Below are 50,573 nucleotides of genomic sequence, written 5' to 3' on the forward strand. Positions count from 1 at the left end.
TTGACCAATATTATAGATGTGTTTTTTTACAGTACCCACTGAAATGAATAGGGTGTCGGCAATTTCTTTATTTCTAAACCCTTGCGACATCAACCGCACGACATCAATTTCTCGAACCGAAAGTTGTTCCTCATTATCTGCGACCATTTCAACGGGCTTAACTTGCACTGCCAATTCGTTTGTCTTAGTGCCCATGGATTTGTTTAATGACTCCAGCAATAATTTATAAAAATAGGATCTTCCCTTGTCACTACAAACTTCGGCAATCAAAGGATATAGTTCTGATTTCCACTCTAAATAGGGCCTGATCCATTTACCTGGCTCAGATTGTTGCAGTGACGTGTCTAAGGCTTTTGCAGCTTCTGTTAACATGCCACGTTTGGTTAATAAAACAACCTTAAGGACCGCCATTTCAATTTGGTGATTAATCAAATGGTAGCGTTTGGCTATTTCGTTTACCTCAGCTAAAATCATAGCAGCCTTGTCTAAACTCTTTTCGGAGGACTCTCTTAAAAGCACGCGCACTTGTGTAAGCCTTGGTACCTCAATCCAAATAAATAAACCGGCGAAAATTGGCGTCTGCTCCAGGAGCGACTGCCATTCCATGGCTTTTTCTAATTCATTTCGCATAGACAATAACCTCATTTCGCATGAGCTGCTAACAATTGTATATGCGTCCTGATTCAACTCTGTGGTAAACGCTTTCAAGGTTTTTAATGAAGTGTCTGCCTCTTTGGGTTGGTTCTGTATTTCATACGTAATTACCTTGGCAACCATGGCATCAATGGCTGTTCCTTTGTGTAAGATGAATCTTTTTTGCTCAGCAATCTTAAGAAGGCCGATTGCTGCTTCCAGTTGATTAGCACAAAAACAAGCCATTGCTTCCTGACAGACACCCATGGCATGGGTGTAGTGCAGGTCATTTTCCGCTCCAATACTCTTCACTTTGCTGCCATAACGCTTTGCCTTCGCCAGGTTACCGGCAAACATGTTATTATAATATAAGCCTGAATACAGTCGTGTTTCATAAACCGCATTGCCTTCAGATTGCTGTATTTGTTGCTTTAATTCAGTAATCGCCAGCTCCATTTTTCCAGAAAGCGTTCTGGCCATTGCTATGTGTAGGTTCAGCATACCCGTAAATAGATTCTCTTCTTCAGACAACAACACTTTGGCTTGCTCAAAATGAGTCATTGCGTGATCACAGTTTCCGCTCCAAAATTGCAGCAGACCTGAAACTAGGTTCCACTCGCCATGTAGCGCTGAATCTTGATTGTTTTTGAGAAGTAATTCAGCCTGTTGAAGCAAGCTGCCCAATAGCTCAAATTGAATATTTTCGTATGCCGGCCAACAGGCAGATAAAAGCAAGTTAGGCTCATTCATTTCGGATTGAGGTAGTTTGCTCAACCATCGCTCGACAACATACCATTTATCATTATATAATTCTGATAGCCTATTCCGAATAATAATTTTCGAAACTTCCGCTACTTTTTGCGCTTTTAACATGTGGCGAATAGCATCTTCAATAAATTCGTTTCGCTCAAACCATATGGCCGCACTGGTATGAATATCAACTAAGTCATCCTCCATAATGCGCTTAGAGGCCATGCGTTGCAAAAACTCCTGAATCAGATGGTGAAATCTGAACCAATTGTTTTGCTGATCCAGGGGAATGATGAATAGATTTATCTCTAGTAACCAATCAATAAATGATTGCGCCTTTTTTACTGTGACCTTTAGGAGGGCACTGACTAGCTCAGCGTTAAACTTATCTAGCAGACTTACTCTTAAAAGGACTTCCTGAAATTCCGCTGGCTGTTTATCGAGGATTTCTTCAAGCATATACTGAGAGAGTGCGTATAAATCACCGGTAAACTCTGTAAACACCTGGTTAGCACTAGCCGCATGAGTAGTTAATAAGGACGCCATGCGCAGCGCAACGATCCAACCCTCTGTTCTGTTTTTTAACGAATTAGCCGTTTCTTCATTGATTGACTCATTGAACAAGTTTTGGTAGAATTCTTTAATCTCATCAGTTGAGAAGGCCAAATGCTTCATTCTGACCTCAACCATCCTGCTTTGGGCTAAAAGCCGATTTAATTTCAATGGAGGATCTCGCCTTGTAACTATGCATAGGTGCAGACATTGAGGTTTCTATGGTAGTCATCTAATACTAAGATCACGGCCTTGTCTATTTTATCAAGCTCATTGATCAAGGTATGAGCAATCGTTTTTATAGGTGGAAGTTCTCCTGCAGTTGAAATGGTTTCGGTAAGAGGAACACTATTAGGGACAGCTGTATGCAGGGCTGCCACCACATAAGTAAGAAAAACCCGCAAGTCGTTATCTTCTTCATCAAGAGATATCCAGCAACTTGTTGCAGTTGTTTCCTGAAGCCATTGGCTAACGGTTTGGCTTTTGCCATATCCGGCAGGAGCAGAAACTAATGACATCGGCTTTTGTAGGCCTGATTCAAGCTTCTTAATTAAACCTGAACGTATAACTTGTTCGTTAAAGATGGCAGGAGGTCTATGTAGCTTTGTTCGTAGCATTGCTAAATTAAAACAGATTAAAAACCCTTCACTTCCTTCATAGCTTCGTTATGGTAAGTCTTGCACCTAACAATTGGATATAGTTATTACCCACATATCTTTTGAATAAGCTAAGATAGGACAACCATATTATAAGCACAATACATTTAAATACAAGACCACTGCATTAGATAGCGTGATTCAAAAATATTCTTCGTAAAACATAAAAAACAAACCAGGCTGGAAGAATAATTCTAAATATGAATTATTTGGGCTTCAGGCAATAACTCATCATTACGAAGCCTTAGAAAGACTTGTGCTAAAGTGATAACATCTAATTCGCAATAAGCTACAATACGGTCCAAATTGCCTTCTTCATAATAAACATCTCTGACCATACTACCATCAATATCTTCTTTTGGAGAAGGAATACCCAGTACATTGGCCATAAGTTTTAAGGAGGTGTAATGCTTAAAATCTCCAAATTTCCAGAGCTCCATAGTATCCAAATGAGGTACTTCCCAGGGTTTTTTTCCAAAAAGATCTAACTTATGTGGGAGTGACATCCCTTTAATAATTAATCTGCGCGCTATATATGGAAAATCAAATTCCTTACCATTATGTGCACAAAGCAGGTTTTTTGGGCGGCTAAAATGTTCGTTGAGCAATCTTATAAAATCTTTTAGTATCTTTTCTTCATCACCCTGAAATGTCGTAACCCTAAAATTACGAACACCATCTTTAAATAAAAAATAACCTACAGAGATACATATTATCTTACCAAATTCTGCCCAAATTCCCGCTCTGTCATAAAACTCTTCAGCTGTAAACTCTTCTTTGCGCTGATACTGTGATTTATGTTCCCATAGCTCTTTCTTGGTATCATCCAATTGCTCATAATTGGCTACTTCAGGAACAGTTTCGATGTCTAAGAAAAGGATATGTTCAAGATTTAGTTTCTGTATCATCCCAAATAAGTATTAAATAAACTTTATTTTCAAATTGAAACCACTTTATTGTAGGTTATTTTTCTTTGGGTCAATTCAACTAGAGAAAACTACCATTTTCAAAACCCGTATTCCCTGCTTACTTGGTAGCTTAGTTTAAGATACGAATTGATATTGCAAAAATGTTGCGGTTTATCGAATTAAAACCCCAAATTTCAATAAAAAGAGTAAAAAAACGTTGTGATATTCCTTAATAGTTTTTCAAATTATTATTATGAAATCGCAATTCTATATAAATGTTACTAGAAAGCTTCTTTCACTGGCTTTTGTGTTTTCTTTTTGTTTTGTTGTCTCCTGTACTAATGACGATTCAGATAATGAAGGAGATTTGGATATTATTACCCCGGGAGAGGAGAATGTTTTAGATGTTTCTCAAGATATCAAGACAGATAATACGGTTTCCAATAATTAATTTTAAAGGTAACTCCAATCCAGACTGCAAAGCCTATTGGCAATTAATTTGATTGTCAATTTTGAACTGTAAATAGTCAACTTGCTATTACTACCCGCCTCTTCCTACAAGATATTATGTATCTTTAAAAAAAAGCTGCATGAAATTTTATAGGTTCCCGTGGGTTCTCTACCTCTGTATTATTGGCACACTTTTTCCTGCTTGTACCAATGACGACAACCAACCCGATATGGTTTCTGAAGTTCAAATGCCCAATTATACGGTAATAGGGCAGAATGTTCAAAGTGTTTTTCAGTTTAATTATGATGGAACTCTTGATGAAGGAGAGTTATTCAACTTAACGACAGAAAGCAATATTAACAGAGGGTACCTCACTTTAAGACAGGTATCCGACCTTCTTACCTTTTTCAGCTTTGCAGCTGGTAGTTTTTCCGCAGTACAAAGAAATTATGTAACCGGAGAGAGCACTTTTATAAACGAGTTTTATACCACATCTAATGAAAGATCAGTTACCTGGGGAGCTAATTCAGAAAATAAACTTTTTCTGGGATATTTCAGCCCTGAAGGGTCAACAAATTATAGCATAAGGACAATAAATCTAACTACTGATGAGGAGATAGATTTAGTTATAGAATTTAACGTAAATGATGTATTTGAGCCCTTATATTCTAGTGACCGGCTGTTAATTACTTTTCTGGATCAACAGTCCAACTATAAACTTTCTGTCTTAGATACTGAAAGTAATAATTTAATAAGAACCTTTGATTTTGGAAAATCGGTCCCTAGTGTTTTGATTAATAGGGATGGGGATATGATTATCATTACCGGGAATTCGGCGTCTGATTATGAATTAACGCTTTATAACTTACAGACCCTGGAAGTAATAGGGGAAGACCAATTCTCAATAAACAGGTATTTCTTTGCAGGGCCTATTCAGTCTGAGGCCAGTATTGTTAATGAGAAATTGTATTACCTCAATCTTTATGCACAGCCTTCAAATATCCGTTTTGGACCTGCTACTTATGATTTTATTACAAAAGAAAATAGAATTATTGATATGCTCTCAATTGTACAAGAAATTCAGGATGAGGTTGGATTGGATATTGAGCTTACAGCTTTTGATTACAATGAAAAAAGCAATACGTTTCTTATAGGTTACGCCAAACTGGTGGATTCAGAAACACTGGAGGGCGGAATAATTGTTATTTCCGAAGAAGGTAGGGTTTTGAGAAATACAAATTTGGAATTTGCACCAACCCGTTTTATTGAAAATTAAAAAAGTACACAACCAACTAACTGGTTTGTTTAATAATTACGGCAAGTAGCCCTTCTTTAAACAATATAGGTAATAAGTATAACATCAACGACAAAATCCTATTTGACACTAATTTCATCTTACGAAATATGCCTATACAAACCAGTTGGTCTGCAAATTTAGAATAGGGATTGTTGCTTCGAGGGACTCTCGTGGTTTAACAGCCATTTTTTGCGGTGCAATCCACCGGCATACCCTGTTAATGAGCCATCAGATCCAATTACCCTGTGACAGGGGATAATTATCCATAAAGGGTTTTTTCCATTAGCTGAAGCAACTGCCCGAATAGCTTTTACATCGCCAAGTTTCTTTGAAAGGTCCAAATAAGACATCGTTTTTCCATAAGGTATTTCTAATAATGAGCTCCAAACTTTTTTTTGAAATTGACTACCTTCCGGATTTATTAAAAGGTCAAAATTCTGTCGTTCACCGTTAAAATATTCATTTAATTGATATGCCGCATCCACCAGAACTTCAGGGATTATTTTGCTTTCGGGTTCATCCATATCAAGTACGGTAATAGAGCTAAGGCCATTTTCATCACCTTCCAGTTTTGTACTCCCCAAAGGGGTACTAATGTATGCAGTAGCCATTTTTTATTCTATTATACCAGTTTTTTTAGCTCTGTCTTCCCACTTTTTCCTTGCAAGAAGCTGTAAATCTTCAACATTATCGCTTTCATCCATGATTTCCAGTCCCAATAAAGTTTCTATAACATCCTCCATACTCACCAGGCCACTAACAGAGCCATATTCGTCAACAACCAGGGCAATATGTTCCCTTTTTGCAATTAACGTCTCAAATAGTTGCGGAATTGGCGTATTCCTTTTAGTAACTAACAAATCCCTTTTAATTGCTGATAAAGGAATATCTCCATTTTCGTTTATAATCTCTTCCAAAACATTATCTTTTAAAACATAACCAGTAATTATGTCTACACTCTCGCCATAAATGGGAATCCTCGAGAATCGTAGTTTCGGGTTTTCTTCAAAGAATTCTTTAATGGACATAGATTCCGTGGCTATTTTCATCACAGCCCGGGGGGTCATGACATCCTTCGCACAAATTTCATCAAATTTCAGAAGGTTTTTGATCACCTTTGATTCTGATTCCTGAAAAACACCTTCTTCATGAGCTATATCGGCCATTGTAGTAAAATCTTCCCTGCTAAGGACACTGCCATGCACCTCTTTTTTCCCAATTAATCGTGTAAATAACTGAAGCATCCAGAGGAGGCCAGTCCATTTTAAAATCAATACCAAAATGGTTAAAGCCTTTGAAGTAAAATTGGCTAGTTTCCTCCAATAGGTTGCCCCAATTGTTTTTGGTATGATCTCCGAGAGTACAAGTATTAATATCGTCATGATCGTAGATACCACTCCCACCATGACCTCCTCAGTATATTGGATGCCAAAAAGGGTACTGGTTGTACTCCCATATATTTCCTGGTATGCTACCTTAGCCTGTACACCTACTAGTATTGCACCAACAGTATGTGCAATTGTATTTAGAGTAAGGATGGCTATAAGTGGTTGGTCCACATCTTTTTTTAATTCTTCCAGTGTAATGGCATAATGCTTCCCTTCTTTTTTCTTAACATTAATAAAAGTGGGCGTTACACTTAATAGAACAGCTTCTAAAATGGAACATAAAAAAGAAAAAAAGATAGAAACAGATGCATAAAAGAGAAGTAATTCCATTTGATTTAATTAGGACACTAAAATACTAATAATATGATTTACTATTTTCATTAATTATTCCTCCCCCTGATCTACATAAAATAACTGATGTAATTGTGGCCGGATATTTAAATGATATAAACTTCTATTGTTGCGAGAAGGGTAAACACGATTGGAGAGGAAAATAAATACCAATTGGTTTATTGGGTCGGCCCATATAAAGGTGCCGGTAAAACCGGAGTGTCCAAAGCTTTCCATGCTGGCATCTATTGCCGGATAAGCTTCCGAAATCGGTAAGTTTTTATTCTTCAATAGGGGTTTATCAAAACCCAGACCACGTCTATTATCATTTTCTGGATATTGTACTTTTGTAAATTCTTTTATGGTAGCTTCGGAAAGATACCTATGGCCATCATAAATGCCATAATTCTGATACATTTGCAATATTATATGCAGATCTCTGGCTGTTCCAAACAGCCCTGCATTTCCCGATACCCCTCCCATAAGCGCTGCATTTTCATCATGAACCCAACCTTTTACCAGGTCTTTCCTGAATACTGAATCTACTTCGGTTGGTACTATATCATTAGGATACTTCTTAGTTTTGGGCTTAAACCCAAGGGTCGTGGCACCCATTGGCAGATAGAAATATTTTTGTAAATAATATTCATAAGACTCCCCGCTAAGTTGAGAAATAAGCTTAGGGAATATTAAAAATGCCAGCCCGGAATACAGATAGACTTTATTTTCATTGACCTCCGATCGCTTAATTTCCCTGTGTATTTTTGAAACAAATCTGTTTTTTACGTAAAGATGTTCATAAGCCTGATTTTCAAACCTGGGTGAAGGCCCCGAATGGATGTATTTTCGTTTTATTCCTCCTTTTTTTTGAACATCATTAAGAAAAACAATATAAGGCTTTAATCCTGCCTGATGCGCAAGTATTTCACGTAGGCTTAGCTCACTTTTGTTCTTTACATGTTTCCAGGGTTTCCAATACGTAGAAAACGGCACATCTAAATCAAGTTTTCCTTCGTCATATAGTTTCATTAAGGCAAGTACGGGACCTGTAATTTTTGTAACGGACGCAAGGTCATAGATGGCGTTCAGGGCTACTGGTTGGATACTGTCGTAAGTATAAAAACCATAAGCTTTATGAAAAATGATATCACCTTTTTTCGCAACTAAAACCTGGGCGCCGGGAAAAGCATGGTTCTTTATACCATTGGTAATAATAGAATCTACTTTATGGTCAGTTTCCTTTGAAACCCTATCTATTGGGATAGATCTACTGGTAATTTTGCTCAGGGGATTGTGTGAATTTGAATTTTCTTCAGAACTATCCTGCGCGTAGGACTTCGAAAATAAAATACCAAATAGTATTAAAATATAATACCGATACTTAAAAAATGGAATTTTTGCCATCAGAGTGTATGGTAAAGTATTGATAGAACGCAGGCTAACCCATTAGTTTTACTGCATCTTTTGCAAAATAGCTGGCAATGATATCTGCACCGGCCCTTTTGATTGATATCAATTGCTCCATCATAACTGCATCATGATCCAGCCAGCCTTTTTCTGCGGCGGCCTTCAGCATTGCATATTCTCCTGAAACCTGGTATACTGCCACGGGTACTTCTACTTCATCTTTTATTTCTCTTACAATGTCCAGATAACAAATTCCGGGTTTTACCATAATAATATCAGCGCCTTCATCTACATCCATATGAGCTTCTTTAATGGCCTCTATCCTATTAGCAGGATCCATCTGGTAGGTCTGCTTATCTTTAGGAATATTGTCCTTTTTTACAGGAGCTGACTCCAAAGCGTCGCGGAACGGGCCATAAAAGCCACTTGCATACTTGGCGCAATAAGACATGATTCCCGTATTGGTTAATTCTTCATCTTCCAAAGCTTCTCTGATAATTTGTATCCTGCCATCCATCATATCACTGGGAGCTACAAAGTCTGCACCTGCCTCAGCATGTGAAATACTCATTTGTGCCAAAATCTCACTTGTCTCATCATTAAGAATCTGACCATTGGCCACAATTCCATCATGTCCAAATGACGAATAAGGGTCAAGTGCAACATCTGTCATAACCAACATATCAGGACAAGCGCTTTTAACGGAGTTAATTGCGCGTTGCATTAAACCATGTTCATTAAGTGCTTCTGTTCCTTTATTATCCTTGAGTGATTCGGGGACTTTGACAAAAAGCAGAACCGCACATAGACCCATATTCCAGAGTTCTTTTGCCTCTTTACCCAAGTTATCAAGGCTCAACCTATAGTAATTAGGCATTGAAGCAATTTCTTCCTTAACTCCATGACCTTCAACAACAAATAATGGGACTAAAAAATCACTGGGGGTTAAAATTGTTTCACGAACCAAATGCCTGACGGCATTGTTTGCTCGTAATCTTCTATTTCTTCGAAGTGGATACATTGGCTTTATTTTAAGTTTAAAGGTAACGGAAATGAATATATTCTAAATAATAATCTCACCTTTTAAATAGAGAACTGTGCTCCCTGCAATTTTTACCCGTTTGTCTAGGAATTCACAATAAATATCACCACCTCTTTTAGATAACTGTTTGGCTGTAAGTTTAGATTTACCAAGTGCCTTAGACCAATAGGGTATAAGGCTGGTGTGCGCTGATCCTGTTACAGGATCTTCGTTGACTCCACATTGTGGAGCAAAAAAACGCGATACAAAATCTACACTGTCTCCGGGGGCGGAAACAATTACCCCCCGGGCATCCAGTTGATTGAGTAGAAAGAAATTTGGATTCAATTGTTCAATCTCTTTCTGTGTATTATAAATAAGGAGATAGTCTGTCTTTCCTTTTAACGTATAAACCGGATTCTTACCAATTGCTTCGTTAAGTGCCTGAATTGGTTGTATAGTTTTAATGTCATCTGTAGGGAAATCCAGTATTAATAATCCATCTTCACCTTTCTCTACCAGAAGTTTTCCACTTCTGGGTGAAAAGAACTCAATATACGAGTCTTTCAGATTATAATTATTAAATAGGACGAAAGCAGTTGCCAGTGTGGCATGTCCACACAAATCTACTTCCAACTCCGGTGTAAACCATCTAATGATATATTGAGAACCATTTCTAACCGCAAAAGCGGTTTCCGCGAGATTATTTTCCATCGCGATTTTTTGCATTATGCCATCTTCTATCCAGTTTTCCAGGATACAAACGGCAGCAGGATTACCGGAATATAACCGATCTGTAAAGGCGTCTACTTGAAATATTTTTTGCAGCATTTTAAGGGGTATTCACTTCTAAATTACAATTAAAAGATGTCAAATCCATGATTTTGGATTCTCTAATACTTTTATTAATCGGGCCTCTTCACTGCCTCGTTCCGGATGATGGTCATACTTCCATTGAACATGCGGGGGTAGGCTCATAAGAATACTTTCGATGCGCCCATTAGTCTTTAATCCAAAAAGTGTACCCTTGTCGTGAACCAGATTAAATTCAACATAACGGCCACGGCGAATTTCTTGCCAATCCCTTTGTTTACTGGTGTAGTTCAGGGATTTTCTTTTTATAACAATTGGTATATATGCTTCAAGAAATCTATCTCCCACCGCAGTGACAAAGTTATACCAATCCTCAATACTCATATTGTCGGAAGCTTTACAGTAATCAAAAAATAACCCACCTACTCCTCTTGCTTCCGCACGATGACTATTCCAGAAATAGTCATCACATTTCTTTTTATAGATTTTATAAAAATCAGGATCATGCGCATCACAAGATGCTTTACAAACTGAATGAAAGTGCTTAATATCTTCCTCAAACAAATAATATGGCGTAAGATCGAGGCCTCCACCAAACCATTGATCTACCAATTCACCTTTTTTATCATACATTTCAAAATAGCGCCAATTGGCGTGCACAGTTGGGACCATCGGATTCTTGGGATGGAGCACCAGACTTAGACCGCATGCATAAAAATCCGCATCCTTTACACCAAAATAGGTTTGCATACTTTTTGGGAGTTCACCATGAACAGCAGATATGTTTACTCCACCCTTTTCAAAAACTGAACCATCTACAATTACCCTGGTTCTGCCTCCACCACCTTCAGGACGTTTCCAAATATCTTCACGAAATTTAGCAGAACCATCTATTTCTTCTAATCCGGACGTAATTGTGTCTTGAAGTTCTTCAATATAGCTGTAGAATTTATTTTTCATATGATCTTTCATATAATTCCATATCAAGTGGCTCTTCATTTGGCGGGGTATGGGCTTTTAACAATGTTTTTATCCATTTATACCCCGATTTTTCTGCTACTCTAATACTTGATTTATTTTCTTTATACACGATAATTTCCAGGGTTTTTAAGTCGAGATCATTAAATGCAAAAGAAGTGATTTCCTTTACGGCTCTCGTAATCCAGCCTCTACCTTGATAATTTTTATCAATACAATAAGCTATCTCACCGCGCTTAAGTTCCCAATTCAGGTTTTTTAAGATTAGCAAGCCTACAACGGAGGTATTTGTTTTGACGGCAAAAGTAAATTCTGTTTTTAATTTTATCTGTTCGCTTTTATTTAGAACGTAGTTTTCAGAAGCCTGAATAGTCTCATTTTGTCCTAAGGTAGTTGGGAAAAAGCGATGAAATTCTTTTTTATTTGAAGCTAAAAAAGCATGTAAAGAGGGAGTATCCACAATTGTTAAGGGCTCTAAAACAAATAAACTATTTATACGGCTATCCGACATCAATCACATGATTCTATTGAGGTAAAGAAAGAGTATCATATAATTTAATCCCCCTTTTACCTTAAGGCTTATACTCTTTTACTGCATCTATAAATGCTTTTGCATTTTCCACTGGGACGTTGGGCAGAATCCCATGGCCAAGATTAACGACATATTGATCCTTTCCAAATTCATCAATCATTTGTGTGACCATTTTTTTAATGACTTCCGGGGGAGACAACAAGCGGGCAGGATCAAAATTTCCCTGGAGTGTTATTTTTCCTCCTGTCAAAGTTCTGGCATTTCGGGCCGAGCAAGTCCAATCCACTCCAAGTGCAGCTGCACCGGATTTGGCCATATCACCCAAAGCAAACCAACAGCCTTTACCAAAAACAATTACCTGTGTTTCCTCCTTTAGGGCATCTATAATTTGTTGGTTATAAGACCAGGAAAATTCTTTATAATCATTGGGTGAAAGCATGCCGCCCCATGAATCGAAAATCTGAACCGCATTTACGCCTGCTTTTACCTTAGCCTTTAAATATGAGATAGTGGTATCTGTAATTTTCTGCAATAAGTTATGGGCAGCTACTGGTTGTGTAAAACAGAATTCCTTGGCTTTATCAAAGGTTTTACTGCCTTGTCCCTGAACGCAATAACAGAGTATGGTCCATGGAGAACCTGCGAATCCTATTAATGGAATCTCATCTTGCAATTTCTCTTTAGTTGCGCTTATAGCCTGCATTACATAATCTAATTCTTCATTAACATCGGGTACTAAAACGCGGTCTACATCTTTTTGAGAGCGAATAGGGTTTGGTAAATAGGGGCCAAAATCTGGTTTCATCTGTACTTCTATTTGCATAGCTTGTGGTATAACAAGAATATCGCTAAAAAGTATGGCGGCGTCCATTCCAAATCGCCGAATAGGTTGGACAGTAATTTCTGAAGCTAATTCCGGTGTCTGACATCTGGTGAAGAAATCATATTTCTCCCTAATCTCTATAAATTCAGGCAGGTATCTGCCTGCTTGCCTCATCATCCATACGGGAGGGCGCTCTACAGTTTCACCTTTTAATGCTCTTAAAAATAAATCGTTTTTTATACTCATTTTATTTCTTAATGCTCAAATTATAATGCAATGTGACCTTTTTCAAAAGATCTTCTACAACCGGAGTATCTGCAACTATTATGGAATCTGTATATAAAGCAGCCTCTTTTGCAGTGGTATTGCCTATACAGAATACGGTACTATTACCCAACTCATTTGCCAAAGTAAAACTCTTTACTCCACTAGGGCTAAAAAACAATATGGCATCAAAGGATTCTGAAAAATGCAAAGTTGTTAATTCTGTTTTGTATACTACGATTTCCTTAAAATGAATCTTATGTTTTGACAAGATATCAGGTAAATCATCATTTCTTTTATTTCCACAAAAGAATAAAAATGATGCATTTTTATGGTTTTTTGCAACAAAATAGCCTAATTCGGCTGCATTATGGGTCATTTTTACAACTTTATACCCATTTTCTTCTAAAAGTAATTTTGTCTTTGCTCCTACACAAAAGCACTCCCTTCCCAATTCCTTTTTTACATCAAAATTAGAATTATGGTCTATAAATGCCCTAACCGCGTTCTGACTGGTAAAAATATAATAGTCAAAATCGCCGGTTAATTGAAATTCCTGGTAATGGATTTTTATGGCTTCGTAATCCTGAAAATGAATACCAGCATCACTAAGAATCGTTTTTTGATCAGGAGTGAGGAGTTTTGTGGAGAGGATATTTTTCATTGGTTCATCTGGATTTTTATATCCTGCATCAATTCTTTCCCTCCGTTAAATAAGACCTCTTGCGCGCAGGCTTTGCCAAAATCTGCTGAATCTGCTAGTTTAATTTTCTTGTCAATACTAACAGTGCGTTGCCCATCAAGAGACAATAATATACCCTTAAAAAGTAAAAACTCCTTTTTAATAGTAGCTAAAGCCCCTATTGGTGCTGTGCAGCCGCCTTCTAATTCCCTTAAAAACTCGCGTTCAACCTGTGTACAGATTTCTGTGGTTTTATGATTAAGAGAGGTAAGCGCCTTTATACAAAAATGATCTTCCTTTTTGGCCGCAATCATCATAGCACCTTGTGCGGGTGCTGGCACCATCCATTGAAGTTCGGTATAGTTTTCCGGAACTTTATTTAAACGCTCAAGGCCAGCGGCCGCAAAAATTGCTGCATCCCAGGAATTATCTTTTAGTTTTTTCAATCGGGTATTTACATTTCCTCTTAAACCAACAACTTCATGAAGCGGATAGCGATGTAACCATTGTGCTTTTCTTCTTAAACTGCCAGTAGCAATAATTCCTTCGGTATTTAGAAAATTCAGACCTTTATGTACCAATATATCCTTGTGGTTAGCACGTTTCATAGTGGCTGCCTGTACAATACCCTTTGGTAAAATGGTGGGGACATCTTTCATGGAATGTACAGCAATATCAATTTTATCAGCAAGCATAGCCACATCCAAAGTTTTTGTAAAAATTCCTGTAATGCCCATCGAATAAAGAGGTTGATCTAAAACTAGATCCCCATCCGATTTTACAGGGATTAATTGTGTGGAATGCCCCAGTTTATCCAGTTTCTTCTTTACGTCATTTGCCTGCCATAGTGCTAGCTCACTATCGCGGGTGCCTATACGAATGACCCTATTCATTGGGAGTTTAATTCTAGTTGAAAGACCTTTTGTATTAGTTGCAAACTATCATCGGCATCATTCTCAGATTCCTTCAGATGGTTGGCAAACTGTTTAGTAATCTTCTGAATGATTCTTTCAGATATGATATCTGCATGTTCTGAATTGAAATCAGAGAGCTTTTTAGACTGAAAATCCAGTTCTTCTTCTTTCATAGATTTTAGTTTCTTTATAAGGGCTTTTATTACCGGAGCAAATTTTCTGGTTTCCAGCCACTGGCTAAAATCTGATTTCACTTCATCTATAATAGATTCGGCTTGAGGAATAAATTGCTTTCTGCGTTCAAGAGTTTCATCTGTTATTTGTGATAGATGATCCAGGTGCAATACAGATACATCTTTTAATTCTAATACATTATCTGCCACATTTTTAGGAATTGATAAATCCAGAATCAAAAGTGGTTTGTTAGTATAAATAAGCTCTTTCGAGATAGTAGGCGAATTAGCTCCGGTAGCCACGATTAGGACATCTGCCTTACGGATTTCTGTTTGCAAATCTCCATGATCCTTTACGACAAGATTAAACTTTCCCGCAATTTTTTCGGCCTTATCCTTAGTTCGGTTAATAAGGGTTATATGAGAATGATTTGTATGTTTGATAAGGTTTTCACAAGTATTCCTGCCTATTTTACCCGTACCAAAAAGTAAAATATTCTTTTCTGAAATATTGGAAACATTTTTTAGAATGTACTGAACAGATGCAAAGGCGACTGAGGTAGCCCCGGTTGAGATTTCTGTTTCATTTTTAATTCGCTTGCTGGCTTGAATGACCGAATTAATGAGGCGTTCCAAAAAGTGATTTGTAAGATCATGTTTTTTGGAGTGGTAAAAGCTGCGTTTTAACTGACTTATTATTTCAAAGTCACCCAGGATCTGGCTGTCTAATCCAGTGCCTACAAGAAACAAATGGTTAATTGCCTCATAATTTTTTAACACATAAGCTACTTCCTGAAATTCTTCGATTGTTCCCCGGGAATGATCACAAAGTAGTTTAATTAACTGAAAGGGGTGCTGCGCAAAACCGTGCAATTCTGTTCTATTACAAGTGGAAGTAATAAGAAGACCATCAACACCTATTGCCTTCGCTTCGGTTAAAACTGCCTCGGCGGCTTCCTGATCCAAGCTAAATTTCCCCCTTACTTCTGCGTTGGCATTTTTATAGCTTAGCCCAACAGTATAAAAGGAATTGTGTTTGGAGATATGATACCTCTTCATGAATTTTCAATATAGCTCACAAAAATAGTAGCATCCACTTAATAAAAATAACGCTGGAGGTACAATATATATCGCTTTAAGTATTTTTATCTCAATTTCATCGAAAACATACAAAAATCCTTTACTTTTATGGCCCTAACAGCTGTTAGAAAACATTCTATCTAGAATGTTTCTAAATAGAATGCCTATGAGTTCACATCAAACAGATTCCAAAAATATCGTTCAAGGTTCTTTTGCAGAAGTCTTGATAGATGATGATTTTTATGTGTTAAAAATACAAAATGAAGGCCCTGAGGTTCAAAAAGTTACCCGGGATATTGATAGTAGCTTTATTCAATTCCACTTTTGTTTAAAAGGGAGTGCAAAATTTATTTTTAATGATGGCCATTATGCCCTGGAGGTATCCGAAGAGAATTCTTTACTGTTGTATAATACGCAATTAGACCTTCCATTAAATTTGGAACTTAATCCTATGTCATGGATGGTATCTGTTATAATGACCATACGAAGGTTTCATTCTCTATTTTCAAAAGAAGCGGACTATATTCCTTTTTTGAGTGATGATAATAAGGAAAAGAAATACTATTCCCAGGAAGGTGTTACTCCTGCAATTGCAATTATTCTTAGCCAAATAATTAATTATAATCTCCATCCTTCCATTAAGGCGCTTTATGTAAAAGCCAAGGTATATGAATTAATCTCATTGTATTTCAACAAAAGTGAAGATGCAGATTTAGAACAGTGTCCCTTTTTAGTGGATGAAGATAATATAAAGCGAATAAGGCAAGCTAAAGAAATCATGATAAGCCGCATGGCAGAACCGCCTACCCTGACACAGTTATCTGAAGAGATTGGCCTTTCACTTAAAAAACTAAAGGAGGGTTTTAAACAAGTATATGGAGAACCAGTATTTAGTTTTTTGTTTGACTATAAAATGGATTTCGCACGTAAAATGTTAGAATCTGGTGAGTATAATGTAAATGAAGTAGGGCATAGGATAGGATATAGTACATCCAGTCATTTTATTGCCTCTTTTAAAAAGAAATTCGGGACTACTCCAAAAAAATATTTAATGTCATTGAATAATTAGTAGTATCCTAAAGAAGATTTCTCGATATTTAATATACTGTAAAATATGCATATGAAAACACTCGGAAAATTTATTACCTCTTTGCTTTTTTGCATCTTAATTACACAATGTTCTCAGCGTCAAAAGCAAAGAGATAATATTGAAGCCGTAAAAGAAGAAATGGCCCAAATCCTGGTTTTTACAAAAACTATGGGTTATAGGCACAAGTCTATTGAAAAAGGGGTCGAAATTCTCAAAAATTTAGGGAAAGAGAACAGTTTTTCAATTACACAAACGGAAGATTCAATGCAATTTAATGACAACAACTTGAAAAAATATGATTTAGTTCTTTTCTTAAGCACAACTTTGGATGTATTGGGGCCTGATCAGGAACAAGCTTTTAAAAACTATATTAATAATGGCGGTAATTTCATGGGAATACATGCGGCCACCGACACTGAATATGACTGGCCATGGTATGGTAAGTTGGTAGGCGCATATTTTGACGGCCATCCAAATGACCCCGATATCAGAGAGGCCAAAATGAATGTTGTGAACAAGGAACATTTGTCAACAGCTCATTTAAAAGATACATGGGTACGCAACGATGAGTGGTATAACTATAAAAATTTAAATCCAGAACTGCAGGTGCTTATTTACCTTGATGAAACTTCATATGAAGGAGGAACAAACGGAGATAACCATCCTATTGCATGGTTTCAGGAATTTGATGGAGGTCGTGTTTTTTATACCGGTGGAGGCCATGCCGAGGAATCTTTTGATGAACTCGATTTTCAGAAACACTTAGTAGGAGGAATAAATTATTGCCTGGGGAGATAATCAACATTCTTTTGAAAAACCCATTTATCATTTTATAGTTATGGATCGAAGAAAGTTTAATAATACCATAGGATTTGCAGCGATAGCTGCAGCAGCGATACCCACTGCTTGTGCAGATAATAAAGTGGGCCACAAGGAAATAACAAAGAAGGCAATGGAGGACTGTTGTTTTGAAGTCAGCGAAGAATTGTCTAAACGCATGTACGACAAGGCTTTGGAAATAACTAAATCTAAAGTTCGCGGAGGTGATTCTGAAATTTTCTTTCAAAAGCCCTTTGTAGATGCAGCTTTTTCTGATAATATTTTTCTCTGGGATACTTGTTTTATAGTGGCTTTTACAAAATACCACCTTGACGAATTACCGGTATATCAGGCACTTGATAATTTTTATGAGCGTATAGAAGAAGATGGGTTTATCTGCAGGGAGTACAGAAAGGATGGCAGGCCACTTTGGTCTAAAGATCACCCGGTTTCAATTAATCCTCCTTTATTGGCTTTTGCAGAAACTGAAATATATAGCGTTAAGAAAGATAAAAACCGTCTAAAGAAAGCCTATCCTGTTTTAAAAAAGAATTTTGAATATCACCTAAATACCTATCAGGGAGAGGACAAACTATTCTGGGGAGACACTTTAGGTATGGGGATGGACAATATTCCCAGATTCCCAAGGGGATGGACTACGGATAAAGGAAATGGGATGACACATCACGAGCTCGGGGAAAAGTTAGGAAAGATGAGCGGTTCAACAGGAGAGGAACGCTTAAATTCATTTATCAGGGAATATGTAAACACTCTGCAAGGCGTGTGGAATGATGAAGGCAGATTGGTTGATTTTACAGCACAGATGGCTATGTATGCCCTGCAGCTTAAGTTTATTGCAAATGAGATTGGAGTAACAGAGGACATTCAATTCTACGAAAATTTTCATGCTGAGGTTAAAGATGCCTTAAATTCTCTTTGTTGGAATAATGAGGATGCGTTTTATTATGATCTGGGATATAACAAACAAATAAAGCGAAAGCATATTGGCATGTATTGGGTATTGTTAGGTGAACTGGTTCCCGAAGAACGTCTGGATCTATTTTTAGCACACTTGACCAATCCTGACGAATTTTACAGAAGAACACCATTACCGGCACTTTCTGCCGATGACCCGGATTATAAAGGTTGGGGCGATTATTGGCTTGGAGGTGTTTGGGCTCCTACTTCCTATATGGTATTAAAGGGATTATCAGCTAACGGGAAACATGAATTGGCCAAAGATCTGGCTGAGAAAACATATGCTGCAGTTGCTGAAGTTTTTGAAGCAACCAGCACTTTTTGGGAGAATTATGCTCCGGATCTAATTTCTTATGGAATGCCTGCTAAAAAAGATTTTTGTGGATGGACGGGTTTGGTACCCATAGCAATCTATAAAGAATACATTAGTAAACAGGCTTAGATACAGAGCTGTAGTTCGGGACTTCAGAACCACATTTTTTATAATGGCCTGGCCACAATTATCCCCGTATTTTTTTTAATCTTTTTCAAATATTCTACTAAAGGTAATTCAGATACTTCAACCTTTCCCGAAGAAGAAGCATGCAGTAAGTGAATACGGCCATCTTTTTCTCTAATGGCAATGCCGGTATGGGTGATATCAAGCCCGGTAATAGAGGTGGTCAGAGCAATAATATCGCCATTCATTATTTGATTTTCATTAGCCTCAATCTGGTCCCGGGGCAAAATGCAAATAGATTGGTGGTTAAGGGAGTTTTCTGAAGCTATAATTTTTTCGAAATTTTCTTCGTCCTGCAAAAAGGGATACAAATCCCTGTGTGTACTCATAAAATTAATGTCTTTCTTTATTTCAACACCCCCTATTTCTGCAGTTACATCTTTCAACAATCTTTTCTTTTCGTTGTTAACTATCCATTCGGAAAAATAATGTAATCGGGAAGCATAACCATCTAATTCACCATCCTTATATCGGATATTTTCAAGAGTACTGGCGAAGGAATCAAAATTCATTTTATCCTCCATTAACAAAGTACTAAAGGCCAAAACGTTCTCAACATAGGTAGTGCAGTCCATGCCCTGCAAATTAATAACCAAAGATTCAGATTCTCCTATTTCCAATGTTTTGGCTACATATGGCGTTCCAAGAAATGTTTCACCAACAGAGATCATGGTATCGCCAAAATCTGATTGTTTTAAATTTTGAATTTCTTTAATCTTGACATCAAATGCTTTTTTGTCTTGATCAGAACAAATAAGCTTTTGGGCACTAATAGTAAAAGATAATAAAAAGAAAAAAAATGAAGAAACTAATTTCATGTCCATTTGCATTTTAAGCAAAAGTACAATTTAGAAGCCAAAACTTCCATAACCACGGTACTGGTTTGGCCTGTAAGCAATAGCCCTTTTTCGATCTTTTAATAAAAAGGTTTCAGTTACAAAGTTGATTGCCTCCTCCTCAGTATCCGTATCTGCCATCCGCAATCCTTCATTAATATAATAAGGAACAGAATTGAAGGGGGTATTATCTGCAAATATCACAATATGGACTTTAAAATTCTTTTGGTAATCCTGGCTATTTTGTGTCTTAAAATAATATGCGGTATAAGGATTACTCTTATAAATGATAGACCTGTCACCGAGGGATATAATCTTATCTTTATTACTGTCAAATCTTCTGTCCTTATAAATAAGGGCTTCTGCTAAGTATTTTTCAGAACTGTATTGATGTGGAAAAATATCAGATTTCCCCTGGCGCATTAATTTAGTATATAACAAAAGCCTGCTATTAATATCATATGCCATAGAATTGATCACTGCCGTTGGTATACTTTTTCCATCCAGAGCAAGCTGTGTTACATAGGTGCTGCGAATTTGTGGATCTTTTACTAAAAGGAGTCGGTTAAAAAATTGACTCATTTCTCTTTCTCCTGCAAAAGGATATAGTAAAACAACATAATCCTCTAAGATGTTATTATTTCTGAGCCTGGTATAGTTTGCCTGCCTTGTTTTTAATTGATTGTTATTTTGTTCACCCAGATGCCTTTTCAAGAGAATTTTAGCATCATTTAAAAGCTGACCCCTATATTTTTTATAGTGTGCGGGTTTTACCAGATCTTTATTTTTTAGTTGTGCCAGAAGTGAAAAAATAGGCGCTTTGTATTCCGTGATAGAACTGTATTTGAGCAACTCAGGATATAGTCTCTTTGCTAATTCCAAACTGTCTTCATATGGTTTAAAAACACTCTTTATCTCTGCCGTATTAGAGACCAAAGGCAAATCTTGTGACATAAGAGCAAGCAATAGACTCGCAGAGGCCTCAGTTTTTTTCCTTGCAATGGACTGCAGAATTTTAATTTGTGCACTAGAATTATTATATGATTTGGCATATAAATCCTTCATGAATGGAATAACCTTATGATGCTGCAACTCTCCTAATTTCTTTATGAGATAAGATTGTATATGTTTTTTATCCTCATCAAAGGAGTATTGTGAGATATAGTAGGTTAATGAATCTATATGGCGTTCATCAAATAAAAGATATCTATAACCTTTTATGACTATACTGTCATTTTCTCTGAGTGCAGCAAAGAAATCTGCTGTTTTATCTTCAAGAATATCTCTTCCAATAGGCTTTCCTTCGGGTTTAAAATTGTCAAAAAAGGCACTTATAAACGGACTGGGTTCTGAAATGGTATCGACTACTGCCTTTAACTGGTAAAGTAATCCACCCCGAATGATATTCTTAATTAGAATACCCCTTGTACTTGCAGTATCGGTGATTACGAATTGCAATTCGTGGTACCCATCACCTGATGTTTTAGTTTTTTCATTTTGAATATTAAACTTTTTATCAGAATATTGTTTTTTCCGTAAAACCCAAATAGAATCGATATTGGAAAAGGTGAGATAGTCATGTGATTTTGTTATCTCTATCTCAATTGCCTCATTATTTTTGTTTTGATAAATTGTCTTTTTCGAATAGGGACTATATGCTTTTGTTTTTTTCTTATTACGGAACTGGTAATTGCTATTTTCAACAAATTTCGGAGGCTCTATAGATGTAACCGTACTAAAATGCATAGCAGTATCCACTACCTTTTTGAATGCTTCGGGATAATACACTTCTCTAATTTTAAAAGAATTAAAGAAATCCTTTGCATTTATGTCACTTGTTGTACGCGCACCTAGCAAATAATAATCACCCCTTTTTATTACTGTTTTCAGGTATAAATTCTGACCCGTTACTGAATCCCATAAAGCTTTGGAAGTAAGAGTTTTATTTTCAAAGGAATTATATTTTGGTTTAAGTTTTAGGTCCTGGTATATTCGTTTTTGAATTTGTTTAAGTTCAAATGTGTCCTCCTCAATAAAATTTAAATCGTTCAGGGTGGTCTTCTTAAGGAAATAATAAGAATTCGTTGCCGGGTCATATCCTTCAATGCTGCGACTACCGCCTCTTGATGCATTTGTAAATTTATGAAGCCCTGGCATGGATACCTCAAAGTCCTTATAAACTGAAGAAATGAACTTATTTCCTTCATTAGGGGCTTTAAACTTGAGGCTATTAAATATTATATCAGAATAATTAATGACGTAATCACCTTCTCCTCCCATTTTAAAAATAAGTATCTCCAGCGGCGTAACGTAAATTTGGTATCGCTGATGATCACCATTCTTTAATTTGTTTCTAATATCCAAGCCCGTATACTTCTTGTTTATAATGGGTGTTTTACTTAATATTGTTCCGGGTATATTTTCAAATAATAATTGTTCAATATCCTCTAAAGTGTAGTCTCCTCCCGCTTTCAAACTGGCATATGTGGGTATCCTGTTTACCATTAAATAACTTCCATTTGCTAAATCCGGTGAAACATAAACTGTAGTAGTTCTTTCGGATATTGGATATAATTTAGAGGGCAGTGAAATGGTAAAGAAATTATCATCTGGCCCAAAAGTGTTATAAGAATGTTCCCGTATTTTCTTAACGAATTTGTCTTTGAGTTTTTGACCTTTATCTGTAGCTTCAGAAACAAGGGGTTGTACAACATATCCTTTTTCTTGTAATAACGCAATTACACCGTGCGCACCTGGTAAATGTGCTGCCCCAATTCCTGCAAAAACTTTAGCTTTTTGCATAGCAGAATCTAAACTTCTCGCCATGTTCTCATTACGGATATAGAGCATATTTTTTAAATAATGATCCGTATACATCGCTTTATCAATAGAATCTAATAAGCTTAAATTACGCTCTCTATATGCATCCTGCATTAAAAACATCAGATCTTGTTGTTGCATCCGTTTTTGAAGCCATTCATCCGGTTTCATTTTCATGGAATTCAGGCCAGCTCTTCCTACCAATGCTGCTGATTCCTCGAGTTTCTCCAGTGCAAGGATAGGTTTGTTAAACCGACTTCCGGCCTGATAGATGAACATATCCAAATAGGTGTCCTCCTCAAAATTTTGTGAGTATTCATTAGTTCTGTAAAGTATACTGTTTACTAATCTTTCTTCAAATGCCAGGTAAGATGCAAGGTCTTTTTTCCGTGGATGTTGCAAAGCAAAAGAATGTGTATAAAATCCTTTAGTGGTGAAACCATATCCCTCTTTCTGAGAACTTGAACCAAAACGCTCTTCGCTTTCCAGCCAGGTTTCAGGATCAGATTCGAGTGCAACTACTTCACTTTTATCCAGGGCTTCATAAAAAACATCGTCCAGGCGGAAAGCAATCTTTTTACTAACGTGCATGGTGCCATATAAATAGGAAGATGTTTCTAAGCCGTTTCCAGAAATTTCCCAGAGCAAGCTTTTTTCCGATTGGGAATAGCCCATCAGTGATAAAACAAGGCAAAGGATTACATAAGTTAAGCGCATTATTTTTGGTTTGTTTGGGACCCCGTGTAATTATAACGAGGTAAAAATAATTTCTGATTCAGGTGCAATTTTGAAAAATTTCCCGCTTGGAATGGTTAGCTCCATAGGGATTACTTATATGGTCATCAGAAAAGTATTCGCCTTAATTTAACGGAGTTTCATTCCAAGTAGTATTTTTGTATTGTTAAAAAAAGTAGCTTAAAAGAGAATTATGAAGGGTGTATTACTAGTGAATTTAGGATCTCCCGATGGTCCTACTGCAAAAGAAGTAAAACCATATCTGGACGAGTTTTTGATGGATGAGCGCGTAATTGATGTGCCAAATTGGTTGAGGAACCTATTGGTTCGCGGGATTATTCTGCAAACACGGCCAAAGAAATCGGCTAAAGCTTATGCCAAGATTTGGTGGGATGAAGGATCTCCTTTAATAGTAATCTCAGAACGCTTTGCAGCCAAAGTCCAGCAAAAAACAGACCTTCCGGTTGCCCTCGGGATGCGTTATGGTTCTATGAGCATTAAAAACGCCTTAAAGGAGTTAAAAGACAAAGGTGTGAGCGAAATTTTACTAGTGCCCCTTTACCCTCACTATGCGATGTCTTCTTATGAGACTGTTGTAGTTAAAACTATGCAGGAACAGCAGGCGAATTATCCCGATATCAGAATTACCACCTTACCTGCCTTTTATAAAAGTCCGGATTACATTAAAGTGCTTGCGGATCGAATTTCGAAGGGATTAAAGAACTTTGATTACGATCATATATTATTTTCTTATCACGGTATTCCTGAACGACACATCAGAAAATCAGATCCAACTAAATTCCATTGCAAAATAGATGGAAATTGTTGCCAAATAAACTCGGTTGCACACAATACGTGCTATAGACATCAGTGTTATGATACTACTGAATTGGTAAAGGCGGAGTTAAATCTATCTGAACACAAGGTGAGTTCTTCTTTCCAGTCACGACTTGCAGGAGACCCTTGGTTAAAACCTTATACAGACTTTGAGTTTGAGCGTTTGGCGAAAGCCGGGATTAAGAAGCTTGCTGTGATTACGCCTGCTTTTGTAAGTGATTGCCTTGAGACTCTTGAAGAAATAGCTATGGAGGGCAAAGAACAATTCATGGAAGCGGGAGGGGAGGATTATATACATATTCCTTGTTTAAATGAGAGTGATTCCTGGGTAGCTTTAATGGCGGAATGGATAAATAATTGGCATAAAAGTGAAACACTTCCGGTATAATGGCCGGCATTCATTTATTGTCATTGGACTTGTAAATGGTGGAATCATCTAACAGTATATGTTTAATTTCATAATCATTGTACAATAATGGCGAAAGCCTCCGCAGATCAATTAGGGGAAGAACCCATTGGAAAACTCCTTATTAGACAAGCAGTACCTGCCTCGATAGGCATTCTTGTGATGTCTCTCAATATATTAGTAGATACTATATTCGTTGGTAATTGGATTGGTTCTATTGCCATAGCGGCCATTAATGTAGTTCTGCCGGTTTCTTTTTTTATTGCAGCATTGGGAATGGCTATTGGGATTGGCGGAAGCAGTATTATTTCTCGTGCTCTTGGCGCGGATCGTAAAGAGAAGGCACTAAAAACCTTCGGGAATCAGATTACGCTAACTTTGTTGGTCACCATTTCTATGGTGCTTTTAGGTCTTTACTATGTAGATAGTTTAATTCCTGCATTCGGGGGTAAGGGGGCCATATTTGATCCGGCAAAGATTTACTATATCATAGTTTTATACGGAGTACCTTTTTTAGCTCTTTGCATGATGGGCAATACAGTTATTCGGGCTGAAGGAAAACCTAAGTTTGCCATGATTGCGATGATTATACCATCAATAGGCAATCTGGTATTAGACTACATATTCATTTATGTATTTGATTGGGGAATGGCAGGAGCAGCCTGGGCAACCACAGCTGGGTACCTTATGTGTTTCACCTATATTTTTTATTTTTTCAGATCAAAAAATTCTGAATTAAAAATTAATTGGTCTCATTTTGGATTAGATAGAGTTATTTTACGAGAAATAGGAAGTCTGGGATTTGTGACCCTCTCACGACAGGCCGTAGTAAGTATCACCTATTTGCTTATGAACAATATATTGTTTGACCTGGGAGGAGAACCTATGGTGGCTGTTTATGCCATTATAGGAAGAATGCTAATGTTTGCCCTCTTCCCTGTATATGGTGTTACCCAAGGATTCCTTCCTATTGCAGGCTATAATTATGGGGCACAAAACTATGATAGGGTAAGGGAGTCCATTAAAACAGCTATAATATATGCAGCATTTATAGCTACCCTGGTCTTTGTGGTACTTATGATTTTTCCTGCGGAGATCACATCTTTATTTTTAAGTGATAAACCAAATATGCCCGCCCTGGAAAGGGCAACAAATGCCTTTGTATTGGAACATACTCCTTCTGCAATGCGATGGGTTTTTGCCGCAACACCTATAATTGCATTACAGCTAATAGGGGCCGCATATTTTCAAGCCGTTGGAAAAGCGGTTCCTGCTTTGCTTCTTACTTTAACCCGGCAAGGCTTCTTTTTTATTCCTTTAATCCTGACTTTACCAAATTATTTAGGTGAATTGGGCGTTTGGATCTCCTTCCCCATAGCAGATGTATTGTCAACCCTGGTTACTGGATTTTATTTAAGAAAAGAGGTCAAAAAGGTACTAGTCTGAGATCTATTATTCACATAATATAAAACCCACTATTTTTGTAAGGTTCGGGTAGTTCTTTTTCCCCAAGAAGTTCCTTAATGTTTATCTCAATGGCACGTGCAATGCTTGTCATAGCCGTATCTGTCGGGCTATTTTCGAAAGGGTCCTGAATAACAAATGCAATTTTTTCGAGCATAAAAAAAGGAATGGAAATTAAAATTAATAAAGGAATCTCCAAAAACCCATAGACATTTTCAAGTGCTAAAGACAACAATATCAAAAAGATATAGATAAAAAAGTGTAAAACATTTCTGTACGTTCTGGGAAACACTGTATTTTTTATTCGTTCAGCCATGCCCATCGAGGCTGTAAAATTCAAAATAGTAGTATCTAACTGTATTTGTTGGTAGTCATTAAGTGAATTCTCTTTATGGAGGACTCTTACATTTTGCCCATGATGGTCGAGTAAAGCCAAAGGGACATGATTTTTGTGCCTAATAGATATTATTTCATCCTCAGAAATAAAGTCTTCTAAATTAACAAGCACATCCTGCTTTCGCAAATGCCGCCCGAGTGCGTAGCACCAAGCAATCTGTCGATACGCCATAGTTTTCACAATACTTTTATCGGATTTTTTACTGAACTGCTTTAGTTGTATCACCAAAGTCCTTGAATCATTGACTATTGCCCCCCAAATTTTTCTGGCTTCCCACCAACGGTCATAGGACTGTGAAAGCTTAAAAGATAACAATAAGGCAATAGCTGTTCCTAAAAATGTTCCTATACTTAATGGTATATCCAGGTTAATTATATAAAGTTTTATAAAATAAATAATTACCGAAAACACACTTACAATGAGCAGATCCCATTTTATTTCTTTGAACCAATATTTTAATGGGATTCTCTTTTCTAATATCATTGATTATTTCTTTATACTTATTCTTCTTTTCTTTCTTAATCTGTGAAATACAGGCATATGGCTTTTAGATTAACGTGCCAAAATGTTGATTTTTTCAATAATTTCTCATTAGCTAAAATTAGGGAATATTTCTACACAAAGCGTTCAAAACACTTTCAATTAGGCACGTTCAATACTTAAAAAGCACATTTAGTCGGTTAGATCAAATACAATCATCTGTTGATATATTACATTCTCTTTTCCCAACTTTTTTCCTACATTTAGCCAGATTAAATCAATTAAAATTAATATGAAGATCATTACGGCAAAGACCGGCCTTATACTTATGGCTGCTTTCTTTTTCATTTCTTTTGCAAAAGCTCAAAAAAAACGTAGTAACACCAATACCCGGAATCAATTTCCGGAAGCATTATATTCAAGCCTTGAATATCGATTGATAGGCCCTTTTCGGGGAGGGAGATCTGCTGCGGTTACAGGAGTGCCGGGAGAGCCAAATCTATTTTATTTTGGTGCCACAGGTGGCGGTGTATGGAAAACAACTGACGGCGGCAGGAGTTGGGAAAATATTTCAGATGGTTTTTTTGGTGGCAGTATAGGCGCAGTGGAAGTGGCAAAAAGTGACCCAAATGTTATTTATGTTGGCGGTGGTGAAAAGACTTTGCTAGGCAATGTTTCTTCCGGTTATGGCGTCTGGAAAACCGAAGATGCCGGCAAAACATGGAAGTCTGTAGGCCTTGAAAAAAGCAGACAAGGTTCAGGTATCCGAATTCATCCAAATAACCCGGATTTTAATAAAAAAATATGGAAGACTGGAATAGGGGCAATTAAATATTACAGATTATGGGAGAATACTATAATTATATAAAGGCACTGCATCTAATATTTGTTGTAACATGGTTTGCCGGTTTATTTTATATACCCAGATTGTTTATTTATCATATTGAAGCAACCGATAAGCCTTCTCCTGATAAAGAAATACTTTCTGATCAACTCAAGCTAATGACAAAACGGTTATGGTACATAATTACATGGCCTTCAGCAATTTTATGTACAATATTTGCCATCTGGTTGTTGTTGTTAATACCAGCCTGGTTAGATCAACCATGGATGCTTATTAAGTTGTTCTTTGTAGTATTACTAATTGCTTATCATTGGAAAACACATTTAATATATCTTCAATTACAGCGCGATGAAATAAAATATACTTCCAATTTTATGCGTATTTGGAATGAAGGTGCCACTGTGATATTGTTTGCGGTTACTTTTTTGGTTATATTAAAGGGTACTTTCAATTGGATTTTTGGGGTTTTGGGGATTATTGTCCTTGGAATTCTTCTGATGCTTGGTATACGGCTGTATAAGAGGATTAGAGATAAGAATCCCGACGCTTAATTCGCTTTAATTTGAGGAATTTGATAGGCGGCTTTGGCTTGATTATTGCTATCTTTAAACTCAAATCAGGAGTCCTTGCTTAGAAAGTTATCCCTTAGATCCCAAATTTTTGTCGCTATGATTTTACTGGTGGTTATAGCATCGGTATTAATAGCAGGGGTTACTATATACCAATATAGGGAGCAATCTAAAGATTATCACCAGGTCCGTTTGGAACGGAAGGAGGGTCAGATAAAACAGAGCATAGCTTATACTTTAGAGGAAACCACTTATCCGGTTACTACAGAAAATCTCGCGCTGATATTTAAAGATGAAATTTATCGGATTGCTGATGTCCAAAATGTTAATTTCAATATTTATGACCTTGACGGGAATTTAATCAAGAGTTCAATACCAAGATTCAGAAATGATTCCATATCTCTTCACCTGGGAGCGGAAATAATTAATATGTTATCAAATACAGCAGACAAGCGTTATGTTCTCGACGATACTGCTGCGGGGGATAAATATCAGGCTTCATATACCTACATAAACGATGATAAATTTAAACCAATTGGTATATTAAACCTCCCATATTTTCAGGATAACTCCTTTAACGACATGGAACTCAAGGAATTTCTGATGCGTCTGAGTGTTGTATATCTGTTTATGTTACTTATTGCCATTATTCTGGCTTATTTTATTTCAAAATACATAACCCGTTCTTTACAAACCATTTCTGAGAAGATTACGCAGACCGACCTAACGAAAAGAAATGAAAAAATCCTTATTGAAAATCCGGGACACGAAATAGGAAAACTCATTAATTCATACAATGATATGATTGATGAATTAGAAATAAGCGCAGCAAAATTAGCGCGGAATGAAAGGGAACAGGCTTGGCGCGAGATGGCCAAGCAAGTAGCTCATGAAATAAAAAACCCCCTAACTCCTATGCGCTTAAGTGTTCAAAGTTTTGAAAGAAAATTTAATCCGGAGGATCCAGAAGTACAAACCAAAGTAACCGAATATTCCAGGACTTTGATACAACAAATAGATACAATGAGCAGCATTGCTTCTGCTTTTTCCAACTTTGCCGAAATGCCCGCTCAGCAGAATGAAAATTTAAATGTGGTAAAAATAGTCAAACTGGCGTTGGACATTTTTAATGAGAAATACATACATTTTATTGCAGATGAAGAGGAAATTATTGCCAAGTTAGACCGTACCCAATTGATACGTGTAATTACCAATTTGGTGAAGAATGCAATACAAGCAGTTCCGGAAGTAGAATCACCAAGAATATTAGTTTCGGTGGTTTCACAGGGTGATAAAGTAAAAATATCAGTGGCGGACAATGGTATTGGAATTCAGGGTGGCTTTAAGGATAAAGTGTTTGAACCCAAGTTTACAACTAAAACCAGCGGGATGGGATTAGGCCTTGGCATGGTGAAAAATATTGTTGAAACCTATAGCGGGACTATTAATTTTACATCACAGCCTGGAAAAGGTACAGTATTCACCGTTATGTTTCCAAAAGACGCATAAAATTAACAAAATAACTACAAATGAACTTTGAAAATATCCTGATAGAGCTTAATAGTAGCCTCGCAACAGTTATTATTAACAGGCCAAAAAAACTGAATGCGTTAAACAGAGCAACGATCAAGGACTTAAGTAAGGCATTTAAGACTCTGGATAAGGATAAAACGATACGAGCCATTATACTCACCGGGAGTGGCGAAAAAGCGTTTGTCGCCGGAGCGGATATTTCAGAGTTTGCAAACTATTCCGTAAAGGAAGGCAAAGAACTTGCAGCAAAAGGGCAGCAGGCTCTTTTTAACCTTATAGATAACTTATCTACTCCTGTCATTGCAGCTATAAACGGTTTTGCGCTTGGCGGCGGACTGGAATTAGCCATGGCCTGTCATTTCAGAATTGCCAGTAATAACGCCAAAATGGGCCTGCCTGAAGTTTCTCTTGGGGTGATTCCAGGTTATGGTGGAACGCAACGCTTACCCCAATTAATTGGAAAAGGCAGGGCGATGGAACTTATAATGTCAGCGGGAATGATTGAAGCAGAAAAAGCTTTATCCTACGGTCTGGTAAATTATGTGGTTCCTCAAGAAGAACTTCTACCACTATGTCTTAAAATAGCAGGCAGAATAACGAATAACTCTCCTGTTGCCATTTCTTATGCAATAAAAGCGGTAAATGCGGGTTTTATGAGTAATGCGAAAGGGTTTGAAACCGAGATAAATGCATTTGGAAGCTGTTTTGGAACAGCCGATTTTAGAGAAGGCACTACTGCCTTTTTAGAAAAAAGAAAAGCAGAATTTCCCGGAACCTGATGAGCTTAAAATTCATTATCTATCATGAAAATTCGTTTTATCATATTTTTTGCAGTTTTTACTGCAAGCTTTATCTACGCCCAAAACATGCCTATTTCTTATGATTTTGGAGAAAAGTATGACGACAGATATAAGTATTCCAATTTAGTCTCCATTTCTGAAGATGGAACAGGCGGAACAGTTTTGGTAAGATCTTACTTTACAGGAATGATCCTGAAGCCTAAGGGTTATTTTATAGAGCATTATAATAAAGATCTTGAACTGGTCTCAGAATATAATTATAAATTAAAAGGACCTGATCTTATAGAGGGTTACTTAAAAAACGGGCAATTATATTTACTGTTCTTGGATTATAACTTTGAAACTATGTCATATGATTATATAGTTCACCGAAGTCCAATATCAGATTTTAATTTTACCCAGGAGAAGTTACTCTCAATTCGGTCAGATCAGGTAAAACAACCATACGACCGCAACTATTACAACAGAAATTTTTCGTCTGGTTTTACCACAACGGCCTTATTTAACGATGATAAAAGCGCATTTATAATTAGCACACATTTTAAGAAGGGAAAGATTAATAAACACAATATTTATTTATTTAATGCTTCGCTTAAAAAGATATTCGAACAGGATTTTTCTAAAGAAATAGAAGATAAGAACTATGCTTTTGAAAATATAGTGGTCTCCCCAAACATGGAACGTGCTTATATAATTGGTAAGGCTTATTTTAAAAAGAAAAGATTTTCCGCTTTGGAACGTAAATTTCAGTATGAACTTATTATGCTGACTAAACAAGGCGCCACTACACAAAACTTTGACGGTCCCGGAAAATACTCTGAATCTCTAAAACCAATTCTTCGTGACGGGAATCTTATTTGTGTTGGGTTTTATGCTGATCGAAAGGATAACAGGTATAATGGGTTGGGCTATTTTAAATTAGACCCAATAACACTTGAAGTCCAAATAAGGAAATACAATCCTTTTTCAAATCAGTTTATGTCAGACAAGTTTGGAAAAGAGGACGCAGAGCACGTAAAGAACCTGGTATTTAAAAGTGTAAGCTTTACACAGGATGACGAAATACTCTTTAATGCAGAGGAGTATTTTGTTACATCCAGTGTACAGGCAAATTCAAGTGGAGGCAGACTAAGGGTGGAACGTTTTCATTATAATGATATAGTGAGTGCAAAGCTCAATCTAAAAGGAGAAATGCTTTGGGCAAGAAATATTAATAAAGCTGAAGTAACACAGGGTGATGGCGCCTATGCATCCTATTGTTCCTATACCAAAAATGATAACACCTACTTTTTTATAAGTAGCTCGGCTGAAAATCCTCAATTACTCAATAATGAACGTATAATTTTTAAACAGGGCTTGAGCAGGAATAGAAATGTCTTTGTAATCCAATTAGACAAACATGGTAAAATGAGTTATGAAAAAATTATTGATGATAAAGAAGCTCGCTTGCCGCTTATGGTTTCAAAACCTCTAATGGACTTCAATGATAACGCGGTTTTGTTTTATGCTAAAAGAGGAACCAAAAAACAATTAGTGCATGTCTCTATCAATTAAATTGTGTCAATAGGAATAATTCCATAAATTTGGAATAAATCCATATATTGAAACAAAAAGATTTTATTAAGGGAAGAGGCGCACAGCAAAATACTCCAAACAAATTTCTTAAACATATACACGAAATTCAGCAAGATTTTCTTGAATTTTGCAGAAAGGAAGGCGAGGAGGCCACACAAAGGAAAACACAATACTTGCCTGTTTTCCCTAAAACAATTGTAAATAAAGTTACCAGCCCGGACGTTGGGATGGAATACTCAATGAATCCTTATCAGGGCTGTGAACATGGCTGTATTTACTGCTATGCAAGAAATACGCATGAATATTGGGGCTTAAGTGCCGGTTTAGATTTTGAACAAAAGATTTTGGTAAAGAAAGATGCTGCAAAGCTTCTTGAGGCTAAATTAAAAAGTGCTGGATGGAAGGCTTCCACCATTGTGCTTTCTGGAAATACAGATTGTTACCAACCTGCAGAACAGGAATTTAAAATTACAAGAGCTTGCCTCGAAGTATTTTTAAGGTACCGCCATCCCGTAGGAATTATCACTAAGAATTCTTTGATGTTAAGGGATATAGATTTGTTAAAGGAATTGAACTATCACGGGCTGGTTGGAGTAAACATCTCCATTACATCGCTCTCGGAAAACACTCGAAGAATTCTAGAACCCAGGACAACAACTATTAAAAAACGTCTTGAAACAATTGCCATTTTAGCTGAGAACAAAATCCCTGTTAACGCCATGCTAGCGCCAATTATTCCGGGAATAAACAGTCATGAAATTATAAATTTGGCAAAGGTGGCTGCTGACCATGGAGCCTCATCTTTTGCCTATACTATAGTCAGATTGAATGGCGCTATTGGTCTTATTTTTACAGATTGGATAAGGAAAGTCATGCCTGACAGGGCAGAAAAGGTATTGAGCCTTATAGCATCATGCCATGGGGGTAAATTAAATGACAGCAGATTTGGTTTACGAAGCAAGGGAGAAGGCAATATTGCGCACCAAATACAGGAAATGGCCAAATTGGCTAAATTGAGATATTATAAGGGAAGATCATTTCCCAAATTAAACAGGGAATTACACGAAGAATATAAAAAAGGCCAATGGAAGTTGTTCAACTAGGCCTCCTTTTTTTGTTGCTATCTATGACTTATAGGTTATCAAATAGAACATTTCCTCCTAACTAAGTTCCCATCCCTTACGATAAGAGCCTTTTACCCATTCATTGGCTTTCTCGTAATTAGTAACCCTCATATTCTCCCCATCCCATAGTATTTTGCGTCTACCCGGATATGTAAATTCCCGGCCAGTTTCATTTGGTTCTTTATACTGAAAAGACTTTATGGCAAGGTTCCCCATTAAAACAGCCTCTGTCAAAGGTCCTGAACGCTTAAAATCTGAGGAAGTCTCCGAGCCGTCAAAACAAGCTTCCACCCAATTACTTTGATGCCCACCGGTATCACCTGTTATTCTTTTTAAATAAGGTTCAGGCGCATTTATCTGTTGCATCCGCTCAGAAGGTAACAACCGGGCATTTCTGGAATAAGTATCACAAACTAAAATTCCCCTGGAGCCGTAAAAGACCGTTCCTCCGTCCGTATCTCCAATTTTTTCATCATCTTTAAGTTCATCTGGTAAATCTGGCATCATTCCGCCATCATACCAGTTTAGTGCAATATCTCCATGCTCAGCGGTATTGAATTTAAGTCTAACCAAAGAAGAAGCAGGACAGGACTCACTATAGTCAGCTTCAATAAAGTCAGCTGCCCAATTCGTAGTGCAACTAGCTTCAGCCTCTGTGGGATAGCCAAGGTCTAGCACTCCAAAAGGAGTTTCCATGATATGACAACCCATATCACCTAGCGCCCCGGTTCCAAAATCCCACCAGCCTCGCCATTTAAAAGGAAGATAGGATTCATTATAGTCACGCATTGCTGCAGGACCTAACCATAAATCCCAATCGAGTCCTTGCGGAATAGGATCTACCTGGGTAGGTACCGGAATTCCCTGGGGCCATATCGGCCTGTTCGTCCAGCAATCAACTCTTTCCACCTTTCCAATTACCCCTGATTTTATCCATTCCTTGGCTTCACGGCTTCCATCACTGGAAGCACCCTGATTTCCCATTTGGGTGACAATACCATTTTCCCGTGCAACTTGTGTCATTAATCTTGCCTCCTCAATATTGTGGGTTAGCGGTTTTTCTACGTAGGCATGTTTTTTCTCGCGCATAAAAGGCAAAGCAATAGAGGCGTGTGTATGATCTGGGGTAGCCACCATAATGGCATCTATTTCATTCAAATGGTTGTCAAATACCTTTCTAAAGTCCTTGTAGCGTTTTGCTTCTGGGTATTTTATATAACTCTCTGCTGCTCTGCGGTCATCTACATCACATAGAGTAACATACTTCACCTTATTTGTATTATCAAGACCGTTCATAACCCCTGCACCACGACCACCCACACCAAAAGCCGAGACATATAATGTATCACTGGGAGGCACATGACCTTTCCCGAGAACAAAGCTGGGGACAATTGAAAAAGCAGTAGAAGATGCAGCTACTTTCTTGACAAATATTCTTCTTTTCATAGTGGAGTAGATTTCAAAATAAGGATTTAATATACAAAAAAATAGGACTTACTCTGGTATAGTTGAGTTGGATGGTTAATTTCTATAAAATAATGTACTTAAATGAAAAATATGCTATTTTAAACCTTCCCATTCCTGATAGAATTGGTCAAGGTAACTGAGCATAAAGTCGTGCCTTTTTTCTGCGAGCTTTTTGCCGGCGGGCGTATTCATCTTTTCTTTTAAGAGTAGCAATTTTTCATAAAAGTGATTGATTGTAGGTGCACTTGACTTCTTATATTCATCCTTGCTCATCGCGATATTTACGGTAATTTTAGGATTATATAGTTCCCTGTTTTTAAAACCACCATAGTTAAATGCCCGGGCAATTCCTATAGCCCCAATCGCATCTAATCTGTCCGCATCCTGTACTATCTGTAATTCAATAGAATTAAAGGGTTTACTCGTGTTGGACAGACTATTTTTAAATGATACATTCTCTATAATATTTATGACGTGCACTCGGCTTAATTCATCTACATTGTGTTCTTTCAGGAATTCAGAAGCTATTTTAGGCCCCAGAGTTTCGTCCCCTTCATGAAACTTAGAATCTGCAATATCATGTAAAAGTGCCGCCAGTTGAACTATAAATAAATTGGCATTTTCTTTTTTAGCTATATGAATAGAATTTGCCAATACCCTTTTTGTATGATACCAATCATGGCCTCCTTCAGCTCCTTTAAACCTTTGTTTGACAAAGTCTTTTGTCTTTTTTAAAATCGCTTTCCTGTTCATTAAAAAGAAGTTACGCCACTAGTTATATCTTGTTCTACCTTTTCAATCAATTCATCTGGATTTCCACTATTATTGAGCGGCTGATGTACCTTGAAGATTAAATGTGATCCTATCCCGTATGGAAATTTGCCGTAACGAAGCATTTTCCATGAATTATTGATACTTATGGGAACTATTAATGCGGAGGGTGCTTGTTTCATAAGAACTTTTAAGCCCGTTGTTTGGAATTTTTTTGGATGTCCGGTCCGGCTTCTTGTACCTTCAGGAAAAATGACCGCGCTTCTGTTATATTTTTCTATATAACGGCCAAGTTTAGATATTTCAGTAAGGGCTTGTTTGGCATCCTTTCTATCAATAAGTGCAGATCCACCATGCCTTAGATTGTATGAAACGCTGGGAATGCCTTTTCCCAGTTCTATTTTGCTCACAAATTTAGGGTGATGTACGCGCATATACCATATTATAGGCGGAATATCATTCATACTTTGGTGGTTCGTAACAATAATAAGGGGCCTGTCTTTAGGAATTTTGTAGGGATTGGTAAAAGTATACCTGGTACCCAGAACATGGGTGCATCTTAATAATAATAAATTGAGAATACTTACACTTTTTTTGTGGGCATTATATCCAAATAGATTAAAGCAAATCCATTGAATTGGATGAAAAACAAGAAGAACTATCCCAAAAAAGATAAAATATAATACCGTAAGCGGATAAGCCAATATTTTTTGCATGACACAAAAATAAAAAACCGCTCCTATAGAAGCGGTTTTTTACAAATATTTATACGAACTAAAAAGTTTTTAGGCCAAATCAGGTTTTATGAATACAAATGAAATCCTTAATAAAATCGAGGGAAATTGTGATAAATGACCCGGTTATTTTAGCAGAATTCCTCGTATGCTTCCATTAAATTCTCAGAAATTAATTCTGCAGGCCTTCCTTCAATATGGTGTCTTTCAATCATATGTACTAATTCACCATTTTTAAATAAAGCCATACTTGGTGATGATGGAGGAAATGGAATCATAAGATTTCTTGCTGCATCTACTGCCTCGGTATCTACCCCTGCAAAAACAGTGACAAGATGATCTGGCTTTTTTTCATTTTGCAGGCTTAATTTTGCAGCCGGCCTGGCATTCGCAGCAGCACAACCACATACAGAATTCACCACTACAAGGGTAGTACCTTCTTGTTTTATGGCATTTTCAACTGCCTCTGATGTATATAATTCTTCAAACCCGACTGACGACAGGTCTGCTCTCATTGGTTTTACTAATTCTTCTGGATACATAAGCATTTTTTTTAATTGAATTATTAGCAAAGATAGTGAAATAGTAATATCCCTAATAAAAAGCTTAACCATTCTTTAAGTAAGTGATTCAGTCATATTATTCTATATTTGCGCAAATTTTACTACTGTTATGATTAGGTGGTTCGCTGCTATTGTGGGATATTTTCTTTTTCGTTTACCCGGAGCTATTTTGGGCTTTTTAATTGGGAGTTTTCTAGATAATCTAAATAGAGGTTCAGGTGCAAGCACCGTCTTCAGTGATTTCACAAGACAAAAGGTATCGCCTGCAGACTTTGAACTAAATCTTCTTTCATTGTGTTCTATTGTAATTAAGGCAGACGGACAAGTGAGTCAGCGTGAATTAGACTATGTAAGGCAATATTTTCTCAGCACATATGGAAAGGAAAAAGCCAATGCAATTTTTAGGACATTTAATGAGGTTATTAAAAACAGAGAGATATCGCCTCAGCGAATCTGTACATATCTGAATCAAAGAACACGCTATGAGGTACGATTACAATTGTTGCATTTTCTTTTTGGGATAGCCCAGGCCGATGGGGCCGTAAGTAATCCCGAGATTGAAAAAATAAAGGAAATAGCCGGTTACCTGAGGGTTGGAAGGCAAGATTTTGAAAGCATAAAGGCTATGTTTATCAAATCTGCGGACAATGCTTATAAAATATTAGAAATAGAAAAAGCGGTTTCAGATGATGAAGTTAAAAAGGCATATCGCAAAATGGCGAAAAAGTATCACCCGGATAAGGTGATCACAGACAATGAGGCCATTAAAAAAGGGGCAGAGGAAAAGTTCAAGGAAGTTCAGAGAGCCTATGAGCAGATACAAAAGGAAAGAGGGATATAATGCGTATACAGAATTATTTGTATAAGACTATCTTTTAATTTTTAAACCCAATTATTTTTAAAAGAATTTTGCATGTACGATTTTTGGTTCTATTGCAAACTTGGAATTAACCATGTTTTGGATTGGGGGGCTTATGACCATGTATTATTCCTATCTGCCCTGGCGGCTCCTTTTACTTTTAAGCATTGGAAGAAAGTAGTTGTATTAGCCACATTATTTACCATTGCTCATTGTCTTTCCTTACTATTATCTGTCTATGACATTGTTAATGTTGATGTAGAATTAGTTGAATTCCTGATTCCATTAACCATATTGTTGACTGCCATATTTAATATAGTGCAGGTTTTTATCGTCCGGGGTAAAAACAAGACATACCTACTTGAATTTGCCACAACTTTTTTTGGTATAATACATGGCTTTGGATTTTCTAATTACTTCAATATGTTGATGAGCGAAGAAGAGGAAAAAATTGGGCCTTTGTTGGGTTTTGCCAGTGGAATAGAAATTTCCCAGATCATAATTATATTTTCAATACTAACGCTGGCCTTTGTTATGCAAAATAGGTTCGGTTTGAAGCGGTCAGTGTTCACAGTATTTATTTCTTCAGTAATTGTTTTACTTACCATTCCTATGCTAATAAACAGCTGGCCGTGGTAGCATTTATTTAATTTATGTTTGTCCTTTTAACTTTAGAAAGTTTGAATGGTATATTTTCCCAGGGTTTATATACCAGACAACGGTTTTAATTAAAAATTAACCGTTTAAGGTTGTGGAACTTTCCCAAAGCAGGTATCTTAGTGCTTTACCAGAATTAACATGGGGCATACAAAGATTCTGTTTGGTGAAACAAAGTAAACAGGAAAAATACGACAAAGCTTATTTGAGAATGGCCCATGAATGGGGTAAATTATCCTATTGTAAGCGTAAACAGGTTGGAGCTATTGTGGTTAAGAAGAGGATGATTATCTCAGATGGGTATAATGGTACACCTACAGGATTTGAAAATTTTTGCGAGGATGATGAAGGATATACCAAATGGTATGTTTTACATGCCGAAGCAAATGCCCTTTCCAAGGTAGCCGCTTCAACTCAGTCTTGTGAAGGTGCCACGTTGTATATAACACTATCACCCTGTCGTGAATGCAGTAAGCTTATTCACCAATCTGGCATAAAACGTGTGGTATATCAAATTGAGTATAAAGATAATTCAGGATTAGAATTTCTAAAAAGAGCAGGGGTAGAATTGCAACACCTCCCTGCTATTGATAGCGCTGTTTAAATTATAATTAGACTAAATGAAGAAGCATTATTACATATGGCCAACAATCGTAGCCCTGGCTTTGTCGCTTGGAATATTTGTGGGTGGGAAACTTCATTTTAACGATACACCGGAGAAATTATTTACAACTAATTCTAAAAAAGATAAGCTTAACAGACTTATAGATTATATTGATTATGAGTATGTCGATGATATTAATACAGATAGTATAGTAGATATTACTGTAAATAATATTCTGGATAAATTGGATCCCCATTCGGTTTATATTCCCAAAAGTGAAATGACCCGGGTTGCGGAAAATATGAAAGGGGATTTTGTAGGCATAGGGATAAATTTTTATATGTATAGGGATACGATCACGGTAATTCGAACTGTAGAAAAGGGTCCAAGTTTTCTTAAAGGGATTAAGGCAGGAGACCGAATACTTATGGCAGGCAGTGATACTCTTTATGGCAGGAGATTACCAAGTGATGTTATTGTAGATAGATTGAAAGGACAAAATGGTTCGTCAGTTCAACTTCAGGTTTATCGTAAAACTGAGAATAAACTGTTTAAGGTAAATCTTAAGCGAGACCGTATACCAATAAAAAGCGTTCAGGCATATTATATGCTTACCCCTCAAATGGGATATATTAAAATAAATAGATTTGCCGAATCTACCTATAAAGAATTTAATATGGCAATGCGAATATTGCAGCGGCAAGGGGCAAAAAAGCTAACTCTCGATCTAAGGGATAATCCTGGTGGTTATCTGGGAATTGCAGAGCAGTTAGCTGATGAATTTTTAAAGGATGGTAAGTTAATCTTATATACAAAAAATAAAAAAGGGAGAATAGAAAAAACTTTTGCAACCAAAAAGGGGAATTTTGAAGATAAACCAGTCTATGTTTTAATAAATGAACGCTCTGCCTCTGCTAGTGAAATAATTGCGGGAGCCCTACAAGACAACGATATAGGAACAATAATTGGCCGCAGGTCTTTTGGTAAAGGACTGGTTCAACGTGAAATGGAACTGGGCGACGGCTCATCTGTGCGCCTGACGGTATCGCGATATTACACACCTACAGGTCGTTCTATTCAAAAGACCTATAAAAATGGAAATAAAGACTATTATCAAAAATTTACTGATCGCTATCATAATGGCGAGCTGATTTCTGTTGATAGTATCAAAGTAGCAGATTCTTTAAAGTTCACCACGCCTAAGGGCAAAGTGGTTTACGGAGGGGGAGGCATAATTCCTGATGTTTTCGTGCCAATTGGCACTAATGAAGAGGAAGCTGTTGAAAGCCTTGAGAGTCTTGGATTTATGTCCAGGTTTATATTTGAGCATTTAGAGGAAGACAGAAATAGATATTCCAATTACACTGCACCTGAGTTTGTGCGAGATTTTAGTGTAGATGACATAGTTTTTGAAAAGTTCGTAGACTACTCAATAGATAGAAACATTAAAATTAATTTCTATGATTTTGAGGATAAGATAAAACTCTACTTGAAAGGTGCTTTGGCTGAGCAGTTATTTACCTCAAACCTCAACGCAAAGATAAAGTCAACTTCAGACAATATGCTACAAAAAGTTTTGGAATTGGATCGACCTACAATCCAGCCAAAAGGTAAAGAGTCGATTGAATTCAGCAACTAATTATCCTCTATTTTTTTCTGAATTTTTTTGGAAGTTAGATATATTATCAGCAGTAAAATAGCGCATAGAGAAGCCACAATCCCAATTAAAGCCACAATACTATTTTCTTTCAAAGGCTCATCAAAATCAATATGTGTAAAATTGTAAATAATAAGGACAATCGCCAGGATTATTAGCACAATGGTGAATGTTTTATTCATTTGAGTTGTTTCTAGTTTTTTACGCTTTTTCCTCTCAATAATCTATTCTAAAAAAGTTGGTTAATATTTGAAGTAAATAATTTAACTGCTATTGCTAATAAGATTACTCCAAAGACTTTCCGGATAATGTTAATCCCGTTCGTTCCAAGTATTCTTTCAATGGACTTTGACGATTTTAAAACTATGTAAACAAAAATAGTATTTATAATAATAGCCACAATAATGTTCTCTACATGAAATTCTGCTCTTAATGAAAGAAGGGCAGTCATAGTGCCTGCGCCGGCTATAAGAGGAAAGGCAATGGGGACTATTGAAGCACTTTCAGGAGCATCATCTTTATAAAGTACTATCCCCAAAATCATTTCTATAGCTAAAAAGAACAAAACAAAAGCACCCGCCACTGCAAATGAATTTACATCTATCCCTATTAGCTTTAGAATTTTTTCACCAATAAATAAAAAAGCTATCATAATAATAGCTGCCACAATGGTAGCCTTTTCGGATTGAATATGTCCTACTTTATTTCTAAGACTGATAATTATTGGGACGCTGCCTATTATGTCTATTACAGCAAAAAGGATCATACTTGCCGAGGCTATTTCTCTAAAGTTAAAATTCATAGGACCATCAAATTAAATAAGCTGGCAAATTTACGTATACCAAAGGGTTTTATATCACAGAAGGACAAATATTTTATGTTTTGTAAAATTCAATAAAGTATCTTTAAGGCCTTAATTTTACATGATGTTTGAAATTGGTAAAGCAATTATCTCTGACCATATTTTGGAAAAGGAATTTGTATGTAATTTATCTGCATGCAAAGGCGCATGTTGCGTAGACGGCGAGGCGGGAGCTCCTTTGGAGGATAAGGAGACTGAGATTCTAGTCGATATTTACGCGGATGTTAAGCCTTTCCTTACGCCCGAAGGAATTTCAACCATAGAAGAACAAGGTGCATTTATAAAGGGCGCAGATGGAGAATGGGAAACACCTTTGATTAATAAAGAGGAATGTGCATATGTAATTTATTCAGAAAAAGGGATCGCTAAATGTGGCCTGGAAGAAGCTTATAATAAGGGTGCGACAAAATGGAGAAAACCAGTATCTTGTCATTTATATCCGGTAAGAATTACAGAATATGAGCAGCTTACGGCCGTGAATTATCATAAATGGGAAATCTGCGATCCGGCATGTTCTTTGGGAGAAGAATTAAAAATCCCAATTTATAAGTTTGTAAAAGAGGCACTGATTAGAAAATTTGGCAAAGAATGGTATGAGGAATTGGAAAAAATAGCTGTGGATAATTCTAAATAATAGGAATATGTAATATTACCTTAGTGCCACAGGCTGTATCCTGCTTATCAAAAAGGTCCACAATTTCTATCTCAAATTTATTTTGATAATCCTTGGAAAAATTAGCCAAACGTTCTTTGGTAATGTTGATCCCGACTGATTTTCTTTTTAACACCTTGCTTTGTTTGAGTTTTTCGGCAACTTCTCTTCCCACTCCATTATCAGTAATAGAGATATCTATATAACCCTTTTTCCTTCTACTTATATGCAATAAAATGGATTTGTCACCATCTTTAGAAGAGAGACCATGCCATAGGGCGTTTTCCAAAAATGGTTGAAGAATAAGAGAAGGAACTTTAACTATATGGGGATCAATACCTTCATCTATGTTTATTTTAAATTGAATTTCATTGGAAAAACGAATATTTTCGATTGTCATATATAGTTCTACAGTTTCTAACTCTTCAGCTAAAGGAATTTCCCTTAAGGAAGAGGCTTCAAGTATTTTACGTACTAATTTCGAAAACTTATTTAGATAATGGACCGCGTTCTTTTTTTCATTGTTTATGATATAAAGCTTAATTGAATTTAGTGAATTAAATAAAAAATGAGGATTCATCTGACTGCGAAGCATGGATTGCTCCAGAGTGAGCATCTTCTTATCACTTTTAAGCTGATTTTGTCTGTATAAAATATATAACATAAGCGTAAACAGAGCCAATAACAAGGCACTAATCAATAATGTATTTTGATTTCTTCGAAGCTTTAAGTTTATAATTTCATTTTCTTTTGCCAGTACTTCTATCCTGGCGTTCTTATTATCCTCCTCAGAGCGAGAAATCATATCAGCTACATATAACTTATTGCGATCATTTGATATTTTTTCTTCCACGTTTTCTGCTTTTATAAAGAATTCTTTGGATTTTTTGAAATCATCTTGATTTTCCCATAAATCGGATAGGAACGAGTAGGCCTCTTCCATCTCACTAAGCAGATTATATTTCTCAGCTATTTCCAGCCCTTTATTCAGATTCCTTTGAGCCTCCTCAAACTGATTATTTTGTATCTGAGCCCAGCCGATATTCAAGTAAATTTCAGAGATGATTTTCATATCTCCCAGTTCTTCGGATGCCCCAAGAATAGATTTAAAAATTTGAAGCGCTTCCTTACTTTTGCCCTGATGAACGTATACATGGGCAATTCCGAGATTTGACAGGATGTTAATTCTATTAGATCCAATCTTTTCATTAAAGACTAATGATTTTTCATAATTTTGCAGCGCTTCTTCCAACTTACTCTCGGCCTCAAGGCATTCTCCAATATCTTTATAATTCATGGCAAGTCCGAGGGTATTACCCAACTCGGCCTCAAGCACTATTGATTTCCTGAAATTGGCAATTGCAAGATCATATTGGCCTAAAGTCCTATATATATGCCCGATACTGTTTAAAGAAAAATTTAAGCTCCTTTTTGTATCCTCATTAGGATGTTCCAGATATTCTGCAAGTCCTATTGCCTTTTGCGCACAGTCCAGGGCAGAGGGTATAGCCTCTGTTCGGCGATAGACGGCACTTAACATAGACAAGCTGTAAATTTCAAATTCTGTATTGTCATTTACCTCGGCTGCCTCTAAAGCCATTTGGTGTAGTCTAATCGCTTTATTATATAGCGCGTAATCACGGTATGATATTCCTAATTGATTAAGTGCATAGGATGCACCCGGATAAAAGTTTTCCTTAGCTGAAGCATTGGCAAAATAACGCATCAAACTAGTATCTCGCCGTATTGGATTAAGTACAATGTCCAAATCATTATAAGTCTCAGGAGCCTTGGATATAAGGTTTTCCGTTGTTTCCTTGAAACTTTTGCCGCTCAACTGTGCATTGGCGTCATTTAAAAAGAGTATGATACTAACACAAAAAAGGAATGAATAATTTAAAAAAACAGAAGGACTATGGGGGATTTTAAAACGCTTTAACATAGGCAATTCTCGAATTGATTATAACAAATCCAAAAAATCAGACTTTTTTTGACGGGATACAGGAATTTTATGATTGGATTGAAGCACCACATATCCGTCTGTTTTGAGAAACTCCTTAATTTTTGTTAAGTTAATTATATAAGAGTTGTGTATCCTGAAAAAGGAATCACTTGGCAGCAATTCATTAACTTCTTTTAATTTTTTGGTAAGTACAATCTTGTGTCCATCTGCAAGGTAAATGGTACTGTAATTGCCATCAGATTCGGCATATAGGATTTGATCGCTTTCCAGAAACACTAATTTCCCGTCCGTATTGAAAGTAATTTTTTTATGCTTTTCACTAGCATTAAAATTTAGTAGAATTTTTTCCAGTCTGTCCGCAGTATAATTTTTTGCATTAAACTTTTTAATTTTTACAATAGTATCTTTTAAGTCGTCAGTATCAATGGGTTTTAAAAGATAATCAATAGCCTCATTTTTGAGAGCTTTTATCGCATATTGATTGTAGGCTGTTGTAATCACAACAGGAAAATCCTTATTGCTTAAGTTTTGAATGAATTGAAATCCATCCATGGTGGGCATTTCAATATCCAAAAACAAACAATCCGGGGTGTTGTGACTAAGATAACTCAATGCTTCAAAAGGATCGGTAAAAGAAGCAACTACATTTATTTCATCACTGAAATTAGTCAATTCCCAGGAAAGACTTTGAAGTGCCTTTATTTCATCATCTACAATAACAGCTTGTAACATTACCTTATTATATTCTCGTAAGTTACAAAATTAGCAATACTAGTAGTATGGCTTGTTGAAATATGTATAGATAGATTAGATAGGTGTGTGACCAGCGCTAAAAGACTTAAAGTTTGCATACCAAAGGAAATTTTTACAGAATGTAATTTTTTATTTTTTGAACGAAAAAATGGATTTTCAGATTTATAACAAATTCATCTTACACAGACCAAAATATTTAAATTAAAACAGAAGTAGTAAAACAATTTACACATAATTCCATACCAATTATACAAATGAACTGTGTAGTTTATTTGTTACGGCATAATTTAGTTTTATAATAATTTCGAAGAAAGAGTGTTGTTGAACGCTTGCAAAGTATTTGTACTCAATGAAAAAATGTGTTATATTTTTCACCCTTTTAATCTTAGCACTTCTGCTTGCAGTTTTGACGGAAAATATGGAACGTTCAGTAGTTGTAGATGAAGTGGTGCTCGCGGGAAATAGCGTTGATCATCGTTTGGCTGAAGAACAGACCGAAATTGCAGAATTAAGTCCGGAATAAAAATATAAATAAACCACTATGCCACATATTGTAATCAAATCCCTCAAGGTTGGTCTATGGGTTATTTTTACCCTCATTTTCATTACTACTAATTCAACTGAAATAAAATCTGATAAGAGGATCTTGGCAGCGGGTGGTTATGTGCTTAATATTGCTGGGGAAAGTGAGTTAAAACTTGAAGGGATTATAAATTTTGAAACTGAAATAAAGCGTTCTTCAATAGGGGAAGAGTATACCACCTTAAAATTAAGCCTAACTGATGGTCAGCAGCTTCCGGGACATTCACTGGGATTTTTTCTTTCAAAACATAACCAATTTGTGGAAATAGGAAATGGACGACATGAAATCTCAGGGAATATTGAAGGATTCCTTAATTATTTTGATGGGGTGTTTGGTTTTGCCAACGTAAATGAATTTGGGGAATTACCATTTTTTGCAAAAAACGGTGCCGTTACTATTGATAATATTGAAGACAAAATATTAAAAGGCAGTATAAATGTAGTTTTTGAAAATATCAATGAAGAAAGTATTGCAATAACTGGTAACTTTGTTGCTTTAAGAAGATAATATTTGATGGTAAGCATTTGATTTTCTATATGTACATTTGCTTAACGTAATTAAGTTCATTGAATAATAGTAGCAGTTTTAGTTTTATAAGAACAAATGAAACTGTCAAACCATTAAGTACGACTCCGGGGAGGTATATCTTTATAGAAATACCGCTGCTTTAATGCAGGCCCATAGATGTAATTGCTAATTGGATAACCATACCAATCATGTTGGTCATGAAATTTGCTCGATTTTTAGGTTTCGGGGGAACTACCTAGATCAGCAGACCCAAGTGGTAATTAAATTTTAAACATCTATTGAGTCGTACGGTTTGGCGGTATTTTCTGATTTATCTCCTTTTGATTATTTATTTCGAATTTCTTTGCAAGATTTAATTTTTAAATAATGGCACGGAAAGATATTTTTTTGTATTTCGCAAGGATTCTTTCTTCCACATTATTGGTTGTGATTTGCACAACTGATGCCTGCTCCCAGTCGCAAATCACCTTTAGACAACTTTCCATCAAAGAAGGGTTATCTCAAAATAGCGCCGTATCAATTAGTCAGGATAGTACTGGTTATCTTTGGATTGCCACGCAGGATGGCCTTAATAGATACGACGGTAAAAAATTTATTTATTTTCCCTATAGTTTTGTGGATATTACCAAGCCGGATTATAGTAATCTGGGTAAAGTATACACTGATAGAAAAGGGGAATTATGGATCATTCCACTAGATAGAATTCCCCGAAAGTTACTGCCGGAAACTCAAACTTTTGAACCAGTCCCTGGAATCGACGATGCCAGTGTGATTTATCAAGACAAGAATTTTAATTTATGGTTTGGGACCTATTCCAATGGTCTTTATTCTCTTAAAAAAGATTCGGAATATGTAAAGCAAGAAATTTTACCTTCAAACCTGAATGGTACAATTTTCAATATTGTGGAAGATTCTTCCGGGGATTTACTTCTGGCAAGCGAACATTCAATTATTAGTTTCAATTCACACACCGGGAAACATAATAATTTAAATCCTGAGAGTTTAGCAAATGGTTCTATTGAGGCAAATTTTAGTGACATCGTTTTTGACAAGAAAGGCAGGCAGTGGATAGCTACATATGGAGATGGATTGTATTTAAAAGAGAAAAATGGGAATCATTTTAATAGGATATCTAAATTCTCCTTTTCAGATCCATTACCCAATGACCTTAATATATTAGATCTATATTTAGATAGTAAAGATAGGATTTGGGTTGCTACCTACGGCAGGGGGATGTATATGATAAATTTATCTACACAAAAAATAAATCATTTTATAGCCGAAAAGCAAAATCCGAGGGCCCTGCATTACAATGATATCCTGTGCATTTACGAAGATTATACCGGAACAATATGGTTGGGAACGGACGGTGCAGGCTTAAGTTTTTACGATGAATATCTGGAAAAATTTAATTCCTTTATTAATTACCAAACTCCCGAAAATATTAACATTGACGTTGTTCGGGCAATAACAGTAGACAAGGAAAAAAGAGTATGGATAGGTACTTCCGGGAAAGGTCTTACTCAGTTTGATCCACTAAGCAATAGCTGGCAAACTTTCACTACAAATGCAAATTCAATAAATAACATTGCATCTAACAGGGTTATGAGTCTTTTGGTTGATGGACAAAATAACCTTTGGATTGGCACTCAGGGGGAAGGACTTAATATTTATGATAGTAAAGAAGAATTTATTCACTATTCCGAGGATACTGCGATTCCCTTATCTGCGGAAACAATTTGGACCATATTTGAGGACTCTGAGAATAGAATTTGGCTTGGTACCAGAGAAAAGGGATTAATTCAATTTGATAAAAGCAAGGGTGAAGTTAAATATCTAAAAGGTCAAGTACTTCACAGAAACAATTTACCCGGCAATAATATTCGCGTGATTACCGAAGGAAAAAAAGGTCAATTATGGCTTGGTACAGAAACCGATGGAATTGTATTATTTGATACCGAACAGGAATCTTTTATATCCTTTAATGAGATAAATGACACCAATTCTTTGTCAAACAATAATATTAAGTCCCTTTATTATTCCCCAGATAATGTTCTTTGGATTGGCACTAATGGAGGAGGCCTGAATGCCCTGGATTTAAATAGTAAAAAATTCTTTCATTTTACGGTTGAGGATGGTCTTGCCAATGATGTAATCTATGCCATAATGCCCGATAGTAACGGAAATCTGTGGTTAAGCTCTAACAAGGGCATTACCAGGTTTACAAAGGGTTCTAATTTAGAGGCCAGTCCGGTAATAGTGAATTATACAAATTATGACGGATTAGCCACAGAATTTAATACCGGGGCCTATTACAAAGATTTAGATGGCAACTTATATTTTGGAGGCCTGGATGGTTTTTATTGGTTTAAGCCCAATGAGATAAAGGTAAATAGCATCTTACCAAAAACCAGTATTACAAGTTTGGAAGTATTAAACGAACCATACCCTATGAAAAAGGGATTAACCCTTGGTCATACACAGAATACACTCTCGTTTACCTTCTCCAGTATGCAATATGCACTTCCCGAAAAGAATAATTATCAGTATAAACTGGCGAACTATGATGAGGACTGGGTATATGCCGGGAATAATAATTTTGCACGCTACTCTTATCTGCCATCAGGCGATTATGAATTATTAGTGAAGTCCAGTAATTATGATGGTATATGGAATGAAACACCCGCCCGTTTTGCTTTTAAAATAGCCTTTCCGTGGTATTGGAATCCGGTGGCAAAATTGATCTATTTCTTTTTGTTTCTTTGGGCAATGTATGGAGTTTACAGCTATTTTAAATGGCGGTGGAAGATGAAGCTCGATTTGGAACTCAAAGATGAAGAAGCATCACGATTAAAGAAATTAAATGATTTCAAATCTAAATTGTACACTGATATTTCTCACGAATTTAGAACGCCATTAACCCTTATTTCTGGTCCCGTTGATGCTAAACTAAGCGAAGGCAGTTTGTCAGATAGAGATTTTGAAAGTTTTACCATGATAAAGCGAAATACTAACAGGCTATTGACCCTTGTAGACCAGTTGTTAAATATGGCTAAACTGGAAAAAGGTAAACTGTCGCTAAAAGTAAAAGAAGGAAATTTGGGGTTATTTATTGGCGCCATTGCCAGTTCATTTAAATTACGCGCTGCACAAAAAAATATTGATTATCAAATTAAGGTTGATAAACTTCAAGACTGCATGTATGACGAGGATGCTATGGAAAAAATATTGACAAACCTGCTTACAAATGCATTAAAATATTGTCCGGAAGAAGGTTTATGTGAATTTAATGCCCAAAGAGAAAATTCAACGGTAGTAATTAGTGTTAAAAATACAGTTGAAAATTTATCCGAAATTGAAGTAGATAGGTTGTTTACACGTTTTTATCAAAAAGATGAGTATGCTGAAGGTATAGGGGTTGGACTGTCACTGGTAAAAGAACTGGTAAACTTATATAGAGGAGAGGTTTCGGTAAGAATAGAAGACCATAATATGATTCATTTTAGAGTTATATTACCTCTTGAGAGGGAGCTTTTTGAATCGATCGAAATTTTGAATACAACGGAGGTGAATGAGAAATTGACGGGTCCGGCAGATAGGGTTGGGTTAAATAAAGCTTCCAACGCACTTTCAAACAGGACTAAGGAAAAATTATCGCTGGTTTTGATTGTAGAAGATCATAAAGAGATACGCGATTTCCTGAAATCAGCATGGGATAAAAAATATCAGTTATACGAAGCTGAAAATGGAAAATTGGGAATAGAAAAAGCACTTGAAATTATTCCTGATCTGATTATTACCGATGTACGGATGCCCATTTTAGACGGCATTGAATTGTGTAATACCCTTAAGACGGATGAACGAACCAGCCATATCCCTATAATATTATTAACAGCGGGGCAAGGAGAAGAAAATGAATTGAAAGGTTTGCAATCAGGGGCAGACGATTTTATTACAAAGCCATTTAAACTGAAAATCCTGGAGAAACGGGTAGAAAACCTGATAGAAAGCAGAAAAGCTCTACGAAGTCTTTATAGCCAGGAAGTTATTCTTAAGGCAAAAGACATTGCAATTACCCCTACCGATGAAATCTTCTTAAATAAGGTGCAGCATTTATTGGATGAACAGCTTTCCAATCCGGACTTTAATGCAGCTGCTTTTAGCAGAAATGTAGGGATGAGCCGTATGCAATTACATAGAAAATTATTGGCCTATTCAGGACTGAGCACAACGGCATTTATTCGTTCTCAACGATTAAAACAGGCAATACATATACTACAAACCTCAGATGCATCGATCAATGAAGTTGCTTATTCCGTAGGCTTTAATACACCTTCCTATTTTATAAAATGCTTTAAGGAGACCTTTGCTAAGACACCATCAGAATACCTCCAAACCACCAATAAATAGGTTTTTTTTCTTCCTGTTACATTTCTTGCACACTTCGTTACATATGTAGCAT

Annotated in this window: 45 protein-coding genes and 1 pseudogene; 21 read left to right on the top strand and 25 right to left on the bottom strand. The window is 36.5% G+C overall.

Features of this window, described 5'->3' with window-relative positions; translation table 11 throughout:
* From Q0X66_RS08085 to Q0X66_RS08095, 3 genes are all read right to left on the bottom strand, one after another.
* Nucleotides 1-2,073: LuxR C-terminal-related transcriptional regulator (locus tag Q0X66_RS08085; protein ID WP_297705095.1), on the bottom strand; the 2,073-nt coding region annotated here is incomplete at its 3' end.
* Between the two features lie 53 nt (nt 2,074-2,126).
* Nucleotides 2,127-2,453 (bottom strand): hypothetical protein, encoded by a 327-nt coding sequence (locus Q0X66_RS08090; RefSeq protein WP_297705097.1) that lies wholly within the window; start codon nt 2,451-2,453, stop codon nt 2,127-2,129.
* 332 nt (nt 2,454-2,785) lie between these two features.
* On the bottom strand, nt 2,786-3,499 hold the full coding sequence (locus tag Q0X66_RS08095) for a 3'-5' exonuclease (RefSeq protein WP_297705099.1): 714 nt from the start codon (nt 3,497-3,499) through the stop codon (nt 2,786-2,788).
* Nucleotides 3,500-3,752: 253 nt separating this feature from the next.
* On the opposite strand from Q0X66_RS08095, the gene Q0X66_RS08100 reads away from it, so the two are divergent.
* Nucleotides 3,753-3,950, top strand: a complete 198-nt coding sequence (locus Q0X66_RS08100) for a hypothetical protein (RefSeq protein WP_297705101.1) — start codon at nt 3,753-3,755, stop codon at nt 3,948-3,950.
* A 139-nt stretch (nt 3,951-4,089) separates the two neighbouring features.
* The gene (locus Q0X66_RS08105; RefSeq protein WP_297705103.1) at nt 4,090-5,226 is read left to right on the top strand and encodes a hypothetical protein; all 1,137 of its coding nucleotides are present in this window, start codon (nt 4,090-4,092) and stop codon (nt 5,224-5,226) included.
* Between the two features lie 158 nt (nt 5,227-5,384).
* On the opposite strand, the gene Q0X66_RS08110 is transcribed toward Q0X66_RS08105, so the two are convergent.
* From Q0X66_RS08110 to hemA, 11 genes are all read right to left on the bottom strand, one after another.
* The gene (locus Q0X66_RS08110; protein WP_297705105.1) at nt 5,385-5,858 is read right to left on the bottom strand and encodes a methylated-DNA--[protein]-cysteine S-methyltransferase; all 474 of its coding nucleotides are present in this window, start codon (nt 5,856-5,858) and stop codon (nt 5,385-5,387) included.
* A gap of 3 nt (nt 5,859-5,861) precedes the next feature.
* On the bottom strand, nt 5,862-6,965 hold the full coding sequence (locus Q0X66_RS08115) for a CNNM domain-containing protein (RefSeq protein WP_297705107.1): 1,104 nt from the start codon (nt 6,963-6,965) through the stop codon (nt 5,862-5,864).
* A 54-nt stretch (nt 6,966-7,019) separates the two neighbouring features.
* Nucleotides 7,020-8,369, bottom strand: a complete 1,350-nt coding sequence (locus tag Q0X66_RS08120) for a serine hydrolase (protein ID WP_297705109.1) — start codon at nt 8,367-8,369, stop codon at nt 7,020-7,022.
* Between the two features lie 34 nt (nt 8,370-8,403).
* Entirely contained in the window at nt 8,404-9,393 is a 990-nt protein-coding gene (gene hemB / locus Q0X66_RS08125) for a porphobilinogen synthase (RefSeq protein ID WP_297705111.1), read from the bottom strand.
* 42 nt (nt 9,394-9,435) lie between these two features.
* Entirely contained in the window at nt 9,436-10,224 is a 789-nt protein-coding gene (locus Q0X66_RS08130) for a PhzF family phenazine biosynthesis protein (RefSeq protein ID WP_297705113.1), read from the bottom strand.
* 39 nt (nt 10,225-10,263) lie between these two features.
* The gene (gene hemF, locus Q0X66_RS08135; protein ID WP_297705115.1) at nt 10,264-11,166 is read right to left on the bottom strand and encodes an oxygen-dependent coproporphyrinogen oxidase; all 903 of its coding nucleotides are present in this window, start codon (nt 11,164-11,166) and stop codon (nt 10,264-10,266) included.
* On the bottom strand, nt 11,156-11,695 hold the full coding sequence (locus Q0X66_RS08140; RefSeq protein ID WP_297705117.1) for a GNAT family N-acetyltransferase: 540 nt from the start codon (nt 11,693-11,695) through the stop codon (nt 11,156-11,158). The genes hemF and Q0X66_RS08140 overlap by 11 nt, the downstream gene beginning before the upstream one ends.
* 61 nt (nt 11,696-11,756) lie before the next feature.
* Nucleotides 11,757-12,785, bottom strand: a complete 1,029-nt coding sequence (gene hemE / locus Q0X66_RS08145) for a uroporphyrinogen decarboxylase (RefSeq protein ID WP_297705119.1) — start codon at nt 12,783-12,785, stop codon at nt 11,757-11,759.
* Between the two features lies 1 nt (nt 12,786).
* Nucleotides 12,787-13,467, bottom strand: a complete 681-nt coding sequence (locus Q0X66_RS08150) for a uroporphyrinogen-III synthase (protein WP_297705121.1) — start codon at nt 13,465-13,467, stop codon at nt 12,787-12,789.
* The gene (gene hemC, locus Q0X66_RS08155) at nt 13,464-14,378 is read right to left on the bottom strand and encodes a hydroxymethylbilane synthase (RefSeq protein WP_297705122.1); all 915 of its coding nucleotides are present in this window, start codon (nt 14,376-14,378) and stop codon (nt 13,464-13,466) included. Before hemC ends, Q0X66_RS08150 begins: the two co-directional genes overlap by 4 nt.
* A complete protein-coding gene (hemA, locus tag Q0X66_RS08160; RefSeq protein ID WP_297705124.1) occupies nt 14,375-15,631 on the bottom strand; it encodes a glutamyl-tRNA reductase in 1,257 nt (418 codons plus the stop codon). The genes hemC and hemA overlap by 4 nt, the downstream gene beginning before the upstream one ends.
* A gap of 187 nt (nt 15,632-15,818) precedes the next feature.
* Between hemA and Q0X66_RS08165 the strand changes: the two genes are divergently transcribed.
* The 3 genes from Q0X66_RS08165 to Q0X66_RS08175 are packed head-to-tail and all read left to right on the top strand — an operon-like array spanning nt 15,819 to nt 18,981.
* Complete coding sequence (locus Q0X66_RS08165) at nt 15,819-16,721, top strand: AraC family transcriptional regulator (protein WP_297705126.1); 903 nt, start codon at nt 15,819-15,821, stop codon at nt 16,719-16,721.
* A 51-nt stretch (nt 16,722-16,772) separates the two neighbouring features.
* Complete coding sequence (locus tag Q0X66_RS08170; protein WP_366938682.1) at nt 16,773-17,540, top strand: ThuA domain-containing protein; 768 nt, start codon at nt 16,773-16,775, stop codon at nt 17,538-17,540.
* A 40-nt stretch (nt 17,541-17,580) separates the two neighbouring features.
* The gene (locus Q0X66_RS08175) at nt 17,581-18,981 is read left to right on the top strand and encodes a trehalase family glycosidase (protein WP_297705128.1); all 1,401 of its coding nucleotides are present in this window, start codon (nt 17,581-17,583) and stop codon (nt 18,979-18,981) included.
* A 38-nt stretch (nt 18,982-19,019) separates the two neighbouring features.
* Here the strand turns inward: Q0X66_RS08175 and Q0X66_RS08180 are convergent, their stop codons facing one another.
* Both Q0X66_RS08180 and Q0X66_RS08185 read right to left on the bottom strand, forming a co-directional pair.
* Entirely contained in the window at nt 19,020-19,856 is an 837-nt protein-coding gene (locus Q0X66_RS08180) for an N-acetylmuramoyl-L-alanine amidase-like domain-containing protein (RefSeq protein WP_297705130.1), read from the bottom strand.
* 30 nt (nt 19,857-19,886) lie between these two features.
* On the bottom strand, nt 19,887-23,411 hold the full coding sequence (locus tag Q0X66_RS08185) for a TraB/GumN family protein (protein WP_297705132.1): 3,525 nt from the start codon (nt 23,409-23,411) through the stop codon (nt 19,887-19,889).
* A 211-nt stretch (nt 23,412-23,622) separates the two neighbouring features.
* Between Q0X66_RS08185 and hemH the strand changes: the two genes are divergently transcribed.
* A complete protein-coding gene (hemH, locus tag Q0X66_RS08190; protein ID WP_297705134.1) occupies nt 23,623-24,654 on the top strand; it encodes a ferrochelatase in 1,032 nt (343 codons plus the stop codon).
* A gap of 87 nt (nt 24,655-24,741) precedes the next feature.
* Nucleotides 24,742-26,118 (top strand): MATE family efflux transporter, encoded by a 1,377-nt coding sequence (locus tag Q0X66_RS08195; protein ID WP_297705136.1) that lies wholly within the window; start codon nt 24,742-24,744, stop codon nt 26,116-26,118.
* A gap of 10 nt (nt 26,119-26,128) precedes the next feature.
* Here the strand turns inward: Q0X66_RS08195 and Q0X66_RS08200 are convergent, their stop codons facing one another.
* Nucleotides 26,129-27,016 carry a bestrophin family protein gene (locus tag Q0X66_RS08200; RefSeq protein WP_297705138.1) on the bottom strand — a complete coding sequence of 296 codons (888 nt, stop codon included), beginning with the start codon at nt 27,014-27,016 and terminating at the stop codon, nt 26,129-26,131.
* Between the two features lie 289 nt (nt 27,017-27,305).
* Between Q0X66_RS08200 and Q0X66_RS08205 the strand changes: the two are divergent.
* The 6 genes and pseudogenes from Q0X66_RS08205 to Q0X66_RS08230 form a co-directional block, all read left to right on the top strand.
* Nucleotides 27,306-27,803 (top strand): annotated as a pseudogene (locus Q0X66_RS08205) (glycosyl hydrolase); the annotation flags it as partial.
* A 53-nt stretch (nt 27,804-27,856) separates the two neighbouring features.
* Nucleotides 27,857-28,408 carry a CopD family protein gene (locus Q0X66_RS08210; RefSeq protein ID WP_297705140.1) on the top strand — a complete coding sequence of 184 codons (552 nt, stop codon included), beginning with the start codon at nt 27,857-27,859 and terminating at the stop codon, nt 28,406-28,408.
* Between the two features lie 117 nt (nt 28,409-28,525).
* On the top strand, nt 28,526-29,935 hold the full coding sequence (locus Q0X66_RS08215; RefSeq protein ID WP_297705142.1) for a HAMP domain-containing sensor histidine kinase: 1,410 nt from the start codon (nt 28,526-28,528) through the stop codon (nt 29,933-29,935).
* A 20-nt stretch (nt 29,936-29,955) separates the two neighbouring features.
* A complete protein-coding gene (locus tag Q0X66_RS08220; RefSeq protein ID WP_297705144.1) occupies nt 29,956-30,738 on the top strand; it encodes an enoyl-CoA hydratase-related protein in 783 nt (260 codons plus the stop codon).
* Nucleotides 30,739-30,762: 24 nt separating this feature from the next.
* Nucleotides 30,763-32,313: a hypothetical protein gene (locus Q0X66_RS08225; RefSeq protein ID WP_297705148.1), complete on the top strand. Its 1,551-nt coding sequence runs from the start codon at nt 30,763-30,765 to the stop codon at nt 32,311-32,313.
* Nucleotides 32,314-32,360: 47 nt separating this feature from the next.
* Nucleotides 32,361-33,437: a PA0069 family radical SAM protein gene (locus Q0X66_RS08230; protein WP_297705150.1), complete on the top strand. Its 1,077-nt coding sequence runs from the start codon at nt 32,361-32,363 to the stop codon at nt 33,435-33,437.
* A gap of 57 nt (nt 33,438-33,494) precedes the next feature.
* Here Q0X66_RS08230 and Q0X66_RS08235 read toward each other — a convergent pair whose 3' ends face one another.
* From Q0X66_RS08235 to Q0X66_RS08250, 4 genes are all read right to left on the bottom strand, one after another.
* On the bottom strand, nt 33,495-34,904 hold the full coding sequence (locus Q0X66_RS08235; protein ID WP_297705152.1) for a Gfo/Idh/MocA family oxidoreductase: 1,410 nt from the start codon (nt 34,902-34,904) through the stop codon (nt 33,495-33,497).
* Nucleotides 34,905-35,018: 114 nt separating this feature from the next.
* Nucleotides 35,019-35,678: an HD domain-containing protein gene (locus tag Q0X66_RS08240; RefSeq protein ID WP_297705154.1), complete on the bottom strand. Its 660-nt coding sequence runs from the start codon at nt 35,676-35,678 to the stop codon at nt 35,019-35,021.
* On the bottom strand, nt 35,678-36,412 hold the full coding sequence (locus tag Q0X66_RS08245) for a 1-acyl-sn-glycerol-3-phosphate acyltransferase (protein ID WP_297705156.1): 735 nt from the start codon (nt 36,410-36,412) through the stop codon (nt 35,678-35,680). Before Q0X66_RS08245 ends, Q0X66_RS08240 begins: the two co-directional genes overlap by 1 nt.
* A 149-nt stretch (nt 36,413-36,561) precedes the next feature.
* Nucleotides 36,562-36,972, bottom strand: coding sequence for a BrxA/BrxB family bacilliredoxin (locus tag Q0X66_RS08250; protein WP_297705158.1), 411 nt, complete (start codon nt 36,970-36,972; stop codon nt 36,562-36,564).
* A 130-nt stretch (nt 36,973-37,102) separates the two neighbouring features.
* Here Q0X66_RS08250 and Q0X66_RS08255 point away from each other — a divergent pair, with 130 nt between their 5' ends.
* The 4 genes from Q0X66_RS08255 (at nt 37,103) to Q0X66_RS08270 (ending at nt 40,752) form a co-directional block, all read left to right on the top strand.
* The gene (locus Q0X66_RS08255; protein WP_297705161.1) at nt 37,103-37,834 is read left to right on the top strand and encodes a TerB family tellurite resistance protein; all 732 of its coding nucleotides are present in this window, start codon (nt 37,103-37,105) and stop codon (nt 37,832-37,834) included.
* Nucleotides 37,835-37,906: 72 nt separating this feature from the next.
* Nucleotides 37,907-38,491 (top strand): HupE/UreJ family protein, encoded by a 585-nt coding sequence (locus Q0X66_RS08260; RefSeq protein WP_297705163.1) that lies wholly within the window; start codon nt 37,907-37,909, stop codon nt 38,489-38,491.
* Nucleotides 38,492-38,675: 184 nt separating this feature from the next.
* Nucleotides 38,676-39,113 carry a dCMP deaminase family protein gene (locus tag Q0X66_RS08265; RefSeq protein ID WP_297705165.1) on the top strand — a complete coding sequence of 146 codons (438 nt, stop codon included), beginning with the start codon at nt 38,676-38,678 and terminating at the stop codon, nt 39,111-39,113.
* A 16-nt stretch (nt 39,114-39,129) separates the two neighbouring features.
* The gene (locus tag Q0X66_RS08270) at nt 39,130-40,752 is read left to right on the top strand and encodes a S41 family peptidase (protein WP_297705167.1); all 1,623 of its coding nucleotides are present in this window, start codon (nt 39,130-39,132) and stop codon (nt 40,750-40,752) included.
* Here the strand turns inward: Q0X66_RS08270 and Q0X66_RS08275 are convergent.
* Both Q0X66_RS08275 and Q0X66_RS08280 read right to left on the bottom strand, forming a co-directional pair.
* Nucleotides 40,749-40,952 (bottom strand): hypothetical protein, encoded by a 204-nt coding sequence (locus tag Q0X66_RS08275; RefSeq protein WP_297705169.1) that lies wholly within the window; start codon nt 40,950-40,952, stop codon nt 40,749-40,751. The two genes, Q0X66_RS08270 and Q0X66_RS08275, sit on opposite strands and share 4 nt — an antisense overlap.
* 47 nt (nt 40,953-40,999) lie before the next feature.
* Nucleotides 41,000-41,572, bottom strand: coding sequence for a MarC family protein (locus tag Q0X66_RS08280; protein ID WP_297705171.1), 573 nt, complete (start codon nt 41,570-41,572; stop codon nt 41,000-41,002).
* 124 nt (nt 41,573-41,696) lie between these two features.
* Between Q0X66_RS08280 and Q0X66_RS08285 the strand changes: the two genes are divergently transcribed.
* Nucleotides 41,697-42,266 carry a DUF3109 family protein gene (locus tag Q0X66_RS08285; protein ID WP_297705186.1) on the top strand — a complete coding sequence of 190 codons (570 nt, stop codon included), beginning with the start codon at nt 41,697-41,699 and terminating at the stop codon, nt 42,264-42,266.
* On the opposite strand, the gene Q0X66_RS08290 is transcribed toward Q0X66_RS08285, so the two are convergent.
* The gene (locus Q0X66_RS08290; RefSeq protein WP_297705173.1) at nt 42,259-44,226 is read right to left on the bottom strand and encodes a tetratricopeptide repeat protein; all 1,968 of its coding nucleotides are present in this window, start codon (nt 44,224-44,226) and stop codon (nt 42,259-42,261) included. The genes Q0X66_RS08285 and Q0X66_RS08290 overlap by 8 nt on opposite strands.
* 18 nt (nt 44,227-44,244) lie before the next feature.
* Nucleotides 44,245-44,979: a LytTR family DNA-binding domain-containing protein gene (locus Q0X66_RS08295; protein ID WP_297705175.1), complete on the bottom strand. Its 735-nt coding sequence runs from the start codon at nt 44,977-44,979 to the stop codon at nt 44,245-44,247.
* Between the two features lie 370 nt (nt 44,980-45,349).
* Here Q0X66_RS08295 and Q0X66_RS08300 point away from each other — a divergent pair, with 370 nt between their 5' ends.
* The 3 genes from Q0X66_RS08300 (at nt 45,350) to Q0X66_RS08310 (ending at nt 50,521) form a co-directional block, all read left to right on the top strand.
* Nucleotides 45,350-45,523, top strand: coding sequence for a hypothetical protein (locus Q0X66_RS08300; protein WP_297705178.1), 174 nt, complete (start codon nt 45,350-45,352; stop codon nt 45,521-45,523).
* A gap of 18 nt (nt 45,524-45,541) precedes the next feature.
* Entirely contained in the window at nt 45,542-46,090 is a 549-nt protein-coding gene (locus Q0X66_RS08305; RefSeq protein ID WP_297705180.1) for a hypothetical protein, read from the top strand.
* A 387-nt stretch (nt 46,091-46,477) separates the two neighbouring features.
* On the top strand, nt 46,478-50,521 hold the full coding sequence (locus tag Q0X66_RS08310; protein ID WP_297705183.1) for a two-component regulator propeller domain-containing protein: 4,044 nt from the start codon (nt 46,478-46,480) through the stop codon (nt 50,519-50,521).
* Nucleotides 50,522-50,573: the final 52 nt, after the last annotated feature.

Source organism: uncultured Eudoraea sp. (assembly GCF_947260015.1).
Taxonomy (GTDB): domain Bacteria; phylum Bacteroidota; class Bacteroidia; order Flavobacteriales; family Flavobacteriaceae; genus Eudoraea.

Coding starts and splice junctions, on each gene's coding strand:
- hemC (WP_297705122.1), bottom strand. CDS start 14,378: ATGAATAGGGTCATTCGTATAGGCACCCGCGATAGTGAGCTAGCACTA.
- Q0X66_RS08290 (WP_297705173.1), bottom strand. CDS start 44,226: ATGTTAAAGCGTTTTAAAATCCCCCATAGTCCTTCTGTTTTTTTAAAT.
- hemE (WP_297705119.1), bottom strand. CDS start 12,785: ATGAGTATAAAAAACGATTTATTTTTAAGAGCATTAAAAGGTGAAACT.
- Q0X66_RS08090 (WP_297705097.1), bottom strand. CDS start 2,453: ATGTCATTAGTTTCTGCTCCTGCCGGATATGGCAAAAGCCAAACCGTT.
- Q0X66_RS08295 (WP_297705175.1), bottom strand. CDS start 44,979: ATGTTACAAGCTGTTATTGTAGATGATGAAATAAAGGCACTTCAAAGT.
- Q0X66_RS08275 (WP_297705169.1), bottom strand. CDS start 40,952: ATGAATAAAACATTCACCATTGTGCTAATAATCCTGGCGATTGTCCTT.
- Q0X66_RS08280 (WP_297705171.1), bottom strand. CDS start 41,572: ATGAATTTTAACTTTAGAGAAATAGCCTCGGCAAGTATGATCCTTTTT.
- Q0X66_RS08150 (WP_297705121.1), bottom strand. CDS start 13,467: ATGAAAAATATCCTCTCCACAAAACTCCTCACTCCTGATCAAAAAACG.
- Q0X66_RS08185 (WP_297705132.1), bottom strand. CDS start 23,411: ATGCGCTTAACTTATGTAATCCTTTGCCTTGTTTTATCACTGATGGGC.
- Q0X66_RS08110 (WP_297705105.1), bottom strand. CDS start 5,858: ATGGCTACTGCATACATTAGTACCCCTTTGGGGAGTACAAAACTGGAA.
- Q0X66_RS08215 (WP_297705142.1), top strand. CDS start 28,526: ATGATTTTACTGGTGGTTATAGCATCGGTATTAATAGCAGGGGTTACT.
- Q0X66_RS08245 (WP_297705156.1), bottom strand. CDS start 36,412: ATGCAAAAAATATTGGCTTATCCGCTTACGGTATTATATTTTATCTTT.
- Q0X66_RS08225 (WP_297705148.1), top strand. CDS start 30,763: ATGAAAATTCGTTTTATCATATTTTTTGCAGTTTTTACTGCAAGCTTT.
- Q0X66_RS08250 (WP_297705158.1), bottom strand. CDS start 36,972: ATGTATCCAGAAGAATTAGTAAAACCAATGAGAGCAGACCTGTCGTCA.
- Q0X66_RS08220 (WP_297705144.1), top strand. CDS start 29,956: ATGAACTTTGAAAATATCCTGATAGAGCTTAATAGTAGCCTCGCAACA.
- Q0X66_RS08210 (WP_297705140.1), top strand. CDS start 27,857: ATGGGAGAATACTATAATTATATAAAGGCACTGCATCTAATATTTGTT.
- Q0X66_RS08300 (WP_297705178.1), top strand. CDS start 45,350: ATGAAAAAATGTGTTATATTTTTCACCCTTTTAATCTTAGCACTTCTG.
- Q0X66_RS08140 (WP_297705117.1), bottom strand. CDS start 11,695: ATGTCGGATAGCCGTATAAATAGTTTATTTGTTTTAGAGCCCTTAACA.
- Q0X66_RS08255 (WP_297705161.1), top strand. CDS start 37,103: ATGATTAGGTGGTTCGCTGCTATTGTGGGATATTTTCTTTTTCGTTTA.
- Q0X66_RS08105 (WP_297705103.1), top strand. CDS start 4,090: ATGAAATTTTATAGGTTCCCGTGGGTTCTCTACCTCTGTATTATTGGC.
- hemF (WP_297705115.1), bottom strand. CDS start 11,166: ATGAAAAATAAATTCTACAGCTATATTGAAGAACTTCAAGACACAATT.
- Q0X66_RS08165 (WP_297705126.1), top strand. CDS start 15,819: ATGAGTTCACATCAAACAGATTCCAAAAATATCGTTCAAGGTTCTTTT.
- Q0X66_RS08170 (WP_366938682.1), top strand. CDS start 16,773: ATGAAAACACTCGGAAAATTTATTACCTCTTTGCTTTTTTGCATCTTA.
- Q0X66_RS08180 (WP_297705130.1), bottom strand. CDS start 19,856: ATGAAATTAGTTTCTTCATTTTTTTTCTTTTTATTATCTTTTACTATT.
- Q0X66_RS08100 (WP_297705101.1), top strand. CDS start 3,753: ATGAAATCGCAATTCTATATAAATGTTACTAGAAAGCTTCTTTCACTG.
- hemB (WP_297705111.1), bottom strand. CDS start 9,393: ATGTATCCACTTCGAAGAAATAGAAGATTACGAGCAAACAATGCCGTC.
- hemH (WP_297705134.1), top strand. CDS start 23,623: ATGAAGGGTGTATTACTAGTGAATTTAGGATCTCCCGATGGTCCTACT.
- Q0X66_RS08120 (WP_297705109.1), bottom strand. CDS start 8,369: ATGGCAAAAATTCCATTTTTTAAGTATCGGTATTATATTTTAATACTA.
- Q0X66_RS08115 (WP_297705107.1), bottom strand. CDS start 6,965: ATGGAATTACTTCTCTTTTATGCATCTGTTTCTATCTTTTTTTCTTTT.
- Q0X66_RS08175 (WP_297705128.1), top strand. CDS start 17,581: ATGGATCGAAGAAAGTTTAATAATACCATAGGATTTGCAGCGATAGCT.
- Q0X66_RS08285 (WP_297705186.1), top strand. CDS start 41,697: ATGTTTGAAATTGGTAAAGCAATTATCTCTGACCATATTTTGGAAAAG.
- Q0X66_RS08270 (WP_297705167.1), top strand. CDS start 39,130: ATGAAGAAGCATTATTACATATGGCCAACAATCGTAGCCCTGGCTTTG.
- hemA (WP_297705124.1), bottom strand. CDS start 15,631: ATGAAGAGGTATCATATCTCCAAACACAATTCCTTTTATACTGTTGGG.
- Q0X66_RS08130 (WP_297705113.1), bottom strand. CDS start 10,224: ATGCTGCAAAAAATATTTCAAGTAGACGCCTTTACAGATCGGTTATAT.
- Q0X66_RS08235 (WP_297705152.1), bottom strand. CDS start 34,904: ATGAAAAGAAGAATATTTGTCAAGAAAGTAGCTGCATCTTCTACTGCT.
- Q0X66_RS08200 (WP_297705138.1), bottom strand. CDS start 27,016: ATGATATTAGAAAAGAGAATCCCATTAAAATATTGGTTCAAAGAAATA.
- Q0X66_RS08310 (WP_297705183.1), top strand. CDS start 46,478: ATGGCACGGAAAGATATTTTTTTGTATTTCGCAAGGATTCTTTCTTCC.
- Q0X66_RS08260 (WP_297705163.1), top strand. CDS start 37,907: ATGTACGATTTTTGGTTCTATTGCAAACTTGGAATTAACCATGTTTTG.
- Q0X66_RS08305 (WP_297705180.1), top strand. CDS start 45,542: ATGCCACATATTGTAATCAAATCCCTCAAGGTTGGTCTATGGGTTATT.
- Q0X66_RS08195 (WP_297705136.1), top strand. CDS start 24,742: ATGGCGAAAGCCTCCGCAGATCAATTAGGGGAAGAACCCATTGGAAAA.
- Q0X66_RS08240 (WP_297705154.1), bottom strand. CDS start 35,678: ATGAACAGGAAAGCGATTTTAAAAAAGACAAAAGACTTTGTCAAACAA.
- Q0X66_RS08095 (WP_297705099.1), bottom strand. CDS start 3,499: ATGATACAGAAACTAAATCTTGAACATATCCTTTTCTTAGACATCGAA.